We start from the raw sequence: 56,259 nt of genomic DNA on the forward strand, positions 1-56,259 counted from the left end.
CGGCCTCGACGACGTCGAGCGCCAGTGGGCCAAGATCCAGGAACAGACCAAGTAATATGGCTGAGCTTGAGGTTGAGATTGTCGCAGCGGACCACTTCGTGTGGTCCGGAGCGGCCAAGATGGTCAAGGCCCGCACCAGCGATGGTGAAATCGGAATCCTGCCCGGCCACTCGCCCCTGCTGGCGATCCTGGCCGAGGGTGAACTGGCCATCCAGCCGGTGTCCGGGGACCGTATTGCGGTAGACGTCGACGGCGGGTTCTTCTCGGTCGACAACAACCGCGTGGTTATCGTTGCTGACAACGCCCAGCTGGGCGGCTCGGCTACCGCTGGGATCCGCTAGCACGACCTTGATGGACGCACCGGGTATTCCGTTCATCGCACTGGCAATCGCCTTCGGATTGCTGATCATTGCACTGTGCCTTTCGGGGGTGCGCCGCTTCAACCTGCGGCGTGCCCTCGGCACGGTGGACGCCTCCATTTGCGTTGCTGGAAACAGCTGGCAAATGGGGGTTTGTCGTTATCAGGACAACGACCTTGAATGGTTCAGGCTCATCTCCTTGAGCGTGCGTCCCAAATACACGTTCAAGCGCAGTTCGCTGGAGCTGCTGGGCCGCCGGAAACCCACGGAGGCGGAAGCCGTCAAGGTCCAACCGGACGTGGTGATCGTTGAGCTCCGGTATGAGGGGCAGGACCTGCACCTTGCCATGAAGTTCGACGCATATACGGGTCTTTCATCCTGGCTTGAGGCAGGCCCGGTGATAGGCGTGGGGACCTGGCGCTAGCCGACGTGGATTGGCTTTCAGACATCCGGCTCACGGACGGTCCACTGTATGGGACCGTCCTGGTATTGGGAATGGGCGGCGCCGCCTATCTCCTGGTGCCACCCTGGCGCGCCTCCATGACGCCGGGGCACCGCGCCCGGGCGTGGGCGGTCCGCATACTCACCGCCGCGGCAGCCGCCTTTGCGCTGGTGGGTACGGTGCACTGGGCGCTCATCAATATCTTCTCCACCTTCCCCGAGGACCTGCCGGACCCCGTCCTGCTGTGGATTGTGCCCGGTGTTGCGGCTCTTCTCCTGGGCCTTCTCCGGCTGCCCCGGAGCAGCTGGGGCGGACGCGGGGGAGGGATCCTCGCCGCACTGCTGGTGGTGCTGCTCTCGGCGATCCAAGTCAACGCTTACTTTGGCCTCAACAGGACCGTGAGCGATCTGCTGGGTACGGCCCTGGCCCGGATACCGGCCCTTGAACAGGACCTTATGCGCCGTCCGGGCGCGTCCGACGGCGTACCCCTCCAGGGGTGGAAGCCGGAAGGGGAGCTGCCGGACGGGGGCGTCCTGCGGAAGTCCGCGATCCCTGGAACGCAGTCCGGGATGAACACGCGTGAGGCCTACATCTACCTTCCGCCGGCCTACTTTGCGGCGAACCGGCCCGCATTACCGGTACTGGTTCTGGTGGCCGGACAGCCGGGCGGGCCGGCGGACTGGCTCACCGGCGGCGCAATCCGCGGCCACATGGATTCCTTTGCCGCGGCACACGGCGGAGTGTCCCCGGTGGTGGTCATTCCGGATCCCAACGGGTCGCAGTCCGCCAACACCATGTGCATGGACAGCCGCATTGCCAACGCGGACACCTATCTCTCACAGGATGTACCTCAGTGGATCAGTTCCACCCTGGCGGTGGATACCAACCACAGCCACTGGGCTGTGGGTGGCTTCTCCTTCGGCGGCACGTGCGCCGTGCAGATGGGAACCCGGCATCCCGACGTCTACGCCGACGTGCTCGCCTTCTCCAGCGAGGCCGAACCTGCCATTGCCAAGGAGCGGCAGAAGACCATAGACGCAGCATTTCCCGGAAACCCAGATGAATTCACCAAGCAGACTCCACTGGAGATCATGAAACACCAACGGTTTGAGTCCAGCGGCATGTACCTTACTGCAGGCCAGAACGATCCCGAGTTCGTGGGGAACCTCCACACGCTGGCGGCTGCGGCAGAGGCCGCCGGCTTCACCGTGCAGGCACACGAGGTGGAGCACACGGGCCACTCCTGGGATACGTCCTCCAAGCGGTTCGCGGATGCGCTGCATTTCCTTGGCACCCAGTGGGGGCTGCAGTGGTGAGCACCAGGAAACCGGAACGCACGGCCGCCCTGATGTGGGCCGCCGTCGGACGTCCGGCAGTCCAGCAGGCGCTGCTCACGCTGAAATCCATGCCCTTCACCCTGGGCGTGCTGGTTGCCTTCCTTGCGGCCGCTGCCCTGACCGGAAGCTTCCTTGACGGGCCGCCGGAGCAGCTCCTGGGCCTGGCCTCGGTCAGCGGCCCCGGCCTGCGCAGCGGGCAGTGGTGGACGCTGTTCACCAGCGCCTTCTTCGCCACCAACCCGCTCGCCTACCTTGCCGCGTCGCTGATGATCGTGCTGCTGCTGGGCCTGGCGGAGCGCAAGCTTGGCCGGCGGGCCGCCGTCGGACTGTTCTTTGGCGGGCAATTCGCGGCCGTCACGGTGTTCCTCCTGGTAACCCAGCTGGCCGTGTATGTGGGCGACGGCTGGCTGGACCGGATGGTGGATGACAGGCTCATCGGTCCGTATGCCCCGGTGCTTATTGCCGGTCTTGCGGCCAGTGCCCGGATCACGCTGCTGTGGCAGCGCCGGCTCCGCACCGTGGTGCTGTCCATTTCCCTGCTGCTGGTCCTGTACGTGGGGCACGCCGAAACCGTCATTGGCCTCATCGGCGCCCTCCTTGGCCTCCTTGCAGGCTGGTGGATCCAGGGGGACCAGGGGCGGCTTCACCGTCACCGGTCAACGGGCCGGGAAACCAGGAACCTCCTGGCCCTGACCGTTGCCGTGTTCGCGGTGGGTCCCATCCTGACCGGAATCACGCGTGCGCCAACCGGCCCGCTGGCTTTGCTCCGGGACGTCGTCCTGAGCCCGATGCCCACGCTGAACCAACTGATCTTCAACTGCGGCGCCACCGTTGACGCCACTTGCCTGGAAACGGGCAGGGCAGGGTTTGCCGGCCCGTTCGGCCTGGCGCTGGCCGTGGTGCCGGTCCTCCTGCTGCTGATCTGCGCGGACGGCATGCGCCGGGGCCGCCGGCTGGCCCTGAACATCGCGCTGGCCATCCAGTTGGCTGTTACCGCCCTCGCCGCGGTCTACCTGGCACTGTTCGCCCTTGTTCCCTCACGCCTGCAGGGCACGCATGCAACGCCGCTGTCCTCGGCCTTCGCACATGTGCTGCCGCTCGTGGTGGTTCCGCTGCTGCTGGCAGTGGTCCTGTGGCTGAACCGGCGGCAGTTCCGCGTGCAGACGCGTCCGGGCGCCCGGCGGACGCTCGCTGCGGTGGTCTGCGGAACCTGGCTGGTGCTGGCCAGCTCATATACCGTGGCCTGGTTCTGGTCCGGCGGACTGTCCCGTGACGGCGGCTTGCTGGGCCTTTTCGCCGAGTTGGCCCGGCAGTACGTCCCGGTGCCCATTCCGCAGAATTTCCGCCGGGTCTTCCCGGAACGCGACAGTGCCGAAGCACTGCTGTTCGCCTACTCGGGACCGGTGTTCTGGCTCGTGGCCCTGGCGGCGGTGTTGTGGGTGCTGGTGGGCCGGCACCACGGCCTCCACTTCGGACGGCAGGACCGCAGCCGCGCCCGGGAGCTGCTCCACCAGGGCGGCGGACCCTTGTCCTGGATGGCTCTGTGGGAGCCCAACACGTACTGGTTCAGCCCGGACGGCGCAGGCGGCATGGCCTTCCAGCAGCATGGGACCGTGGCCCTGACCCTGGGCGGTGCCTTCGGTGACCGCAAGGCCGAGCAGCGGGTAACCGAAGGCTTCCTGGACTACTGCCGCAGCCAGGCCCTGATTCCGGCGCTGTATTCCTGCGACGACACCATGTGGCCGGTACTGAGGGAACGCGGCTTCTCCCGCGTGGCCGTGGCCCAGGAGACCCGGCTGGCGCTGAACGAGCTTGAGTTCAAAGGCAAGGAATGGCAGAACGTCAGGACCGCCCTGAACCGGGCCGCGAAGCTGGGCGTCCACGCCGTCTGGGGCTCCTACCATTCGCTGCCCGCAACGCTCCGGCTAAGGCTGAACGAAGTGTCCGAGGAATGGGCGGCCGGCAAGTCCGTTCCGGAAATGGGCTTCACGCTGGGGGGAGTGGACGAGCTCGACGACGAGGAGGTCCTGTGCTGCCTGGCCGTGGACGGCCACGGCGTGGTCCACGGCGTGACCAGCTGGTTGCCCGTGTACGACGGCGGGCGGCTGGTAAGCAGGACCCTGGATGTCATGCGCCGCGGCAGTGAAGGATTTCCGGGGGTGATGGAATTCCTGATTGCCTCCGCCGTACTGGAGTTGCGGGATTCCGTGGACGTGATCTCCCTGTCGGGTTCGCCGCTGGCCAGCCGTCCCGATGCCCAGCCGGAGCGGGGAACAGGAACAGGCGCGGAGGGAACGGGCGCTGAGGGAACAGGCGCCGGGGGGCCCGGCGGGGGCGAGGACGCAGGGCAACAGGAGGGCGCCCCCGATGAGGGCGCGCAGAACCTGGTCAGGATCCTGGACCTGGTGGGCCACGCGCTTGAGCCGGTCTACGGCTTCCGCTCCCTGGCGGCCTTCAAGTCCCGGTTCAAGCCGGAGTACCGGGCGCTTTACCTGTACTACCAGGATCCGTTGCACCTGCCCGCCATCGGCAGGGCGCTGACCCGCGCCTACCTCCCCGGTCTTTCCCTGACGCAGGGCGCCCGGCTGGTGCGCAAACTGGTGACCTGAGGCGGCAGCAACGCCGGCATAAAAAATGGTCCCCGGCAATCCTGCCGGGGACCATTTGGTTCGCTGACAGCCGCGGGAAGCGGCCGGGCGGTACTAGACCAGCGTTACGCCGGTAGCCTGGGGACCCTTGGCGCCCTGGCCGATTTCGAACTGAACGCGCTGGTTCTCGTCGAGGGTCTTGAAGCCGCCGGTCTGGATTTCGGAGTAGTGAACGAAGACATCGCCATCGGAGTCATCCGGGGTGATGAAGCCGAAGCCCTTTTCAGCGTTGAACCACTTGACGGTTCCCTGTGCCATTTATTTCTCCTCATTGTGGAACTTTTTAAGACCGGCACACCTCGTGCCGACCTTGGTCACTCCGCGAGAAGAATCCTGATTGCCTTTCCCCGATGGGAGATCCGGCGCTGCAGGAGCTTCGCGCTCGCAACATGTCTTGCGAGCATGAAAAACACCTACACAAAGACTGAGATAAGAATTTCATGCCCGTTCCCGCAGGTCAACGGGCCGGAGGACAAAAAGGACAAAATTTAGGTAAAAAACAGATGTCGCTGACGCCTGCACCGAATGCCGGGCAATTAAGTGCCTAAAGCAACAAAGGCAAAAACTAGAAGAGGCGGGATTCGCTGTCGTCCACTCCGCGCATGGCGTCGTAGTCCAGCGTTATGCAGTCGATCCCGCGGTCGTTTGCCAGCACCTTGGCCTGCGGCTTGATCTGCTGGGCAGCAAAGATTCCCCGGACCGGTGCCAGCAAAGGGTCGCGGTTGAGCAGCTCCAGGTACCGGGTCAGTTGCTCCACGCCGTCAATGTCGCCCCGGCGCTTGAGCTCAATGGCCACGGTGGCGCCGTCCGCGTCGCGCGCCAGGATGTCCACGGGCCCAATGGCGGTGAAGTACTCGCGCCTGATGAGGGAGTAGCCCTGTCCAAGCGTCTCGATCTGCTCGGCGAGCAGCCGCTGCAGGTCCGCCTCCACCCCGTCCTTGATCAGTCCGGGATCCACGCCCAGGTCGTGGGAGGACTCGCTGATCTTTTCGTGGATATTGATGATGAGCCGGTCATCGGTCTTGGCCGACTGCACCGTCCACTGCTCCACCACGCCAAGTTCGAGGTCCACTTCGTCGGGGGAAGAAACCCGCAGCGTGGCAGGCGGGCTCATCCAGTTCAGCGGCTTGTAGGAACCGCCGTCGGAATGGACCAGCACGGAGCCGTCCGCCTTGACCAGCAGGAGCCGGGTGGCGAGGGGGAGATGGGCTTTGAGCCGGCCAACGTAATCAACGGAGCAATGGGCTATGACAAGTCGCACGCCGTACAGACTATCGCGTGGGCTCCGCAGGCCATGTCCGACGGCGGGGCGCCGGGTGCATCGGAAGCGGCGGCAAGGAGCGGGACAGGGGAGTGGGCGGCCTGGGGCAGAATGGATACATGCCGCGTTCCAACCGTCCCCGCCGTCCTGTTTCCGGCAAGGGTTCCGCTTCCGGCAGGGGCGCAGGAGGAAAGAGGAGCGGGGACATTCCCGAACTGGACCTGGAACGGGCACGGGCCGGTATCGCCCGCCGCGAGAGCGCCCCGGACGGCGAGTGGATGGTACGGACCATGACCGCCAGGAATGCGGAGAAGACCTACATCTGCCCGGAATGCTCCACCGCCGTGCTGCCCGGCGTCGCACACCTGGTGGTCTGGAAGGACGACCACCTCTTTGGTGCCGCCGCCGGGCTGGCCGAGCGGCGGCACTGGCACACCAACTGCTGGATGACGCGCAGCTACCGGTACCGCTGACGCCGCCCGCTGTCGCTAAGCTGGCAGTCATGACTTTTGATCCGGCGTCGTACCACTTCACCCAGGCCGGGGGCCCTGTCCCCATCCGTGCCTCCACCGTCCTGCCCGCCCGTCGCGAGAACATCGAGCTGCAGACGGAGGACGGCCACACGCTGGTGGGCGAGCTGGCACTGCCGGAATCCGGCCCCGTCAAGGCAACGCTGATCACGCTCCACCCGCTGCCGACGCACGGTGGCTTCATGGATTCCCATGTGTACCGCAAGGCCTCCTACCGGCTGCCGGCGCTGGCGGGCATCGCGGTGCTGCGCTTCAATACCCGGGGTACGGCCTCCCCCCGGGGTGCCAGCAGCGGCGCGTTCGAGGAAGGGATAGGGGAGCGGCACGACGTCGAGGCAGCCGTGCGCTTCGCCGTTGAGCGGGGCCTGCCCAACCGCTGGCTGGTGGGCTGGTCGTTCGGGACCGAACTGGCGCTGATGTACGGCGCCGTGGAGCCGGTGGCCCCACAGATCGAGGGGGCGGTGCTGCTGTCGCCTCCGCTGCACCGCGCCACGGACAAGCACCTGCAGCTGTGGGCCGAATCCGGCAAGCCCCTCACCGTCCTGGTGCCGGAGCACGACGACTTCCTCCAGCCTGCCGAGGCAACCGCAAGGTTCAGCCTGGTGCCGCAGGCCCGCGTGGTGGGCGTGGCCGGGGCCAAGCATCTGTGGGTGGGGGAGAAGTACGCCGCACGGGTCCTGAACGACATCGTGGCGCTTGTCAGTCCAGATGCCGCCGCAGCACCGCTGCCGCAGGAATGGGAAGGGCCGGCGGCGACGGCCGGCGCCTAAGCGGCCCCGCAGGGAACGACGTGCGGGGGACAGCGGGTCAGTGCTGGTCCTGCCGGACGATATAGATTTCCCGGAGCAGCAGCAGGACCGCTGCGGCAGTGGGGATGGCGATCAGCGCACCGAGCACGCCCAGCAGGCTTCCGCCGGCAATCACGGAGATCACCGCCACGGCACCGGGCACGGCAACTGCCTTCTGCATGATGCGCGGCGAGATGAAGTAGGCCTCGAACTGCAGGTACGCGAAATAGCAAATGGCGTAGATGGCGGCCGCCTGCCAGCCCTGGGTGAGGGATACAAGGATCACCACAATGCCTGCGATCATGCCGCCCACCAGCGGAATGAAAGCGAGCAGGACCACCACGAACGCCAGCAGCAGGGCAAAGGGGATGCCCACGATGGACATCACCACGAAGGCGAACGTGGCGTTGAGGAGGGCCACGCATGCCTGGCCGATGACGTAGTTACCCACTGACCGGGTGATCTCCTCGGAGAGGGCAGCCACCCGTTTGCGGCGGGAGCGCGGGGCCAGCCTGTAGCCCCACTTCTTCATCGCCGGCAGCGCTGCCAGGAAGTACAGGCTCAGCACCAGGACAATGAGGGTGCCGAAGAGCCCGTTGGCCACGGTGGATCCGAATCCCACCACGCCGCCGAAAATGCCGCCCATGGCCGCCGGGTCATTGACGAACTTGTCCAGTTCCTCGGTGATGCGGTCCCGCACGCCGAACTGGTCATCGAGGCTGCGGAAGAAGTCCGAGTCCATGAAGTTGCGCACCCAGTCCGGCGCCTGCCGCACGATCTCCGACACCTGTTCAACAATGGTGGGGATAAGAGTGGCGAAAAACCCGACGACGGCGCCCATGAGGACAGCCACGGAGACAAGGATGCCGGCGGGCCGGGGGATCTTCCTGTTTTCGAGCCAGCCCACCACGGGTTCAAGTCCCAGGGCGATGAACAGCGCCGCCACGATCCACAGCAGCAGCTGCGTGGTGTGGGAACCGATCCAGTAGACCAGCAGCGCCAGTCCCACGCCCACTGTCCCCATGAAGCCCATGTACAGGGGATGCTGGGGGGACATGCGCGGCCCGGGGTGGCCGAACTGGGGTTCCTCGTCACCGCCGTGGTCCGTCTGGGGAACGTGCCCGGTGTATTCCGGGGGCATTTCGAACCGAAGCCTGGGCTGTGCTCCGGGCAAGGGCTGGCGGAGCCTGCGGACCACCTGGCCGAGTGCAGCCGCGGCCGTGCCCCTGCGGTGGGCTGCCGCTGCCATTCCCAGGGGAGGCACCGTCGCAGGGACAGGGCCCCTGGAATCCCCGGGATTTCCGGGTGCCGCCGAGGATGGGTCCGTCTTGTCAGTCACTGGTTTTGGGGGCCTGTTCCGTGCGTGGCTCCGCGTGCGCGGGCCAATGTGATGATCATCGCAAACACTATCAGCAGGCTTGTCACCGGGAGCCGAAGCCACCGCCCGGAGGTCTTCGGAAGAGGGGCCGGAACGGGCAAAAAGGGGCTCCTGGTAACAAAAAGGTTACTATTGAAGGCAAACCCCCGCTGATGATAGGTGTTTCCCTTGCGTTTAAAGACTGCAGCCGCACTTGTGCTGCTCGGCCTCCTGACACTTTTGGCCGGCATCGGCCAGAGAACCATCTGGGCTCCATCCGAGACGTTCACCGCGTCCGTGCCGGCGGATGCCGCCGGCGCGCCGTTGACGGTCATCGACCAGAAGCTGCGCACCCTGCATGACGGAACCGTCAAGATCACCGTCCAGGGCGACGGCAACTTCATGCTGGCCACGGGACGGCCCGATGACGTGAGCGCCTGGGTGGGCCAGACGGCCCACAACACCATCACCGGCGTCACCGAAGACGAAAAGTCACTCGTGGTTGAGCACGCCGACGGCGAAGGGACCGCCCCCAACCCGGCCGGTTCCGACCTCTGGGTTTCCAATGAGAATGCCAGCGGCGAGCTTGAATACACCTGGACCCCGCCCGCCGACGGTGACTGGAGCCTGCTCCTCGCTTCCGACGGCACCAAGGCCGCCCCGGCTTCTGTCTCCATGACCTTCCCCAACGACACGTCCACCCCCTGGGCGGTCCCGCTGATGGTCCTGGGCAGCCTGCTGATCGTGGGCGGAATTGTCCTGGGACTGCTTTCAGCCCGCCGGAAGGACGGCGAGGGCGGTGACAGCGGCTACGCCCGCCGCGCCCGTGCACGGAACGCCGAAACGCAGGGCCAGGCCCCGTCGTCGTCCTCCTCTTCCAAGGCCACCATGGTGGCGGCCGGCGTGGTTGCCGCCCTGCTGGCCGGATCCGCCACTGCTGCCCAGGCCGCCAGTCCAAGCCCGCTGCCGTCCGGCAGCGCCTCATCCACGGCGAAGCAAGCCGCGGGATCGCCGGTCCTGCTGGACGCCCAGTTCCGCCGGATCCTGGAGCAGGTCTCCAGCGCCACCGACGCCGGCGACGCCGCCAAGGATGCGGCCAAGTTGGCGGACCGCGTGGGTGGACCGGAACTGGAAGTCCGTACCCAGAACTACAAGATCCGCTCCCAGGTGGGCACTTACGAGCCGCGCATGCCCGTACGTTCCACCAAGCTGCTGACCACCGTCGTTACCAGCGATCGTGACTGGCCCCGCTCGGTGCTGGCCGTGACCCAGGGCGAAGGCAACGTCGTTCCGCAGATCCTGACCCTGGTCCAGCAGTCGCCGCGGGAAAACTACAAGCTCATGGAAACCACGCCGCTGCAGCCGGGCACCACCTTCCCGAACATCAGCCGCGGCGGTACCGAGACGCTTTCCGCAGCGGACAAGAGCGGGCTGCTCTACAGCGGCGAGGAAGCAATGTCCGGCCTGGCCGACAGGCTCACGTCGGCGGACTCGCCGTTCAAGGACAAGCTGGTCGAGGGCCAGTCCTCGCCGTATATCGCCGATACCCTGTCCTACCAGGCTGAGGTGGCGAAGGCAGGCGAAAACGGCAACTTCTCCTTCACTCACAAGGTGGTCCCCGAAAGCACCGTGGTGTTCCGCACCTCGGACGGCGGGGCCCTGGTCCTGGGCCGGATCAACTTTGGCTTCGAGGGCACCCCCAAGGCGGCCGGTGACAAGCTGAGCATCGGCGACGATGCGGCAGCCCTGGCCGGCGGCAAGGAAACCACCACCGGCATGGTGCTGAGCTTCGCGGAATCCATGGCGGTCTATGTGCCGCCGGCAGGATCCACGGACCCGATGAAGCTCGTCGCCGCAACCCGCGGCCTGGTCGGAGCCACCTTCAAGTAGGGCCTGGCTGTATTACCACCGGCAGCGGCCGGAGTGGCTAGAGTGGGAAACATGAGTTCGCCAGCTTCCCGCCCAGTCCCTCCTGCCGCTGCCAACCCGGTTAACCTGCGCGGCGCCGTCGACCTTTCCTCGCTGAAGCGCCCGGCCGCCCCGTCCGGGCCTGCCGCCCCGTCCGGCCCTGCAACAGCGCCCCGGGGCGACCAGCCGGACGCACCCGCCGGCGGCCCCGAACTCAAGGTCAACGTCACCGAGGCAAACTTCCAGCAGCTGGTGGAACTGTCCGCCCAGGTCCCCGTGGTGTTCGCCCTGTGGGCCCCGTACTCGCCCGAATCCGGCAGGATGCTCGAGACCGTTGAGCGCGTGGTTGCCTCGTACGGTGGACGCCTGGTCCTTGGCGCAGCAGACATCGAGGCCTTCCCGCAGCTGGCCCAGGCCTTCCAGGTGCAGGCCGTTCCCACCGCCGTCGCCGTCTTGAAGGGGCAGCCGGTGCCGCTCTTCCAGGGCAGCGCGGAAGAAGAGCAGGTGCGCAGCCTCTTCGACGAACTCCTCAAGGTGGCTGCAGCGAACGGGGTCACCGGAAGCCTTGGCGGGGAAGCGGGCGGGGAACAGGAGCCCGCGCCGCTGCCGCCGCTGCCGCCGCTGCACCAGGCCGCCTTTGACGCCATTGAGGCCGGCGACTACGCCGCCGCAGCTGCGGCCTACCGCCAGGCGCTCAAGGAGATGCCGGCCGACCATGAGGCCAAGGCCGGCCTGGCGCAGGTGGAACTGATGGACCGGCTGCAGTCGTTGTCGGCCCAGGACGGCGAGGCGCTGCGTGCGCAGGCCGCGGATGAGCCGGACAACCTGGCGGCACAGCTCGGCGTGGCGGACCTCGACGTGGCCGGCGGCCACGTCGAGGATGCACTGAACCGGCTGGTGGCGTTCATCGGCAGGAACTTCGGCCCTGAGCGGGAGACCGCACGGATACGGCTGCTGGAGCTGTTCGACATCGTGGGCGCAGGTGATGAGCGGGTAGCAAAGTCGCGGCAGGCGCTTGCCCGGGTGCTGTTCTAGTGCCGGCCCTGTTCCAGCCGCTGACGCTGCGGTCCATGGAGCTGCAGCACCGTGGCTGGGTATCGCCCATGTGCCAGTACAGCTGCGATCCCGACGACGCCCCGGGCGTTCCGAACGACTGGCACCTGGTGCACCTTGGCGGGTTTGCCACGGGCGGCGCCGCGATGATCCTCACGGAGGCCGCGGCAGTAAACGCCGCCGGCCGGATCAGTCCCCGCGACGCAGGCCTCTACAACGACGACCAGGCGGCGGCCTGGCAGCGGATTATCTCCTTTGTCCACCGGCACGGTACCGCCGGCACCAGGATCGGTGTGCAGCTGGCCCACGCCGGCCGCAAGGCGTCAACGTACTGGCCGTTTTCGGGCAAGCACGGGAGCGTTCCGGCGTCCGACGGCGGCTGGGACACCGTGGGCCCGTCCACCACCGCATTCGAGGGCTATGCGGCGCCTGCCGCCATGACCGTGGAACAGATCCACGGCGTCATTGCCGATTTTGCCGCTGCCGCCGTGCGTGCGGTGGACGCCGGCTTTGACACGATGGAGATCCACGGGGCGCACGGCTACCTCCTGCACCAGTTCCAGAGCCCGCTGATCAACCAGCGTGACGACGACTGGGGCGGGGACGAAACCGGACGGAACCGGCTCATGCTGGCCGTGGTGGACGCCGTCCGCGCTGTCATTCCCGATTCCATGCCCCTGCTGCTCCGGATCTCTGCCACAGACTGGGCGCCGGGCGGCGTGGACCAGGCGGCGTCGGTGCGGCTGGCCCGCGAGGCGGCCGCCCGCGGCGTGGACCTGGTGGATGTCTCCAGCGGCGGGGCTGTGGCGCACCAGCAGATCAAGCCGGGCCTGGGCTATCAAACCGGATTCTCCGCAGCCATCCGCGAGGAGGCAGGAGTCGCCACCGGCACGGTGGGGCTGGTGACCACGCCCGGGCAGGCGGAGCACGCCGTTGCCACCGGCCAGGCCGACGGCGTCTTCATTGCGCGCGCGGCGCTGCGCGACCCCCACTGGTGGCTGCGGGCCGCCTTCGAACTGGGTTACGACATTGCCTGGCCGCCCCAGTACGAGCGGGCCATCCCGCGGCGTGCCTTCTGACCGCGGCGTCCGGCATGGCGCATCCTGGCGAAACGGGGCCGCAAACCAAGGTTGACCGGCAGCTGGAAGCGAAGATCCTGGAACTGTTGGCATCCCGTGCGGACACGGCCACCATCTGCCCCTCTGATGCTGCCAGGGCCGTGGGCGGAGATGACTGGCGCCGGCTCATGGAACCCGCCCGGGCCGCCGCACGCCGCCTGGTGGACGCAGGGCAGGTCCACATCACCCAAGGCGGTTCCGTCGTTGATCCGGGTACGGCCAGGGGGCCGATCAGGATCCGGAAAGTGCCCCCGAACTAAGTACCCGGCCTGCTTCAGCCGAGCAGGTCATCCACGTAGCACCAGCGCCAGTCCTCACCGGGTTCAATGCTGCGCATGACCGGGTGGCCGGCTTCCTTGAAATGGCGGCTGGCGTGCCGTCCCGCCGAGGAATCGCAGCAGCCAATGTTTCCGCAGGCCAGGCACATTCGCAGGTGTACCGGTGTGGTCCCTTCCCGTTCGCACCCGGCACAGGTGGGGTTCGCCGGAACCGGCGACGGCATGGCGGCGGTCAGGTGGTCGCACACGCCGCCCGGCTGGGCAAGTCCTTCGCCGCCGCCCTCTGTGGCGGCGTCGGGTTCGTTGAGGGAGGCATCAAGCATGGACTCCTCCACATCCAGCCGTTCCAGGACCTCACTGAGGACTTCATGCGCGAAGTCCCCGCCACGCCGAAGCTCCAGCACCTTGTCCCGCTCAGCTTCCAGCATGGCCATCCGCAATTGGGCGTAACGCTGGCTGGGGGTGGCCGACTCCGCGGCCGGCCTGCCCAGGCGCTCCCAGGCCGCGAGTCCCCGCTCCTGGGTCCGGCGCCGGAGCATATCCATGACCTCGGGCGGGTCGTTCTCGCGCCGCAGCTGCTCCAGCCGCTCCATTCCCGCCGCGGTGGCCAGCTGCATCAGCGCGGCCTGGTTCAGCGCGTCCTCGCGCCTGTCCGGTCCCGGCAGCCCCAAGACCCGGACCAGGGCCGGCAGCGTGAATCCCTGCAGCACCAGGGTGCCTGCCACCACCACCATGGCCGCCAGGACCAGTACGTTGCGGTGCTCCAGGTCGTCCGGCAGCGTCAGGACGGCGGCAAGGGTAACCACGCCGCGCATGCCTGCCCAGGACACAATGGCCGGGAACTGCCAGGGCGGCGCGGGGTCTTTCCGCTGCACGGAAGGGATCAGCCGGGGCAGGTACGTGGCCGGAAAAACCCAGACGGGCCGCAGCACCAGCACCGCCAGCAGGATCACGGCACAGCCAAGCCACACCCGGCCGGCACCCAGCGAATCGTCCTGGACGCTGTCGATGATGCTCCGCACCTGCAGGCCGATCAGGAGGAACACGGCGTTCTCCAGCAGGAACTGGACGGTGTCCCAGTTGCTCCGGGCGCTTTGCCGCGCGGCGCCGTTGGGCATGGACGGCGCCTTGGTGCCCATCACCAGGCCGGTTACGACGACGGCGAGCACCCCGGACGCGTGGATCGCCTCGGCGGGGAGGAACGCAACGAAGGGTGCCATCAGCGATGTTGAGGTGTTGATGGCAACGTTGCTGATCCGCTTCCTGACTTCGGTGAGGAGGTACGCTGCGGCCAGTCCCACCGCCAGGCCGCCGCCGGCCGCCACCACAAATCCACCCGCCACATCCAGGGCGGAGACGGAGCCCGCGATGGCCGCCACCGCAGCACGCAGGCACACCAGTGCCGTGGCGTCGTTGACCAGTGACTCGCCTTCCAGGATGTTCACGATCCGGCGGGGCATCCCCACCTTCCGTGCAATGGCCGTAGCCGCCACCGCGTCAGGCGGCGCCACCACCGCGCCAAGCGCAATGGCTGCGGCCAGCGGGATTTCCGGGAACAGCCACCACACCACCAACCCGACTCCCACGGTGCCGAAGATGACGTAGCCAACGGACAGCAATCCGATGGAGCGGCGGTTGCTCTTGAAGTCGAACAGCGACGTGCGGAACGCGGCCGCGTACAGCAGCGGCGGCAGCAGGCCGACCAGCACCAGTTCGGGGTTCAGCTCGACGGGCGGAATGAATGGCAGGAACGATCCCGCCACCCCGGCCAGGACCAGCAGCAGCGGAACCGGGATATTGAACCTGCGGCCCACGGCGCTGCCGGCGCACACCACAGCAACGATCACCAGCAGGCCCAACGCAATACCCATGGGGCTAGTTTCGCACCCCCGAAGCCCCGGTCCGCGGACTAGGCTGGCAGCATGACTGCTCCGATACCGTCCCCGGCGCCGAATACGGGGCCCGTGGCGGCCCTGTCCATCCGCGGGCTGGCCAAAAGGTTCGGCGGGAAGATCGCGGTGGACGGCATCAGCCTGGAGGTCCCGGCGGGTTCGTTTTTCGGGATCGTGGGGCCCAACGGTGCGGGCAAGACCACCACGCTGTCCATGGCCACCGGCCTCCTGCGTCCCGATTTCGGCACGGCGGTGGTGCACGGGGTGGATGTGTGGCGGCACCCGCTGGAAGCCAAGCGGCTGATGGGGATCCTGCCCGACGGCGTCCGGCTCTTCGACCGGCTCACCGGGGAGCAGCTGATCACGTACGCCGGGCTGCTGCGCGGCATGGACAAAGCCGTGGTGGCCGCCCGGGTAGGGGAACTGCTGGCGGCAATGGACCTGGCCCAGGACGCCGGGACGCTGGTGGTGGACTATTCCGCCGGCATGACAAAGAAGATCGCCCTGGCCTCGGCCTTGATCCACGCCCCGAGGCTGCTGGTCCTGGACGAGCCCTTCGAAGCCGTTGACCCGGTGTCGGCGGCGAACATCCGGTCCATCCTGGACCGGTACGTCGCCTCCGGTGGAACGGTCATCGTCTCCAGCCATGTGATGGACCTGGTCCAGCGCATGTGCGACCACGTCGCGGTGGTGGCCCGGGGCAGGCTGCTGGCCGCAGGAACCGTGGACGAGGTGCGGGCCGGCGCCTCGCTGGAGGACCGTTTCGTGCAGTTGGTCGGAGGCCACAGCCACACGGAAGGGCTGGAATGGTTGCGCACCTTCTGAGGCTCAAGCTCACGCTGCTGCGCAACGGACTGCGCCGCAGCCCCTGGCAGCTGGTGGGCATGGCCATTGCGGGGCTCTACGCGCTGGGGGTCGTGGCAACACTGATCATCGCCCTTGTCCTCCTGCGCAACGCCGGCCCCGCCGCCGCGCACACCACAATCGTCCTTGGCGGCTCCGCCGCCGTGCTTGGCTGGGGCATCATTCCGGTGGTGGCATCCGCCACGGACATGACGCTCGATCCGGCGCGCTTCACCACCTTTGCCATCCCCATGAAGCAGATGCTCACCGGCCTCGCCCTTGGCGGACTGATCGGCATCCCGGGGTTGGCCACCACGCTCGTGGCCCTGTCCACGGTGGTGACCTGGTCCCGCGGCGTGCTCCCCGCGCTCGCCGCCCTCCTTGGCGCATGCCTGGGTGTCATGACCTGCGTGGTGCTGGCCAAGGTGGTCACCACCGCCACGGCAAGCCTGGCTGCCTCGCGGCGCTTCAAGGACATCAGCGCCATCGCCTTCATGGTGCCCCTGGTCCTGCTGGGCCCCATCGTGGCAGGGGTTGGCCGTGGCATCTCCGCTTCCACCGGGTTCCTGCCCGGGTTCGCCGGGACGTTGTCCTGGACGCCGCTCGGGGCGCCCTGGGCGCTCGGGGGAGACATCGCATCAGGCCGGCCCGGGCAGGCGGCGGTGAAACTGCTGGTTTCGGTGGCGGTCCTCGGCGTCCTGGCCTGGTGCTGGAAGCTGCTGCTCGAGCGGGCGCTGGTCACCCCGCCGTACGCCGGTGCCGGGAAGCGCAAGGGCGGCCGGCTGGGCCTGTTCGGCGTGCTGCCGGCCACCCCGGCGGGCGCGGTGATGGCCAGGTCGCTCACTTACTGGATCCGGGACCCGCGGTATTCGGGATCGTTGGTGGTGATCCCGCTGCTCCCGGTGGTGCTGGGTGTCCAGGGGGCCCAGACCGGCAGCTATGGCAGCCTTGCCTTCCTTGCCCCGGTGTCGGCCTTCATCCTGGCCTGGTCCATCTCCGCGGACGTCTCGTACGACAACACGGCGTTTGCGCTGCACCTGGCCACCGGGGTCCGCGGGGTGGCTGACCGGCTGGGCCGGGCCCTGGCCTGCATGACCTTCGCCCTGCCCGTGGTGCTGGTGTTCTCGGTGGGCTACGCGGCATTCACCCGCAACTGGGCCGCGCTGCCCGGCCAGCTGGGGTTCAGCCTGGGGATCCTCTTCACCGGCCTGGGGCTGTCCTCGGTGGTGTCGGCCCGCTACACGGTGACCGTGCCGCTTCCGGGCGACAGTCCGTTCAAGAAGCCACCGGGCAACGTGGGCCAAACCCTTGCCGTTCAGTTCGTTGGGATGCTGGTCCTGATGGTCCTGGTCCTGCCCGAGGCAGCGCTGCTGGTGGCACAGGCTGTCACCGGCAACGTCCTGTTCGGTTGGCTCACCCTCGCCGTGGGGACCGTTTTGGGCATGGTTTTTTTCCTGGCCGGTATGCGGCTGGGCGGCAAGTGGCTCGAGGCGCGGGGGCCGGAGCTCCTGGCGCAGGTTACCGTCAACCGCTGACAGTTCCCGGAAAGGAACAACATGGAAATCGTGATCCTTGGCGGCAGCCGGCAGATCGCCAAACTCGCGGCGGACGCCATAGAGAAACTGATCAGGCGCAAGCCCGGCGCAGTCCTTGGCCTGGCCACGGGGTCCTCTCCCTTGCCTGTCTATGACGAACTGGCGGCCCGGCATGGACAGGGCCTGGACTTCAGCCGCGCCTCCGGCTTTGCCCTGGATGAATACGTGGGCCTGCCCGCCGGCCACCCCGAGTCCTACCGCGAGGTGGTCCGGCGGGAATTCACCAGCCGCGTGAACATTGCGCCCGGGAACGTCCACGGCCCCGATGGAACTGCATCCGACATCCCCGCCGCCTGCGACGCTTACGAGCAAGCCATCACCGCGGCGGGCGGCGTGGACCTGCAGCTGCTGGGCGTGGGCACCGACGGACATATCGGTTTTAACGAACCGGGCTCCTCCTTTGCCTCCCGGACCAGGATCAAGAGCCTGATCGAACAGACCCGTCGCGACAACGCCAGGTTCTTCAACAACCTTGCGGAGGTACCGCACCATGTCATCACCCAGGGACTGGGCACCATCATGGAGGCCAAACATGTAATCCTGGTGGCCACGGGGGCGCAAAAGGCCCGGGCCGTCCGCGACTTCGTGGAGGGACCCGTGGCTGCCATTTGCCCCGCATCCGTGCTGCAGTTCCATCCACACGCCACCGTCCTGCTGGACGAGGCCGCCGCTTCCGGCCTCAAACTGGCAGATTTCTACCGCCACACCTATGAAAACAAGCCTTCGTGGCAGGGACTCTAGCCGCCTTATGCGCGCTGCCGCCGGCGAAGAAAAAGTACGACGGCGGCCGGTGCGGGGCCCCCGCGCGGGCGTGCCGCCGTCGAACGCCGGGCCGGGGGAGCGGCTAAGATGGGTGCCATGACTAGCATGACGGACCCTCTCGACAACGACCCGATGCGCGAGCTTTCCGGGGCTGGATCGTCCACGGCCACCATTGAGCGCGAGGAACTGCGCCAGGAAGTGGAACCCGGGGACCGGGAGCGCTTTTCGCACTATGTGCGGAAGGAAAAGATCATGGAGTCCGCGCTGACCGGGGAGCCCGTCATCGCCCTGTGCGGCAAGGTCTGGACGCCGGGACGGGATCCGCAGAAGTTCCCGGTCTGCCCCATGTGCAAGGAGGTCTACGAGGGCCTCCGGCCGGGCAATGACGGCGGCAAGGGTCCCGGAGGGGACTTGGGCAGCAACAAGTAGTGACGGAGACGCTCTTTGGCGGTCCCACCCTGCCTCCGGCGTATCCGGAACGCGCAGCCTGGGGAACCGCCCCGAAACTCCGTGCCTGGCAGCAGGAAGCCCTTGACCTTTACCTGAAGAACAGTCCCCGCGACTTCCTTGCGGTGGCAACCCCGGGCGCCGGTAAAACCACCTTCGCGCTGCGCATCGCCTCCACGCTCATCGATTCCGGCGCCGTTAACCGGGTGACCATCGTTGCGCCCACGGACCACCTGAAGCGCCAGTGGGCGGATGCTGCCGCCAAGGTGGGGATCGCCATCGACCCCAACTTCAAGAACTCCGACGGCCAGCACGGCCGCGGCTTCATCGGCGTCGCCGTCACCTATGCCCAGGTGGCCAGCAAGCCGCTGCTGCACCGGGCCAAGACTGAAGCTGCGCGGACCCTGGTGATCCTGGACGAGATCCACCACGGCGGCGAAGCCCTGTCCTGGGGCGACGGCCTGCGCGAGGCATTCGATCCCGCCGTGCGCCGCCTGTCGCTGACCGGTACGCCGTTCCGCTCCGACACCTCGCCCATCCCGTTCGTGGAGTACGCCGAGGACCGGGACGGGATCCGGCGCTCCAAGGCCGACTACACCTACGGCTACGGCAACGCGCTCCGGGACCACGTGGTCCGGCCCGTGATGTTCATGGCCTACTCCGGCCAGATGCGCTGGCGCACCAGCGCGGGCGAGGAAATGGCGGCGTCCCTCGGCGAGGCAGCGGTGACCAAGGACATCACCAGCCACGCCTGGCGGACCGCGCTCAATCCCGCGGGGGAGTGGATCCCAGCGGTCCTGGCCGGCGCGGACAAAAGGCTCAGCGAAGTCCGGCGCACCGTCCCGGACGCCGGCGGCCTGGTCATCGCCACCGACCACGAGGACGCCCGGGCCTACGCCGGCCAGCTGAAGAAGATCACCGGCGAGTCGCCCACCGTCATCCTGTCCGACGACGCCAAGGCCTCCAGCAAGATCGAGGAATTCTCCGCCGGCGAAAAGCGCTGGATGGTGGCCGTGCGCATGGTCTCCGAAGGCGTTGACGTGCCCCGGCTGTCGGTCGGCGTATACGCCACCTCGACGTCCACGCCGCTGTTCTTCGCCCAGGCCGTGGGGCGCTTCGTGCGTGCCCGCAAGAGGGGCGAAACGGCGTCGGTCTTCCTGCCGTCCGTTCCCCAGCTGATGGCACTGGCCAACTCCATGGAGATGGAGCGCGACCACGCCCTGGACCGCCCCGAAAAAGAGGACGGCGACGGGCTTTTCAACCCCGAAGACTCACTGATGGAGGAGGCCAACCGGGAAGAAAAGGCCTCCGACAGCCTCACCAAGGGCAAGTTCGAGGCACTGGACTCGCAGGCCTCCTTTGACCGGGTCCTGTTCGACGGCGGCGAGTTCGGCACGGGCGGCGAAGTGGGGTCCGACGACGAACTGGACTTCCTGGGGATCCCCGGCCTGCTGGACGCCGAGCAGGTGGGAACGCTGCTGCGCCAGCGCCAGCACGAGCAGCTGAACCGTAAGAACCGGAAGGCACCGGCCGCCGCCGAAAGCCAGGCCCCGGCCGTTCCCGACCACCGGATGCTGATGGACCTGCGCAACGAACTGGCCAAGAACGTGGCCGCCTGGGCTGCCCGGACCGGGACTCCCCACGGCGTGGTGCACACTAAACTCCGCACGGTTTGCGGCGGCCCTCCCGTGGCGCAGGCCAACGAGGAGCAGCTGAAGTCGCGGCTGCGCAAGCTCCAGGACTGGTTCGTGGGCCGCAAGTAGCGGCACTCCCAGGAATCAGGCGATGTCCGCCCCGCCGAGTTCCATTTCCGCAACGGCGTCTTCCAGGTCCTCGGCGATGCCGGCGGTCAGCGACCGCAGCACCGTAACACCGTAGCCGGCCTGGACGGCGTCAAGCGCGGTGGCCTTCACACAGTAGTCGGTGGCAATGCCAACCACCACCACGTCCTCCACGTCGTGGCTCTGCAGCCAGTCATCGAGGCCGATGGCGTCCTCATCGGGCTCCAGGGCCTCCCTGGCGGCGGGCAGGCCGCCGGCGTTCCGTTCCCCGGTGGGAACGGCATCCTCCGGGGCCAGCAGTCCTTCGAAACCTGAGTAGGCGGCGGCGAACTGCCCCTTCCGGAAGTAGGCATCGATGTACTCGGTGTCCAGGTCCGGATGAAGGTCCGCTCCGCGGGTGCCCGCGACGCAGTGCGGCGGCCAGCTCTCCTTGAAGTCGGGTGTGTCCGAGAAGTGGCTGCCGGGGTCCACGTGCCAGTCCTGGGTGGCAACCACATAGTCGTATTCGCTGTTGTGGGCGTCCAGGTACTCGCTGATGGCGCCTGCCACGGCCGCGCCGCCGGGAACGGGGAGCGATCCGCCCTCGCAGAAATCGTTCTGCACGTCCACGATGATCAAAGCGCGGGACATTGGTGCTCCTTAGTTTTCCTCGTAGAGAGTGGGGATGGCGGCCTCGCCGCGCTGCAGGCGGTTGACCACGGACGGCAGCTCGGCCATGGAGTCGGCGTGGCGCTGCCGGGCCCGCAGCACGCCCTCGTGTCCGGTCCAGCCCGGGATTACCTCGCCGTTCTTCATGAACTGCTGCAGCAGCGGACGGTCGTTGCCGTCGTCCTCCGGCCGGTGGCCCACGCCCACCACCTCTGCGGTGGCGGTGCCACGTTCGTCCAGCTTGCGCAGCGCGTACTTGCGCCCGCCCACGCTTGCCTTGTTCTTGGCCGCCTTGGCCACGGACACGAAGTTGCCGTCGTCGTCGGTGCGGCTGACCAGTTTGTAGACCATGCTGGCGGTGGGCGCGCCGGAGCCGGTCACCAGCGACGTTCCCACGCCGTAGGAGTCCACGGGCGCCGACTGCAGGGCAGCGATGGCGTACTCGTCCAGGTCGGACGTCACCACGATCTTGGTGTGGTCGTTGCCGAGGTCGTCCAGCAGCCGCCGGACCCACTGCGCCTGGGCCACCAGGTCGCCGGAGTCCAGGCGGACGGCGCCCAGGCGGGGCCCTGCCAGGTCAACGGCCGTGCGGACGGCCTTTTCGACGTCGTACGTATCCACCAGCAGGGACGTCCCCTCGCCCAGCGAGGCAATCTGGGCCTCGAAGGCCTCCCGTTCGGTGTCGTGCAGCAGCGTGAACGAGTGCGCGGCGGTGCCCACGGTCTTCACGCCGTAGCGGATGCCGGCCTCAAGGTTGGAGGTACTGTCAAAGCCGGCAATGATGGCCGCCCGGGCTGACGCCGTGGCGGCCTCCTCATGGGTGCGCCGCGAACCCATCTCGATGCAGGGCCTGCCACCGGCGGCGCTGACCATCCGGGAAGCCGCTGAAGCGATGGCGGTGTCGTGGTTCAGGACGGACAGCAGGTAGGTCTCCAGCATGCAGGCTTCGGCGAAGGAGGCCTCGACGATCAGGATGGGGGAGTTGGGGAAGTACGCGTCGCCCTCGGCGTAGCCCCAGATGTCGCCCGAAAATTTATAGTTGGCCAGGTACTCCAGCGTCTCCCGGTTCACCACGCGGGTACGCTCCAGGAACTCCAGTTCAGCGTCGCCGAAACGGAACTGCGCAATGCCCTCCAGCAGGCGTCCGGTCCCGGCGACAATGCCGTAGCGCCGGCCGTCGGGCAGCCGCCGCGCGAACGCCTCGAACACCGACCTGCGGTGCGCAGCCCCTGAATGCAGCGACGCCTGCAGCATGGTCAGCTCATAATGGTCGGTGTAAAAGGACGTGCGGGGATGGTCCCAGCCGGCTGAGGTGCTCACGAAAGTCACTCTAGTCCCCACCGGCTCCCGCGTCTCGCTTCGCTTCGCCGCGGGGCCCTCGCCGGCGTGGGCCCACCCACCGGCTCCCGCGTCTCGCTTCGCTTCGCGGCGAGGGCCCACCCTCCCCATAGAATGGACAGATGACCATAAGCGTTGCGCCCGGCCCTGATACACAGGAGGGCATCCGGACCGGCACAGCAGAGTCCACCGACTCCCTGACCGCGCCGGACATTCCCTGGAACCTGGTGATCTGGAACGATCCCGTAAATCTCATGAGCTACGTCAGCTACGTGTTCCAAAGCTACTTTGGCTACTCGGAAACCAAAGCCAACAAGCTCATGATGGAAGTCCACCGGAAGGGCCGGTCCATCGTCGCCTCTGGCAGCAAGGAACAGGTGGAGCGCCACGCCGTGGCCATGCACGGCTTCGGACTCTGGGCCACGGTGGAAAAGGCCAGCGGCGGTCCGGGCGGCAAATCGGGCAAGTCCGGCGGTCCGGGCCAGGGTAAGGGAAAACGTGGCTAAGGCATTCAAATACGGACTCAAGGGCATCACCGGCTACCTGGAACCGGCTGAACGGGACCTGCTGCGCAGCCTGATCGACGACGTCATTTCCATGCTCCAGCCCGAGGACCGCACCGGGCAGGACCCGCTGGCGGCACTGATCGGCCTGGACATGGAGGTGGCAGAACCCACGGACCGGGCCGTCAAGCGGCTGTTGCCCAACGTTGTCAAGGACGACGGCGACGCGTCCCTTGAGTTCCGCCAGCTCACCGAGCGTTCACTGCGGGAGACAAAGATCGGGGCCCTGCGCGCCGCGGCTTTGGACCTGGACAAGGACGAGATCGTGCTGACCCCCGAGGGGGCGCAGCACTGGTCCATGGCGCTGAACGATGTGCGCCTGGTCCTGGCCGAACGGCTGGACATCCGGGACGAGGCCGACGCCGAGCATGTGCACCGCATGCAGGACTGGTCCCAGGCCGAGGACGTGGAAAGCTACCTGGCCCTGGTCTACAACTTCACCACCTGGCTCCAGGAGTCCCTGGTCCAGGCCCTGCTGCAGTCCATGGAATCCCGCCGGTGAGCCACGGCGGCCAGGGGGAGGCCGTCCGCTGTGACGCAGCAGACATGAGTCGCGGGACACAAGATGATGGCTGACGCTTCCGGGAACACCTATCCTCGAATAATCATGACTACAGCCCCGAGCATGGAACCACCGGCGGAAGCACAGCCCACGGACGCCGACAGCGGGTTCCCCGCCGTCGCCCCGGAAACCCGTCCCATCGGCGTCTTCGATTCCGGTGTCGGCGGCCTCACCGTGGCCCGCTCCATCATTGACCAGCTTCCCAACGAGTCGATCCTCTACGTGGGGGACACCGCGCACGGGCCGTACGGGCCGCTCCCCATCGCGGAGGTGCGGGCCAACGCCCTGGGCGTGATGGACGAACTCGTGGACTCCGGCGTCAAGCTGCTCACCATCGCCTGCAACTCGGCGTCGGCCGCTGTGCTCCGGGACGCCCGGGAGCGGTACACCGCCAAGTACGGCATCCCGGTCATCGAAGTCATCCAGCCCGCGGTGCGGCGCGCCGTTGCCGCCACCCGCAGCGGAAGGGTGGGCGTGATCGGCACGTCGGCCACCGTGGGCTCGCGCGCGTATGAGGACACCTTCGCCGCGGCGCCCGACCTGGACATCACCTCTGTCGCCTGCCCGGAGTTCGTCAGCTACGTGGAGGCCGGGATCACCACCGGCCCGGCCCTGCTCGCCGTCGCGGAAGAGTACCTTGCCCCGTTGAAGGCGGCCGGGGTGGACACCGTGGTCCTGGGCTGCACCCACTACCCGCTGCTGACGGGCGTGATTTCCTACGTCATGGGCGCGGATGTCACCCTGGTCTCCAGCGCCGAGGAAACGGCCAAGGACGTGTACCGCGCCCTTGCCACGCACCACCTGCAGCGCACGTCCCCCACCCCGCCCGAGCACCACTTCGTGGCCACCGGCGACGCCGGGCAGTTCGAGGCGCTGGCCCGGCGGTTCCTGGGCCCCGAGGTGCTGTCCGTCCGCCACGTGGACCATGTGGCCGCCCAGTACCCTACAGGCAGCCTGGCGCGGATCACCCCTGAGATGATCGCCGCCGCGCAGGGCGCGCGCGAACGCCCCAGGATCTCCAACTTCGTGGGCGGCGGACTGGCCGACGCACGCCGCTCCGGAGGACCCGCCCTGTGAAGCTGACCATCGTGGGATGCACGGGCTCGTTCCCCGGGCCCGGCTCGCCGGCGTCGTGCTACCTCCTGACCGCCACCGACGGTGAGCGGTCGTGGAAGGTGGTGATGGACCTTGGCAGCGGCGCGTTGGGGGCCATCCAGCGCTACACGGACCTGGAGGACATCGACGCGATCTTCCTCACCCACCTGCACCCGGACCACTGCATGGACCTGTGCGGGCTGCACGTTGCCATCCGCTGGAAGCCCGGCGGGTGGGGGCGCGGCCGCATTCCCGTGTGGGGCCCCGCCGCCACGGCGGACAGGATGGCCACGGCCTATGGGCTTGACCTGGACCCCGGCATGCATGAGGAGTTCGACTTCACCAACTGGACCGAACGCGAATCCGTGACCGTGGGCCCCTTCACCGTCACGCCCTTCGCGGTCAACCACCCCATTGAGGAGGCCTACGCCCTCCGGGTGGAGGTGGTGGAGCCCGGCAAGGACGGCACGTCGGTGTCCCGGGTCCTGACCTATTCCGGCGACACGGATTCCTGCGCGGGGCTTGAGGAAGCCGCCAAGGACGCGGACCTGTTCCTGTGCGAGGCAGCCTTCGAAGAGGGCCGTGACGCCGGCATCAAGGATGTCCACTTGACCGGCAAGCGGGCGGGGGAGGCTGCAGCGGCGGCGGGCGCCCGGCGGCTCCTGCTGACCCACATCCCGGTATGGACGTCCCAGACCACGGTCATGGCCGAAGCGCGCCCGGTGTTCCCCGGGGACGTGGCCGTTGCCGTAGCGGGCGTGCACTACACCATCTAGCCGCGCCGGCACCCCGACAAGCCATGCACCGGCACTCGATAAGCTAGGGGCATGACATCTGAAGCAACTGCAGTGCCCATTGTGCGCGCCGACGGCCGTGCCCCGGACCAGCTCCGGCCCATCAGCATCACCCGCGGATGGTCCAACCAGGCTGAGGGATCGGCACTGATCGAGTTCGGCAACACCAGGGTCCTGTGCACGGCGTCGCTGACCCCAGGCGTCCCGCGCTGGCTTAAGGGCGAGGGCCGCGGCTGGGTCACGGCGGAATACGCCATGCTCCCGCGCGCCACCAACACCAGGTCCGACCGCGAATCCGTCAAAGGAAAGATCGGCGGCCGCACCCACGAGATCTCGCGCCTGATCGGGCGCTCGCTGCGCTCCATCATCGATACCAAGGCCCTGGGCGAGAACACGATCGTGCTGGACTGCGACGTCCTGCAGGCCGACGGCGGCACCCGCACGGCCGCCATCACCGGTGCCTATGTGGCACTGGCGGACTCCATCCGGTTCGCCCGCGACAACCAGCTCATCGGCAGGAACGCCCAGCCCATCATCGACACCATCGCGGCGGTGTCCGTGGGCATCATCGACGGGGTTCCCATGCTGGACCTGCCCTATGTCGAGGATGTCCGCGCTGAAACCGACATGAACGTGGTGGTGACCGGCTCCGGCAAGTTCGTGGAGGTGCAGGGCACGGCCGAGGGCGCTCCCTTCGACCGTGCGGAACTGGACCAGCTCCTTGACCTGGCCCTGCTGGGAACCGCCCAACTCGCTGCCATCCAGCGCGAGACCCTGGCGGAATCCCTGTGAGCAGCCCGGCTCCCCGGCTGGTGCTCGCCACGCACAACAAGGGCAAGCTCCGCGAACTCCGTGAGCTGCTGCGCGGGCAGGTGCCAGGGCTCGACGTCGACACCCAGGTGGTGGACGCGGCGGCGGCGGGTGCGCCGGACGTTGCCGAGACCGGCGTGACGTTCGCCGAAAACTCGCTGCTGAAGGCCCGCGCCGTCGCCGGCGCCACCGGCCTGGTGGCCATCGCCGACGACTCCGGGCTGGCCGTGGACGTCATGGGCGGGGCCCCGGGCATCTTCTCCGCCCGCTGGGCTGGACGCCACGGCGACGACGCCGCCAACCTGGAACTGCTGCTGAACCAGCTCTCCGACGTCCCGGACGAACACCGTGGCGCCGCATTCGTGTGCGCCGCCGCGCTGGCCGTGCCCGCTGACGGAGGCGGACCCGGGCGCGAAGTGGTGGAGTACGGGCAGCTTGAGGGGATCCTGCTGCGCGAACCCCGGGGGAGCGGCGGGTTCGGCTACGACCCCGTCCTGCAGCCTGCAGGCGAGGACCGCAGCTGTGCCGAACTGTCCGCCGAGGAAAAGAACGCCATCAGCCACCGCGGCAAGGCCTTCCGGGCCCTCCTGCCGTCCATTGTGGCGGCCCTGGAGGCGGCCCGCTAGGGAACCTGCCTGCCCGCAGGCCAGCCAACTTCAAAACGGCCAGCCAACAAAAGAAGGTGCGCATCCCGGCGGGATGCGCACCTTCTTTTGCAGCCTGGCCGGCTTTTGCAGTCTGGCCGGGGGAAGGCTGCTACTCCGGCCGGCCGCGGTGGCTGTTGCGGGGAGTCTTCCGCTCCTCGTCCGGTTCGTGTTCCTCGATGAACTCGTCCACCGCGTCCGTGCCGTAGGCCTGTGCCTGGCGCTTGGCGGACAGGCCGCGCAGGACCTCGATGCCGATGGGAATCACCGAGACCAGCACAATGGCGATGAAGATGATGTCCAGGTTGTCCCGGACCCACGGAACTTTGTCGCCCAGCAGGTAACCGAGCAGCGTCACACCGCCGCCCCACAGTGCCGCTCCGATGACGTTGTAGAGGAAGAATTTCCTCCTGCTCATTTGCGCCACGCCGACGATCACAGGAACAAAGGTCCGGATGATGGGGACGAAGCGGGCCAGGATCAGTGCTTTGCCGCCGTGCTTTTCAAAGAAGGCGTGCGCATTTTCGACATTCTCGCGCTTGAAGAGCTTGGAGTTTGGCTTGTTGAAGATGGCGGGACCGGCCTTTGAACCGATGAGGTAGCCGGTCTGGTTGCCGATGATGGCCGAGACTACGATCAGGAGGGCCAAAAGCCAGATGTTGAACTTGATGGTGTCCGTGGCCACCAGCAGGCCGGCGGTGAACAGCATGGAGTCTCCGGGGAGGAAGAACCCCACCAGCAGCCCGGTTTCGGCGAAGACGATGCCGCACACCAGCAGGACCACCCAGGGGGCGAGCGCGGGATCGGCCAGGAAGACCTGGGGGTTCAGCCAATCGGGCAGGAAGGAAGCCATTCTTGGCTGGACCGGTCCCGCACCCACCAGCATGGACACAGCGAGGTCATTCATCACAGGAAAGTTCACCTCTCAAGGGTACTTGACCGGTCTGGGAGGCCTGCGGCGGTAAGGTAGGGGCCGTGGGTTTGGACTTTACGGCGATCGACTTCGAAACGGCCAACGGCTTCCGCGGCTCCCCGTGCTCTGTGGGACTGACGAAGGTAAGGGGCGGGGAAATCGTCGCAGAGGCCTCCTGGCTGATGCGCCCCCCGGCCGGTTATGACCACTTTGACCATCACAACGTCCGGATCCACGGCATCACGGCTGCGGATGTTGCCGGAAGGCCCCGTTTTGGGGAGTTGTTCCCGGAGATTGGCGCGTTCATCGGCGACGACGTGCTTGCAGCCCACAATGCGGCCTTTGACCTGGGCGTGATCCGCTCGGCGCTGGAGGTATCGGGCCTGCCCGGTCCCGCCTACGACTACGTCTGCACCGTCATGCTGTCCCGGCGCTGCTACTCGCTCGTCTCCAACTCGCTTCCCTTCGCCGCCGAGGAAGCGGGCGTACCGCTGGTCAACCACCACGACGCCGCCGAGGACGCCCGCGCCTGTGCCGGGATCCTCGTCGACATCGCCGCGCGCAACGGTGCCAACAGCATCGCCGAACTCTTCCTCTCCCTGGGGCTGGCCATGCCGCACCAGCAGGCCTTCGATCCCGCCTCGGGCGACCTGTCGAAGCCAAGCGTGGCGGCCATGGCTGCTGCGTCCGGCAACGGTGCCGCACTGGTGCGCCGGTTCCAGTCCGGCTGGCCCGAGGAAGGGCTGAACCCGGAACCCAACCTGGACGCCGAGCCAGGCCATCCGTTGTACGCGCAGACGGTGGTATTCACCGGGCAGCTCTCCATTGCCCGTCCGGAAGCGAAGCTGCGCTCGGCCAGGTGCGGTGCCCGGACGGAAAGCCGGGTCACCGGCCGTACCACCGTGCTGGTGGTGGGGGATGGCTTCGTTGCCTCAGACCTGCGCTCCGGCAGGCTCACCGGCAAGGCGCGCCGCGTCCTGGAGCTCCATGAGCGGGGACAAGCCATCGAAGTGCTGTCCGAGGGTGAGTTCCTCCAGATGGTGGGCAACGGGGACGCCCTGCACGCCGACCCCGGGGAAACCTGGGACGGCGCCCGCGCGACTGCCGTCAGCGCCTGACGCGGCCGGCACTCAAAGTCGCGCCCGCTTCATGCGGCGCAACACAGCTTGGCAGCCCTGCCACAGGCTCCTAGCCTTGCCATATGGCGTCCCTGTTCGCTTTTCCCAATCCCGTCAACGAGTACGCCGCCCGTGTCACGGCAGCGCTCGTGGTGCTGCTCGCCGTCGTCACCGCCTTGGCGGGCTCCGGGTGGGGGCTGCTGGCCATCTCCATCGGGTTCTGGCTGCGTCTGCTCTTCGGCCCGCGGATTTCACCCCTGGCGCTGCTCTCAGTCAAGGTCATCACTCCGCGGCTGGGAAAGGTAAGACTTGTGCCGGGGCCGCCCAAGCGCTTTGCCCAGGGGATAGGTGCCGCCGTATCCACCTCGGCGCTGCTCCTGTTCGCCGCAGGTGCAGCAGCCGCAGCCTGGACCCTCCTGGGGATCCTGGTGGTGGCAGCCTCCCTGGAGGCCTTCGCCGGGTTCTGCCTGGGGTGCGCCATCTTCGGGTTTCTGCAGCGCCGCGGGCTGGTCCCCGAGGACGTCTGCGAGGCCTGCAACAACATCAGCCTTCGCCGGTTGTGACCTTCACCAACTGATTGGCCATGCCGCGGACCACCCCGGGCGCTTCCAGGGCCCCGAGCCACTGCGCCGGCAGGCAGTCTTCCCCATAGAAGGCGCCCAGGATGTTCCCTGCCAGCGAGCCCGTGGTACTGCTGGGGCCGTCATGGTTCACGGCCAGAACAACAGCGTCCCGGAAATGCCGGCCGGGCCCGGCGTCCGCGTCGTCAGCGGGCAACGTGGCCAGGACTGCATACAGTGCGACGGCGAGTGCCTCCTCCGCCATCCGGCCCCCGCCAAGCACGTGGACCAGTTCCTCCGGGTCAACGATTGCCTTGTCGGCGAGACGAAGGGCGGCCTCAAGCCTCTCCGGGAGCTCCGGCGCCACGTCCGGGAGGGTGGCCGCGTGCGCGGCCACCGCGGCAGCGGCGTCCCGCAGCGCCTCGCCGGACACGAGCTTATGGATCAGGAGACTGAAGATTCCGGCGCTCTGGCGGGCGGAAGGGTGCCCGTGCGTGAGGGAGGCGGCGTCGGAACTGAGCTTGTAGACGGCGTCGGGCGCAATATGTGGAATCAGCCCGAACGGCGCCGAACGCATCACCGTGCCGGCGCCTTTGGCCTCGGGGTTGACGGGGCGGACCGACGTGCCCATCTCGCCGGAGGCCAGCCCGGTGATGCAGTCCTGCTCCGGATGCCGGCGCTGCCGCAGCACCTCGTTGCCGTCGATCCAGCGGGGCTGGGGTGCGGGCGCTGAAGCCCCGGCGTCTTCGCCCTGGTTGGCCAGCCAGCGCAGGTACGCCAGCCAGAGGCAGGCGTTCACATCCGCACCCACCCCGTCGTTGGCCCACTCCAATGCCTCCACCAGCCCGTCCACGGTATACAGGGTCAGCTGCGTGTCGTCGGAAAAAGGCCAGGAACCGGACAGAGCGTCAAACCCGGTCAGGCCCCGGGCTCCGAAGCGCCGGCGGATGGCGCCGATGGAATCAGCCTCCACCGCATAGCCCAGTGCATCCCCCAGCGCCCCGCCCAGCAGCGCACCATGGATCCGGGACTTGAGGGTGGGCACAGGGGTTCCGCGGTCGATGCTCATGAAGTAAATTTACCGTCCGAAAACCGGTCCCGCCGCCTGGTCCCATCCGTCCCGCCGGCCATTGCGCACGGCTGGTGTCCAGCAAACGCACAGCCTGGGCTGGAATACTGCACGGGTTGCCCGGCGCCGCCCTGCAAGCTGGTGGAAGCCCCGGAACCGGCAGCAGTTGCCGCTTGCAACGCAAAGCCCAGGCCCCAAGAAGCGAAGGTCACATCATGAGCACCCCTGTCCCCGCCCGCGACGCACTGCAGCCCGGCGCGGCCACCGCGCCCAGCGCTCTGATGCCCCGCCTGGTGGCCGAGGCCTTCGGCAGCCTCTTCCTGGCCGTGGCCGGGCTGGGCGTGCCGCTGTTCAGCATTCCGCAGTCCAGCCCGGTGCCGGCGGCCCTTGCCGCCGGCCTGGCCATCACGGCGGCAATGTTCGCCTTCGGACACATCTCCGGCGGCCATTTCAATCCCGCCGTTACCCTGGGTCACCTCCTGGCGGGACGGATCCATGCCGGCGCCGCCGCCGCATGCGCCGCCGCCCAGGTGGTGGGAGCCCTGGTGGGCGCCCTTGCCCTGTTCGGCATCCTCCGCACCCTTCCCAGCATCCCTGACAGCCGTACTGCCTTCGACACCGTGACCGCGGGCTTCGGCGAGCATTCCATCATTCAGGCCCCGCTCGCCGCCGTCGTGCTCCTGGAACTGCTGGGGGCCGCGATCATCGTGGCTGTCTTCCTTGCCGCCGGCCGCTCCGGCGGCAGCCGCAGCGCGGCGCCGGTTGCCGTCGGCCTGTCCTTCGCGGCCCTGCTGCAGGTGGGCCAGTCGGTGGGGAACCTGCCGTACAACCCCGCCCGCGCCGTCGCCTCCGCCGTCTTCAGTTCCGGCTGGGCCTTGGAGCAGCTGTGGGTCTTCCTGGTCGCGCCGCTGGCCGGCGCTGCCATCGCGGGGCTGGCGTTCCGCATTACCGGAGTGGCTGAGTCCGCTGCATCCGTTGAGGACGGCGCGGACCTCCATGACGACGAGGGCGCCGCCGAGGCCGACGACGACGCCGGGGAGGCCGACGACGACGCCATGGACAGTGCCGGCACGGACAGGGCTGTGCCCGCAGCGGCCGCCCGGCAGGACGCAGGCGGCGTCAACGAGGCGCAGGAGTTTTTCGAAGGAAAACGGTCCTGACCGCCGCTGGCCGCGGCGTTTTCCTTGAGTGTCAGTGGTTGCCGATAGCTTAGGGATATGCGGTTACTTCACACCTCGGACTGGCATCTGGGCCGTTCCTTCCACGGCGTCGGCATGCTGGACGCCCAGCGCGCCTTCGTTGACCAGCTGGTGGCAGCGGTCCAGCGGGACAGCGTGGACGTTGTCCTGATCGCCGGCGACGTCTATGACCGGGCGCTGCCGGGCGTGGACGTGGTCCACCTGCTTGATGACGCACTGGTCCGCCTGACTGCCACGGGTGCAAAAGTGGTGCTTACCAGCGGGAACCACGACTCCGCCATCCGCCTGGGTTTTGCCTCCCGCCTGCTGGAACGCGGGGGAGTGCACCTGCGCACCAGGGTGGAGGACCTCGCCCACCCGCTCCTGCTGCCGCTGGGCGCGGATGCTGCCGGAAAGGACGCCGTCCTCGCGCTGTACGGCATCCCATGGCTTGAGCCCAGGCTTGTCGCCGAACAGCTGGGGGCGGAAACGCCAAGCCATTTCGAGGTAACCCGGGCGGCCACCGCCCTGATCCGGGAGGACATCGCCCGGCGGGCGGCTACCGCCACCGTCCACTCCGTAATCCTGGCCCACACCTTCGCCAGCGGCGGCATCAGTTCGGACAGCGAACGGGACCTCAGCATCGGCGGAGTGGGCGCGGTGCCGCTGGACCTCTTCGACGGCTTCAGCTACACCGCCCTGGGCCACCTGCACGGGCGTCAACAGCTGTCCGGCTCCGTCAGGTATTCCGGGTCGCCGCTGGCCTATTCCTTCTCCGAGGCCGCCCACCGGAAGGGTGCCTGGCTGGTGGACATCGGTCCGGCGGGAGTCACATCCGTGGCGGAGGTCCTGTGGGAGGCCCCGCGGTCCCTCGCCGTACTGCGCGGAACCCTGGAAGATCTCCTGGCGGACCCGGGCCACGCCTGGGCTGAGACCGCCTACTGCCAGATCACCCTGACGGATGCCCAGCGTCCCGCCCGTGCCATGGAACGGCTCCGCGCCAGGTTCCCGGACACCCTGGTCCTGTCCTTCGATCCGCAGGGCGGGGCTGCCGCCCCCCAAGCCAGCTACAGCAGCAGGCTCGCGGGCGCACCGGATGACCTCGCCCTGTGCTGCGGTTTCCTGGAGCATGTGCGGGGACGGACTGCAGACCCGGCGGAGAAGAACGCGCTCGCCGCCGCGCTGGAAAACGTCAGGCTGCTGGAGGCGTCACGGTGAGGATCCACCATCTGCGCATCTCCGGGTTCGGCCCTTTCGCCGGAACCGAGGACATCGACTTTGACCGCCTCAGCGCCCATGGCCTGTTCCTGCTGAACGGGCCCACCGGTGCCGGCAAGACCAGCGTGCTGGATGCCATCTGCTTTGCCCTGTACGGATCTGTCCCCGGTGCCCGGCAGGACGGCAAGCGGCTGCGCAGCGACCACGCGGAACCCGGTCAGGAACCTTCCGTGACCTGCGAGTTCTCCTCGCAGGGCCGCCGCTTCGAAGTGACCCGCTCGCCGGCGTGGGACAAGCCCAGCGCGCGGGGCAAGAATGGCTTCACGGTCCAGCAGGCAAAAACGCTGCTCCGCGAACGGATCGACGGGGCGTGGGTGGAAAAGTCCGCGCGCAACGACGAAGCAGGCGCGGAGATCATGGCGCTGCTGGGCATGGACCGTGAGCAGTTCACCCGGGTGGTCATGCTGCCGCAGGGTGATTTCGCTGCCTTCCTCCGCTCCAAGGCCGCCGACCGCCTGGACCTGCTGCAAAAGCTCTTCGGCACCCAGCGCTTCGAGGCCCTGGAACAGGAACTCTCGCGTCAGGCTGCCGCCGCCCGGGAGGACGTCGCCGCCCTGTCCGGCCAACTCGGCCTCCTTGCCTCGCGTGCCGAAACCGAGGCCGCTCCGCTCCAGCTTCCTGATGCCGGAGCTCCGCCGGCGGACGACGTCCCCGGCCGCCTTGACTGGCTGCAGGCTTCCGTTGCCGGCCGGCTGGCGGAACTCACGGAGCACGCCGCAGCCGCGGCGGCGCTCAGCCAGGACCGCCGAAGTGAGGTGGACAGCGAAGCCGCGCGGCATGAGCGGCACCGGAAACTCCAGGCGGCCACCGCCCGGCGGAAGTCCGTGGAGGACGGGGCTGCGCATCGCGATGAGCTCTCCTCCCGTCTGGCCCGGCACCGCCAGGCCGAGGTCCTCCAGGGGCAGCTGCAGGCCGTGGACGCTGCGGCAGCCAAGGTCCACAACGCGGAAGCCGCTGCAGAATCTGCCCTGACGTTGCTGCGGATGGCTGCCACGGACGACGGCGAACTGGCCCGGCTGGGCCTGGAAACCCTGGGCTCCAAAACACTGGGCTCCAAATCACCGGGCTCCAAATCACCAGGCTCCGAAACACAGGGTTTGGAACCATTCGCCGCCGGAGGCAGCGTCCCCGGGGCAGCGGACGAACTGGGCCGGCTGCGTTCGCTGCTGGCCGTCGTCGAGGCCCGGCTGCCGGACGAGGACAGGCTCCAGGACCTGCGGAAGCGGCACCGGAGCCGGGCCGGCCGGCAGGAAGAGCTCCGGCTCACCGTGGAGACGCTGGGGAATCGCGCAGCCCATTTGCAGGACGATCGGGCGGTACTGGCCGACGGTATGGACCAGCTGGAAGCGCGCTCCATCGAGGCGGCACTCCGCCGTAAGGAAGCCGCTGCGGCCGCGGAGCTGCTGGACATCGTCCGGCGGCACGGGCGGGCTGCCCAGCGGAGGGACCTGGCCAGGATCCGCCATGACGATTCGCGGGAGGACCTCCTGGAGGCAAAACGCCATTGGCTGGACCTGCGGGAGGTCAGGCTCGCCAACGCCGCATCCGAGCTGGCAGCCAAGCTGGTTGCCGGCGAGCCCTGTCCCGTCTGCGGAAGCGGGCAGCATCCACGCCCCGCGGATGGCGGCACTACCGGCCCGGGCCTGGCCCAGGATGAAGAGGAAGCCCACCGCTTATACGAGGCCGCAGAGGCAGCCCATGCCCTGGTTGCCGCTGACCTTGCAGAAGCGGAGCAGGCCGTGGCAGTCCTCGCGGGCCAGGGCGGGACCACCCCTGTTGAAGAGGCACGCGCCGGTGCCGAGGCCGCCCTCGCTGCCGCCGCGGACGCCGAGCAGGCCGCAGAGGAGCTGCAGGACAGGCGGCAACGGCTGGAAGCGCTGGATGCCGGCCTGGGGCAGGCGCGTGCCGCGCTGTCCGAAACAGAGGCAGAGCTGTCCCGGACTGCCGTGTCCCTTGCCGAGGCGGCCGAACAGGCTGCAGCACTGGACAAGGCGCTCGCCGCCCTGCGCGGCCCCCACCCCAGCTTGACCCGCCGGCTGCGGGCACTCGAGGACGCCGCAGCTGTCCTGGACAAGGCCGTCGAGGCGCAGACGCGGCTGGACGCGGCGCGGCTGCAGTCCGCCGAGGCGCAGGAGCAGTTGGAACTGGCCCTGCCGGGTGCGGGTTTCGCCACGGCAGACGACGTCCGCAGCCAGCTCCTTGGCGCCGCCGAAGCGGCAGCCCTGGAAGCCGCCGGCCGTGCAGCCCAGGACGAAGCCGCGCGCGTTGCCGGATTGTTCGAATCCGAGGAAATTGTGCTGGCCCTGGCAGAAGCCGCGGACGGCTTCCGGGCAGACGAGGAGCGGCTGGCAGCGCTTCGCCTGGAGGCGGCCACTGCCCAGAATGACGCGCGGGAAGCCGATCTTGCCGCCGGTCTCGCCTCGCGTTGCCTGGAATCCCTGAAAACGATCGCCGCCGACTACCAGGAGCTGGTCCGCGCATCCCGGGAACCGGCGGAGCGGGCACAGATGCTTGCCGGGCTGGCTGACGCCGCAGCCGGCCGGGGTGAGAACACGTACCGGATGAGCCTGAACAGCTACGTCCTGGCGGCGAGGCTGGAGCAGGTGGCCCTCGCCGCGTCCGAACGCCTGGTGGCCATGAGTGATGGCCGCTACCTGCTCCAGCACACCGACGCCAAGGCAGCGCGTGGCGCAAAATCAGGGCTGGGACTTGAAGTGGTGGACCAGTGGACGGGCTTCCGGCGGGACACCTCCACCCTGTCCGGAGGCGAGTCCTTCATGGCGTCGCTCTCGCTGGCACTCGGGCTGGCGGACGTCGTCCAGCAGGAGGCCGGAGGGGTGGAAATCGAGACCCTGTTCGTGGATGAGGGCTTCGGAAGCCTGGACGAACAGTCCTTGGAACAGGTCATGAATGCCATTGAGGGGCTCCGCGACGGCGGCAGGGTGGTGGGACTGGTCAGCCATGTTGCCGAGATGAAACAGCGCATCGGGACCCAGTTGCAAGTGATCAAGAGCCGGAACGGCTCCACGCTGCGGATCTCCGAGACTGTGGACGCCCTCGCCTGACCCGGCCGATATACTGGAGCGCGTTACCGGGTTGCGCGCATCGGGAGGAGGGACGATGCGCACCTATTGAACGAGCCCGGAATTGACACCACAAACTACTCCTTCAACCACCCCCGACACTCCTGCCCGCACCGCCGCAGAGCAGGAAACCTCCAGCCCGGACTCCATGGAACGGGCAGCGAGGGGGCGTTTTTCCCGGCTGCCGCAGCTCGCCGGCAGAAGCTTCATTCCCTTGGGACTTTTTGCGCGGCTTCCCCTGGCCATGCTGGCCATGGGCACGCTGACCCTGGTCACCTCGGTCACGGGTTCCTTCGCCGCCGGCGGGGCCGCGGCCGGCGCGGTGGGGATCGGCTCCGCGCTCGGAGCTCCGGTGCTTGGAGCCCTGGCGGACAGGCGGGGACAACGGCCCGTCCTGCTCCTGTCCGCTCTGCTCAACACCCTGGCGGTGCTGGCCTTGGTCTTCATCGCCAACACCACATCCGAGGCGGGGGATTTCCCGCCCGCCGTCCTGGTGGCCGCCTTCGCCGCCGGCGCCACCTGCCCCCAGGTGGGACCCCTGGCCCGGGTCAGGTGGATGGCGCTGACAGCCAGTGCCGCAGGTCCGTCGGCGCCGTCCGGTGGCGCTGCCCGTGAGCTGGACACCGCGCTCTCCTACGAGAGCACGGCCGATGAACTGACGTTTGTCCTGGGGCCGGCCCTGGTGGGAATCCTGGCCAGCCTCGTGGCGCCCTGGCTTCCCCTGGCGCTGGCAGCGGCCATGACCATCACCCTTGTCCCTGCCTTCGCGGTGCACCCTACCCATGGCGCCGTACCTGCCACCGGTCGTCCCGTCCGCAGGAAGGGCACGGGCAGGGCACAACCCGTGAAGCTGCCATGGGTCGTTGCCTTGCCGGTTCTGGCCATGGTCTGCATGGGGACCTTTTTCGGTTCCACCCAGGCCGCCCTCAGCGCCTTCTCTGCGGGGCTCGCTGGCACGGAAATTGCGGGCCTGCTGTACGCCGTGATGGGCCTAAGCTCTGCAGTGGCGGCATTCTCGGTTGCCTACTGGCCGCGGCGCGCCGGCCTGGCACTGCGCTGGGTGCTGTGCGCAGCCCTGATGGCGGGGCTGGCGGTCCTGCTGCTGGTGCCGGCATCGCTGCCCATGATGGCGGCGGTCCTGCTGGTCCTTGGACTCCCGGTGGGTCCGGTCATGGTCACGGTCTTCGCCGTGGGCGGACAGGTGGCTCCCGCCGGCCGGCTTGGCACGGTCATGACCGCCCTGGCCAGCGGTATTGTCGCCGGAACGGCCATCGGGTCCTCGATTGGGGGACAGCTGGCCCAACTCCACGGCCCGGCGGCGGCGTTCCTTGTCCCGGTCTGCGCGGCCGCAGCGCTGGCGCTGCTTGGGGCCGGGGCCGCCGTCGTGCTCCGCCGGAGGACCTGACAGGGCCTCCATGCCAGCCTGCCGCCCTCCCGCCGCTACGCCAGTTGGCCCTCGATCCTGGCGGCGCTTGCGGCGATGGCCGCCCCCACCGTTTCCGGATCATGGGCGGAACGGATGTAGACGACGGCGAGGGCGGCCGGGCGCCCGCCGGGCACCCGGACAGGGGCTGCCAGCGAGGAAACCCCGGCAATGACCTCGTCATGGCTGGCTGAGTAACCCCTCCTCCGCGCTTCCGACGCCTCCGGACGGTAGGGGATACCCGTATCCAAGCGGTCCCACTCGGCTTCGGAAAGGGCCGACTGGATGGCGATACCCGGCGCGCCTGCGTTGATGGGGTGGCGCGTACCAGGGTGCTGGGCCACGGTGGCGCCCGAATGCCGCGGCTCAACCGTGACGAGCGTGATGCAGTCATGGTGGTCCCACACCGCAACGAACGCCGTCATATCCAGCGAGTTCGCCAACTGGGTGAGCTCGGGAAGGGCGGCGCTCTGCAGGTTGCGCGATACTCCCCGGGCCAGGACTGCCAGGCCGGGGCCGGGCTGGACCCGTCCGGCATCGTCACGCACCAGGAGGGAATGGTCTTCCAGGGTACGCAGGATCCGGTAGGCCACCGAACGGTGGACACCCATGGCGTCGGCCAGTTCGGCGATGGTCAGCGGGCCCGGGGCAGCTGCCAGGATCTCAAGGGCGCGGATGCCGCGCGAAAGGGTCTGGGACGGCGAAGCCTGCGGCTCCGCCGCCCGGGCTGCGGCTGCTGGAGGTGTCATGAAATCCATCCTAGGGGCGAACGCGCGGCCTGCCGTGACCCTTGTCTCATCCGGGCGCACCGGGTATTGTCCTCTATACGAACTCGCAGTTCGAATATAGAACTCAATGTCGGGCACATCCCCTTGAAAAAAATCCGCACCCCGTGTCCCGCATCACAATTCCGTAGTACCCTACTAACTAACTGACCGTTCTGTCGGTAATTCTGAAGGCGTCCGGGTGGCACTGCTGCCCAATAAACAATGGAGTTTCAATGACCACACCTTCCAAGGTGGATACCCCCGCCGGTCCCAGCAGCCGGCGGGAGGAACGCAAGGTCCTCGCCGGCACCCTCGTCGGCACCACCATCGAGTGGTACGACTTCTTCATCTTTGCCCAGCTGACCGCAACGCTGCTGTCGCCGCTGTTCCTGGCACCGCTGAACGAGTCCAACCCGGGCCTGGCGCAGATCCTCTCGTTTGCCCTCATCGGCATCAGCTTCCTGTTCCGCCCGCTCGGCGCTGTTGTCGCCGGACACCTGGGCGACCGACTGGGGCGTAAGGCGATGCTGGTCTTCACCCTGGTCATGATGGGCGCCGCGACGGCCCTGATCGGCATGCTCCCCACGTATGCGCAGATCGGTGCCTGGGCTCCCATCCTGCTGATCCTGCTGCGCGTCATCCAGGGCTTCTCGGCCGGCGGGGAATGGGGCGGCGCCGCCCTGATGGCTGTTGAGCATGCACCCATCAGCCGCCGCGGCCTGTTCGGAGCCTACCCGCAGATCGGCGTACCCGTAGGCATGATCCTGGCCACCGGCCTGCTCTACTTCCTCAACACCGGCATGTCCAAGGAAGACTTCGCGGCATGGGGCTGGCGCGTGCCGTTCCTGCTCTCCATCGTCCTGATCGTGGTGGGCTACCTGATCCGCCGCGCAGTCGCCGAGAGCCCCGTCTTCCAGGAGATGGCCCTGCGGAAGAAGGAAAGCAAAGCGCCGCTGGGCGAGCTGATCCGGAACCACAAACTGCCCGTCCTGTACTCCACCCTGATCTTCATCGGCAACAACGCCGCCGGGTACCTGCTGATCGCGTTCTTCATCTCCTACGCGACCAAGACCCTGAAGATGCCCACCCCGCAGATCCTCCTGGCCACCACCCTGGCGTCCTTTGGCTGGCTGATCTTCACCCTGGTGGGCGGCTGGCTGTCGGACCGGATCGGCCGCGTGAAGACCTTCCTCACCGGCTACGCCATCGTCTTTGCCTGGATGATCCCCATGTTCGCCCTCATCGACACCAAGAACATCCTGCTCTACGGCGTCGCCCTGTTCGTCCTGACCATCGGCCTGGGCCTGTCCTACGGTCCCATGTCGGCCATGTATGCAGAGATGTTCCCCGCCAACGTCAGGTACTCCGGCATCTCCATCGGCTACGCCTTCGGCGCCATCCTGGGCGGCGCCTTCGCGGCCACCATTGCCGAGTCACTGCTGCAGGCCACCAAGTGGACCGGTTCGATCGGCATCTACATCATGGTCCTCTGCGTCATTTCGGCCGTCGGCGTGGTGCTGGCCAAGGAAACCAAGGGCCGCCCGCTGGGCGTCAGCAACCACCACTGATCCCCATCGCCCCCGGACGACGTGGGCAGGACTGCAGGCCCGGACCGCAAGGTCCGGGCCTCTGTGCTTCCGGGCGGCCTAGTGCGCCAGCAGCCTGACCGCGTCGTCGTCGCTCAACTGCCCAAAGTGCCGGTAATAGCTTCCAACAGCCCGGAATCTTCCCGGCAGGTGCAGGCACACCACGGCTTCGCACACCCGCTCAAGCGAGGCTTCGGCGTCGATCGATCCCACGGGAGCTGCCGCCACCACGGCAGCCGCGCCGCCCTCCCGCATGGCTTCGACGGCGGCACGCATCGTGGCGCCCGTGGCCAGGCCGTCATCAACCAGGAGGACGGTCCTGTCCGCCACGTCGATGCCGGTTTCCGGATACAGCTCCACCCGGCGGAGCAGTTCGTCCCGTTCGCGCCTCTCAACGTCATCCAGCCATTCCTGCTGCACGCCGTGGTCAAGGACGCGTTCCAGCAACGGCTTGTTGATCAACCGGACCGTGCGCCCTTGCGCCCAGGCCAGCGCCCCAAAGGCGGTTTCCTCGTGACCCGGAATACCCAGCTTGCGCACCAGGACGGCGCCCAGGGGCAGGTCGAGGGCAGCCGCTGCAGCCGCGGCGACAGGAATACCGCCGCGCGCCAGGCCCAGGACCACGGTGCCCGGCTGTTCCCGGAACTGTCCAAGCGCAGCGGCCAGGCGGTGGCCGGCGTCAGTGCGGTCTTCGAAACGCGTACCCATCTGTCCCTCCCGGCAACTGCGGCCTGCCTGCCCCCAGCGTACTGCTGGATGCCCTGGCGGTTTCAGCCCGGGGCCAGGCTTTCCAGCAAGACCCGGGCCCTGCCTAGACGGACAGGAACGAGATGGCGGCCTGCTTGAAGGCCCTGCTGGTGATGGCGTTGGTGTGGTTCCGGCCCGGGAGGACCAGCTGTTCGACCATGGAACCGGCGCCGCGGGCCAGCTCGGCGAGCCTGGGCAGGATCGCAGCGCGTTCGTCCTTGTCGCCCGCCACCAGCAGCATGGGAACATGGGGGACTGCCTCGGCGGGGTCGTAGGGCTCGGCCTTGATGGCCTCCACCAGGGACAGCAGCGCGAAGATGTTGTTGTTCGGCAGCAGCAATGCCATCTTCAGGAGCTGGGCGGTTGATTCGTCCTGGATCGGTGTCCCGTCCGCAAGGTAGTCCTGGGCGGCGATGAGGTCGAATGCAGCAAGGGGGTCGGAGTCGTTGGGGCCGCCGAGCACCAGCCGGTGCACCAGCTCGGGCTGGGTTGCGGCGAACTCCCAGGCGAGCCTGGATCCCAGGGAGTAGCCCACGACGTCCAGCCCGCTGGAAGGGTCGCCGTCCTGCAGGGGGTGGACGCCGGCGTCGAACGCCGCCTGGAGCAGGTCCGCCCTGATCCTGCTGGGGGAGTAGGAGTCACGGTCCTCCGGCGCGCCGCTGCGGCCGTGGCCGGGAAGGTCCACGGTGATGACCCGGCGGCCGGCCTCGAGCAGCGCCGACACCCAGCCGGTGTCCTCCCAATTGAGCTTGGAGGAGGAGGAGAAGCCGTGCAGCAGCAGGACCGGCCGCAGGCCGGCATCGTTTGCGGGCTCATGGACCGCCACATACAGCTGGGGGTCGGTGCCTTCAACGGTGTGCGCGTGCTGCTGTCCGGTGTGCCTGCCGCTCATGGTGTCAGTTCCCCAATCAGGTACGGCGCCTGGGCGGGCCCGGCGCGTCGGTGCGTCTTCCTTGGAAAGGTACGCACCACTCTACCTGTTGGCAGGCTGGTCCCTGCCGGTGAGGCGGGCCCCGGCAGCACACGCCAGCGCGATGCCGGCAACCAGGGCGAAGGTGCTGAAAAGCTGCACCCGGCTGCTCTCCGCGCTGAGGCCGACGGCGAAAATCACCCCAAGGAGGACCAGGCCCAGGATGGTCAGGCCGGGAAAGCCCTTCATCCGCAGCGGAAGCGGGATTCCGTCCCGGTCTGCCCGGCGGCGCAGGATCAACTGGGAGACCAGGGCGCTGCCCCAGACCACCAGGCATGTCGATCCCACCAGCTGGAACAGGGCGGGCAGGATCCGGTCCGGGAACAACAGCTCCAGGACGGTGGCGATGAAGCCGAAGGCCACCGATACCGCCACTGCGGCCAGGGGCACGGCGGCGCCGTTGAGGCGGGTCAGGACGCGCGGCGCTTCACCGCGCTGCGCCAGGGAGTACACCATGCGGGACGCGCCATAGAGGTTGGCGTTCAGTGCCGAGAGAAGTGCGACGACGGCCACCAGGGTGATGGCGGTGGACGCACCGGGGATCCGGGCCGCATCCAGCACCCCGGCGAAGGGCGAGGCCAGGCTGCTGGACGTGGCGGGGAGGACGGCGGCGATGACGAAGACGGAGCCGATGTAGAACACCAGGATGCGCCACACCACGGTCCGGATGGCCTTGCCCACGCTGCGTTCCGGGTCCTCGGTTTCGGCCGCGGCCACCGAGACGATTTCCGTCCCGCCGAATGCGAAGATCACCACGAACAGGGCCGCCGCAACGCCGCCCAGACCCTGGGGAGCAAAGTTGCCGGTAAGGTTTCCGGCTCCCGGGGAGTCGACGCCGGGCAGCAGCCCCAGGAGCAAAGCGGCCCCCACTGCAAGGAACAGCACGATGACGGCCACCTTGAGGATGGCGAACCAGAACTCGAACTCACCGAAGTTCCGGACACCGGCCAGGTTGATGCCGGTAAACACCACCATGAACAGCAGCGCCAGCGCCCAGGCCGGGATCATGGGCCAGACGGAGAACAGCAGCCCGGCGGCGCCCAGTGCCTCGGCCGCGATCACCACCACCAGCTGCAGCCACCACAGCCATCCGATGGTGGCCCCGGCCGTACGCCCCATGGCCCGCCCGGCGTAAACGGAAAAGGCGCCGCTGTTCGGGTTGGCGGCCGCCATTTCGCCCAAGGCCCACATCACCAGGATGATCAGCGTGCCGGCCACCAGGTAGGAGATGAGGACTGCCGGTCCGGCGGCCTGGACCCCGGCACCCGATCCCAGGAACAAGCCTGCGCCGATGGCACTGCCCAGCCCCATCATGGTGAGCTGGCGCGGCTTCATGCTGTGGCTTGCCGGCGTCTTGGGCGGGGCTGCGGCGGACATGGTCCGGCCAGACTTCATCGTCATTGGGATGGTGCACCTTCTGGGGCTGGTTCGACAGTCCGGTCCGGATGGTCCGGGGGTCCTTGTGGGACCTTTTGAATTTACCGGCTTCGAGGAGCCGCCCAAAAACGGCAGGAAGAACCGCCAGGGGAGAAGGGCGGGCGCGCCCTGGACCCTGGACCGTTCCGGCGTCCCCAGGCGGCAGCAGAAACATTTCCCATTCCTGCGCCGCTGGTCGTAGAATTAGTTTTGGTCAAGTTGACCATAACTGTGAAGAACCGCCGCATCCGGCGATGGGCACGACGAGAGGCGGTGGAACGTGTACTACAGCTCGGCAAACGTGTCTGAGCGGCAGGCCGCGCCGCCGTCGCTGGCCATTTCCACGGTGATCTTCGCCCTGCGGCCCAGTGAAACGTCGGGCCGTCCCACGCTGTGGCTGCCCCTGGTGCGGCGCATCCGTGAGCCCTTCAAGGGGCTGTGGGCACTGCCGGGCGGCCCCCTCAGCCATGAGGAGTCGCTCCAGGACGCCGCGGCCAGGAACCTGCGGGAGACCACAGGCCTGGCGCCCCGCTACCTTGAGCAGCTGTACGCCTTCGGCGGCCTGCACCGCTCACCCACGCAGCGCGTGGTCTCCATCGTGTACTGGGCCCTGGTCCAGCCCACGGAGGCTGCGCTCGCCGACGAATCCGAGAACGTGCGGTGGTTCCGCGCGGACCGCCTGGGCGGGCTGGCCTTCGACCACAACGCGATCGTTGACTACGCCCTCGGGCGACTGCGCAACAAGCTGGCCTACGGCTCAGTGGCGTACCACCTGCTGGGCGAGTACTTCACCCTAGCCCAGGTCCGCGAAGTCTACGAAGCTGTCCTGGACCGCGAACTGGATCCCGCCAACTTCCGCCGGCAACTCAAATCCACCCCGGAAATCGAAGAAACCGGGGAATACCTCCAAGGCGGGAAACACCGTCCGCCACGCCTCTACCGCTACACCGGCCGGCCAGGCCTTGACCCAGACAACAGGAGCACACCATGAGCAGCGTCAACACGGCAATCCAGCTGATCACGCGCGAACAGGCCGAAAAAGGCGCAGCCGAACGCAGCACCTGCAGCCCGGCACTGGCGAGCGGACCCTGGGACTACGACCTGGCCGAGGCGCTGGCGGGTGTCCCCGCCTACGGCCCGGGTGCATCCAGCGCCGACCCCGCCCCCGCCACCACCCCGCGCCAGGGCCAGCTCCCCGAGGAATACAAGCGGGCCAGCGACGCCGAACTCGGCGAACGGATCAAAGCCGCCAAAGCCGAACTGGGGGAACGCGCCGTCATCCTGGGCCACTTCTACCAGCGCGACGAGGTGATCCAGTACGCCGACTTCGTGGGTGACTCCTTCCAGCTCGCCAACGCGGCACTCACCAGGCCGGAGGCCGAGGCGATCGTCTTCTGCGGGGTCCATTTCATGGCCGAAACCGCGGACATTCTCTCCACCCCGGAGCAGGCGGTCATCCTGCCCAACCTCGCCGCCGGCTGCTCCATGGCCGACATGGCGGACGCGGACTCCGTGGAGGAATGCTGGGAGCAGCTGGCGGAGATCTTCGGCACCGAGCCCGACGCCGACGGCCGGGTTCCGGTCATCCCCGTCACCTACATGAATTCCTCCGCAGCCCTGAAGGCTTTCTGCGGCGAGCACGGCGGCATCGTCTGCACCTCCTCCAACGCCAGGACCGTCCTGGAGTGGGCGTTCCAGCGCGGCCAGCGGGTGCTGTTCTTCCCCGACCAGCACCTCGGCCGCAACACCGCCAAGGCCCTGGGCGTACCGCTTGGGCAGATGCCCATGTGGAACCCGCGCAAGGACCTCGGCGGCAACGACGAACAGGCGCTGCTCGACTCCCGGGTGATCCTCTGGCACGGGTTCTGCTCCGTGCACAAGCGCTTCAACGTAGCCCAGATCGAGAAGGCCCGCGCCGATTTCCCCGGCGTGCAGGTGATCGTGCACCCCGAATGCCCCATGGAAGTGGTGGACGCCGCCGATTCCGCCGGCTCCACCGACTTCATCAAGAAAGCCATCGCCGCAGCCACCGAGCCCACCACGTTCGCCATCGGCACCGAAATCAACATGGTGAACCGGCTCGCCGCCGAATACCCGCAGCACACCATCTTCTGCCTGGACCCGGTGATCTGCCCCTGCTCCACGATGTACCGCATCCACCCCGGTTACCTTGCCTGGGTGCTGGAGGAACTGGTGGCCGGCCGCATCGTCAACCGCATCACGGTGGCTGACGATGTGCAGGCCAACGCCAGGACGGCGCTCGAGCGCATGCTCGCTGCGAGGCCCTGATGCGCCGCGGGCCCGACGCACCCGCCCGCCGGCTCGCCGTCGTCGGAAGCGGCATCGCGGGACTTTACGCCGCCCTGCTTGCCGCAGATGCCGGCGCCGACGTGGTGCTGGTGACCAAAGGCGCACTGGAGCACAGCAACACCTGGTACGCGCAGGGCGGCATCTCCGCCGTGCTCGCCGAACCTGCGCCGGGGGACACCGTTGCCGCGCACATCGCGGACACGCTCCGGGCAGGGGCGGGGCACTGCAACGAGGACGCCGTCCGGCTGATGTGCACGCAGGCACGGCAGGACATCGCCGGCCTCCAGCGCTACGGGGTGGCGTTTGACGCGGGGCCAGCTGGAGCGGGCCACGGTGACGCAAGGCACGACGGCGGCCCGGCCCTTGGGCTCGAGGCAGCACACAGTGCCCCGCGCATCCTGCACGCAGGAGGGGACGCCACGGGCGCGCGCGTCGCCGGTGCACTGATCCAGGCGGTCCTGTCCCTGCGGGACGCGGGTAAGTTGACGCTCCTCACGGAAGCCCACGTCACAGCCCTCACCACCCGCGACGGGAATGTGAGCGGGGTCGAATACCACCAGGACGGCCGCAACCTCAGCCTGGACGTGGACGCCGTCCTGCTCGCCACCGGAGGAGCCGGCCAGTTGTTCGCCCAAACCACCAACCCCGCCGTGGCCACCGCCGACGGCCTGGCGCTCGCCGTCCGCGCCGGCGCAGCCACGGCAGACCTCGAATTCTTCCAGTTCCACCCCACCTGCCTGGTCAGCTCCGCCACCGCCCACCCCGGACGCCTGGACGGACCCCTGCTGATCTCCGAAGCCGTCCGCGGCGAAGGCGCCGTCCTGCTCGACTCCAACGGCCGGCGCTTCATGAAGGCCTACCACCCAGACGCCGAACTGGCACCCCGCGATGTCGTCTCACGCAGCATCGCCCTCCACCTCGCTAAACTCGGTGACCCCAACGGCCACGTCTACCTCGACGCCCGCGCCATCGAACAGGCCAGGGGCAACGGGTTCCTCCAACAGCGGTTCCCCACCCTCACCCGCAAGACCCTGGACGCCGGTATCGACTGGACCCGCGAACTGGTCCCCGTCGCACCTGCCGCCCACTACTGGATGGGCGGCGTAACCACCGACCTCCACGCCCGCACCACCGTCCCCGGGCTCTACGCAGCCGGTGAAGTTGCGTGCACCGGCGTCCAAGGGGCAAACCGGCTGGCCAGCAACTCCCTCCTCGAAGGACTCGTCTTCGGCCGCCGCGCTGTCGAAGACTTCCTCTGCGGTGACGCGCTTCCTTGGGTGTCGCCTGACGGCGCTCCTCCGCTCGCTGTCTCGGCCGCTGCCGGCCTCCCCTTGACGCTCGCTTCCGGAGCACCCTCAGTCGACGTTTGTCGGGTCCCCTTGGGTGCTGCCGCAGAAGGCGCGGCGGACCGGCCAGGTGGTCCGCTCGGGAGCCTGCCGTCCAACTTCGGCGGGGGCGGGGAGGCCGGGAAGGCGTTTTCGCGGGGCGCCCTTCGGCGGTTGATGACCTCGCATGCCGGGGTTTTGCGGTCCGGGGAATTGTTGGCTGAGGCTGCTTCCACTCTTGACCGGTGGGCCGCCGTCGTCCGTCCCCATGCTGACTCGCCCTCTGCCGGCCCTGCCGTGCTTGAGGACCGGAACCTGCTGCTGGCCGCCCAGCTGCTCGTCGACGGCGCCCTTGGCCGCCGCGAATCCCTCGGGGCGCACTACCGCAGTGATGATCCCGCAGACCCTGAAACCACTTACCCTCCGCGCCCGAAAGCGAGCCTGCTCCATGACTGAACCCGCCGTGATCGACCAGGCAGCCACCCTGCGCCCCGCACTGGACCTCACCCTTCCCGCGGCACCGGTCAGGGAGATCCTGGAACGGGCCTTCGCCGAGGATGCACCCTCCGGCGACATCACCTCGCAACTGCTCATTCCCGCCTCGGCCCGCGCCACGGCCGTCCTCAATGCCCGGGTGGCCGGGGTCCTCAGCGGCGCAACAGTGTTCCGCGACGCGATGCAGCTGGTGGATCCCGCCACCCAGGTGGAGCTGCTCGTGGCGGACGGGGAAGCGTTCCACGCCGGCACGCACCTTGCGAGGGTCACCGGCAGCGCCCGTTCGGTGCTGATGGCAGAACGCGTGGCGCTCAACCTGGTCCAGCGGATGTCCGCCATCGCCACCAAGACCGCCGCGTTCGTCCGGCTCGCCGAGGGGACCCGGGCGCGCATCACCGACACGCGCAAGACCACGCCGGGCCTGCGCGTGCTGGAACGGTTCGCCGTACGGTGCGGCGGCGGCGCAAACCACCGGTACAGCCTGTCCGACGCGGTGCTGGCCAAGGACAACCACCTGGCCGTGATGACCGGGGGAGACCCGGCAAAGCTCACCGGGCTCCTGCTGGCCGCCAAAGCCCAGCTGGGGCACACCACCCACTTTGAAGTGGAAGTGGACAGCATGGAGCAGATCGAGCCCGTGCTGGCCGCCGGCGTGGACACCATCATGCTGGACAACTTCACGGTTGAGGAGCTGAAGGCCGGCGTGGCCCTCGTGGCCGGTCGCGCCCGCGTGGAAGCAAGCGGCAACGTCAACCCCGGCACCGTCGCGGCGATTGCCGCCACAGGGGTGGACGTAATCTCCGTGGGGGCACTGACGCACACCGTGGCCGCACTGGACCTGGGCCTCGACGTCGAACTGACCGCCCGGTGAGCACGCCATGATCTTCCTCGACGCCGCCGCCACCACCCCCGTCCGCCGCGAAGTACTGGACGCCATGTGGCCTTACCTCACCGGCTCCTTCGGGAACCCCTCCAGCCACCACACCCTTGGTGAGGCGGCAGCTGCGGCGCTCGCGGGGGCGCGGGCAGCGGTGGCCGGCGTCCTTGGCTGCCGGCAGGGCGAGGTCGTGTTCACTTCCGGGGGAACGGAAGCGGACAACCTGGCCGTCAAGGGCATTGCCCTGGCCCGGCAGGCGGCAAACCCGCATTGGAACCGGGTGGTGATCAGCGCCGTCGAACATCCGGCCGTGGAGGAATCCGCGCGCTACCTGGAGCGTTTCCACGGCTTCGTGGTGGACGTGGTGCCGGTCGACGCAACCGGCCAGGTCACCCCTGATGCGCTGGCCGGGGTGCTGTGCCCGGAGACCGCGCTGGTCAGCATCATGTACGCCAACAATGAGGTGGGCACCGTCCAGCCCATCGCCGCGCTCGCAGAACTCGCCCACCACCACGGAATCCCCTTCCATACGGATGCCGTCCAGGCCGCCGGATGGCTGCCGCTGGACACCAAGGCCCTGGGCGTGGACGCCATGAGCATCTCCGGGCACAAGCTGGGGGCGCCCAAAGGCTGCGGCCTGCTCTTCGTCCGGAGCCGTACGCGGCTGGAACCGGTCATTCACGGTGGCGGCCAGGAAAGGGGCCGCCGCTCGGGGACGGAAAACGTGGCCGGGGCGGTGGGGCTGGCCACGGCCCTCACGCTGGCCCACGGCCGGCAGGCCGGCCAGCAGCCAAGGGTGGCCGCCCTGCGGGACCGTTTCATCGCTGCCGTGCTGGCCGCGGTGCCGGACGCTGTCCTGACCGGCCACCCCTCCGAACGGCTGCCCTCCGTAGCATCATTCTGCTTCCCCGGAACCAGCGGCGAGTCTGTGCTGCTGGAGCTGGAACGGAGCGGCGTGGTCTGCTCCAGCGGTTCAGCCTGCGCTGCCGGCTCGGATGCGCCGTCGCCCGTGCTTACCGCGCTGGGAATTTCCGCCGAAGTGGCGCAGACAGCGGTCCGGTTCAGTTTCGACGCATCGGTAACCCGGGAGGAACTGGACGTGGCTGCGGACGCGGTGCGGGCCGCCGTCGCCAGTGTCAAGAACCTGGGCGCGGGCAAAGGCCGCTGACCGTCGCTGCCTGGTCAGCGGTGCCGCGCGCGGCGGAAAATCCAGTGCCGCAGCATGCTGAAGCGCACCGCCGTGGCCAGGAAGCCGGACAACGTGGTGGCCAGCAGTTCGTCCGCCACGGTGGCCTCCGGATTGAACCAGTGCAGCACACCCAGGCTGCTGCCGGTGATCACCAGGGCCACGGCGATCACCACCACGCCGTTGAGGTGGTCACGGGTGCGGCGCTGCTGGCCTGCGATCTTGAACGTCAGCCGGCGGTTCAAGGCAGTGTTCAAGAGCGACGTGAGGACCAGCGCCACCGCGTTGGCCAGCTGGGCGCCAAGCCATGGCCGCAGCAGCGCGTAGAGGCACAGTGATGCAGCGGTGCAGATGACGCCGACACCGGAGAAGCGGAGCAACTGCCGGATGACCGGATAGCGCAGGACTCCCCGGTAATGCCTGGTGGCAGGCAGGCGCCGGGTGCTGGTCTCCGGTACTGCTGGTGCGGACAGTCCCTCCCTCATCCGGCGGCACCGGCAGGACGGTCAGCGCCGCGGGCAGGGGGGAAGCAGGAGATGCGCACAGGGCGCCCAGGACGAACCGCCATCCGTCAGTACAGCTCGCCCACGGGAATTTCCACTGCCAGCCGGTTGGAGGGCCCGGGCAGCGGGCAGGCCCAGGCCTCGTTGTAGGCGCAGGAGGGGTTGTAGGCGAAATTGAAATCCAGGACGAACATGGCGCCCGGGCCGGTGCCGGCTACGCCGTGGAAGGCGCCCTTGATGGTGTCGATCAGGTAGCGACCCGCCCCGTAGGTGCCGCCGGGCTGGCCTGCCGTGGCATCGCGGAATGGAACGAAGATCCCGCCGCCGTACCCGTGGAGCTTCCACACCGCAAGCTGGCCCATTTCGGGCAAATCGAAGGTGCCCAGCCGGACAAAGTGCACCACGCCGTCGGTCCCGGTGTCGACGCTCATCTCGCGGCCGGCACCCTCTTTGGTCAAGGGCACGTGGAACCGGTAGATGGGATCGTAGTCGGCGGTCTTCAGCCCGGAGAAGCGCGCCTTGCCCGCGGCGGTCAGCGCAGAAGCCGGGTGGGTGGCGAACATCATGTCACGCTGGTGGCGCCAGTACGAGTGTGCCTCGGACGGGCTTTCAACCGAGAGCCGGCGGACGGTGTCGTAGAGCGCAAAGGTCCTCAGCCGCCAGTCGGCGATATCCAGGGCGGAGATGTCCGCCGGGTTGTCTTCGGCTGCGCCGTGCTGCTCTTCCGCCATAACCCCCAGCCTAGTCCCCGGGCAGCGTGGCAGCCGTCCGACGGCGACACGCCGGGTATGTGCCCGGGGGAACGGGTGGCCGGCGCCCGGCAGAGGGGGCCACGGAACACCGTTCGCAAGCGCAGGAAACACCGCCGTGCCGGCCCGGAGAGGAGCCGTGCCGCTATTAGGCTGGCTTCCATGACAGGCAAGGAAGTATTGAGCGCTCTTCCCCGGATGTCACTGGTGGCCGCCGTGGTCCTGCTGACGGGTTGCTCCGGATCACCGGCCGGCCCGGGCTGGACGGCACAGCCGGCAACCTCCGGGGCAGCAATCTCCGGATCTGCAGCGCCCGGGCCAACATCCGGAACGGCGTCGGCGTCAACGGACGCCGGCGGCACCGTCCCGGCCCCTGCCTCCGCAACTGCCGGCGAGCCGCAGGGGGCGGCCACCGCCGCTTCCTGGAAGACATACTCGGATCCTGCCAGGACGGTGAGCTTCGACCTGCCGGCGGACTGGATCGCGCAGTCGGTGGCGCCCGAGGAAGGCGTGCTTCCCGGTGGGCTGAAGATTGAGGTGAAGAAGCCCGACGGAACCTTCGTCGCCGCGCTCCGGACCGGACTGCCGCCGTCGAACGTCGACTGTCCCGACAACGCACGGCACCCGTACACCGTGATCAGCAGCGTGCCTTTTGAGCTCTCCGTCCCGGGCGGGGAGGGAACCATCCCGCCGCGGATGGTCTACAGGGTGATCCAGGGGTACCGCTACTTCGGTTCCTACGGCATCACCAACCTGGTGGGCGGAACAGACGGGCAGGCGTGCGGGCTGCGCAACGTGGTTCGTGGTCCGGCCGGCAAGGGGGACTACTCGTTCGGCGACCTGGTGACCCTCAAAGCCTTTGCGCCGGATGAGAAAGTGGCACCGGCGAAGGCCTTCGACACCCTTGGCCAGGCCGCCCAGTACGTCAACGAAAGCGCTGACTTCGCCAACGTGCAGCGGATGCTAATGTCGCTGAAGGTCAAAAACTAGTCCCGCCGCCGGCACTCACAAGTGCGGGGTGTGCGACTTACCTTCCCCCCAACACCCCCGGAGAGACATGGAACGCTCTGTTTCCGCACGCCTGGCCTTCAGGACCATCGCCAACACCAAGGTGGCCATGGCCATCGCCGTAGCACGGAACAGCGGCTACTCATCCTTCACGGAGTCCCTCTCCGTCACTGCCGGCGGGGCCGAGGTTCCTGTCACGGAAGTTTCCGACCACCACGGCGGCCGGTTCCACTACATGGAGTTTGCCCAACCCACCGACGTCAGCGTGGACTATTCCGCCATGGTGGCGGGCCGCGCCGTTCCGGAAGACGCCACCCTGGCCGAGCGGATCCGCTACGTCCGCCCCAGCCGGTATGCCGAGTCGGACCGGCTGCTGCCCACGGCCTATGCCGAGTTCGAAGGGGTCCAGGGAGCGGACCTGGTGCGCGCCGTCCGCGACTGGGTCAACGGTGAACTGCGGTACATCAGCGGCTCCTCCCGCGGCACGGACGGTGCCGTGGAGACCCTCCTCAGCAGGCGCGGCGTGTGCCGGGACTTTGCGCACCTGGCCATCGCGCTGCTCCGCTCCAAGGACATCCCGGCCCGGCTGGCGGCCGTCTACGCACCGGGCCTGAGCCCGATGGATTTCCACGCCGTGGCGGAAGCCTACGTGGAGGGGGCCTGGCACGTCATCGACCCCACGGGGCTCGCGCCGCGGGAGTCGATGCTGCGCATTACCGCCGGCCGCGACTCATCAGACACGGCGTTCCTTTCCACGGTGGGTGGAAGCCTGGTGTTGAACCAGCTGCGCGTCACGGCCGTGGTTGACGGGGACCTGCCCGGCGAGGATCCCTCCCGGCTGGTGGCGCTCGGCTGACTGTCCGTCCTGGCTGTCCACCCGGCACGGGCCGTCCTGTTCGGCCGGCCCGTGCGGCCGCCGGGAAGCCGCCTGCTACCGCGGAAGGGGACCCAGCGAACTTCGCAGCTTGTCCGTGAGCCGCTTCAGTTCCTTCTGCTCCGCGGCCGTCAGGGCGGGACCCACCAGCGCGGAAATGTCCCGGACGTGCTCGCGGCCGATTTCCTTCTGCAGCTCCCGCCCCTCGTCGGTCAGCTTCAGCAGGATGCCGCGGCCGTCCTCGGGGGCCGGCATTCTGGCCACAAGCCCCCGCTTTTCGAGCCGCTCCACCAGCCTGCTCAGGCTGGACTGGCTCAACAGCACGTTGTCGTTGAGCTCGTTGAGCCGCAGCCAGCCGGACGGGCACCGGGAGAGCGTGAACAGGACGTCGTATTCGTTGACCGCCAGCTTCCGGAAAGCCCGCCCGGACTGCAGCTTGCGCATCACCGCTACCTGGGCGCGGAACAGGGACTCCCAGGTTTCGGCTGCCAGCCGCACCGGAGATTCCGTTCCTCCCGCAGCCATCACGCCTCCGCGGTGGCTTTGTCGGCGTCCTGCGATGCCAGCAGGGCGGCGACACGGCCGGCGTGGGTGGGCGGCTCGGGAACGTGCGCTGGCTTGAGGGCCGCGTACTCCTTGCGGAGCACGGGCAGGACTTCCTCGCCGAACAGGTCCAGCTGCTCCAGGACGGTCTTCAGCGGCAGGCCGGCATGGTCGATCAGGAACAGCTGGCGCTGGTAGTCGCCGAACTGCTCGCGGAAGGTCAGGGTCTTCTCGATGACTTCCTGCGGGCTGCCCACGGTCAGCGGGGTCTGGGAGGTGAAGTCCTCCAGGGACGGTCCGTGGCCGTACACGGGGGCGTTGTCGAAGTATGGGCGGAATTCGTTTACCGCCTCCTGGGAGTTCTTCCGCATGAAGAACTGGCCGCCGAGCCCGACGATCGCCTGGTCCGCCTTGCCGTGTCCGTAGTGCTCGTACCGCTCGCGGTAGAGGCCGATCAGCTGCTGGTAGTGCTCCTTGGGCCAGAAGATGTTGTTGGCGAAGAAGCCGTCGCCGAAGTACGCGGCCACCTCCGCGATCTGCGGGGTACGGATGGAGCCGTGCCACACGAAGGGGGCCACGCCGTCGAGCGGCCGGGGCGTGGAGGTGAAGTTCTGCAGCGGGGTGCGGAACTTGCCGGACCAGTTGACGGTGTCCTCGTCCCACAGCTTGCGCAGGAGGCTGTAGTTCTCGATGGCCAGCTCCACGCCGTCCTGGATGTTCTTGCCGAACCACGGGTACACCGGGGCGGTGTTGCCGCGGCCCAGGACCAGGTCCACGCGCCCGTCGGACAGGTGCTGGAGCATGGCGAAGTCCTCGGCGATCTTCACCGGGTCATTGGTGGTGATCAGCGTGGTGGCCGTGGAGAGGATGATCCGTTCGGTCTGGGCTGCAATGTACGCGAGGGTGGTGGTGGGTGAGGAGGAGAAGAAGGGCCGGTTGTGGTGCTCGCCCAGGGCGTAGACATCCATGCCGATTTCCTCGACCTTTTTGGCGATGGCCACCGAGGCCTTGATGCGTTCGTGCTCGGTGGGGGTGCGGCCCGTGGTGGGGTCCGTGGTGATGTCGCTGACGCTGAAAACACCGATCTGCATGGCGTGCCTTTCCGTTCCTGGACTTGCTGGGCTTGGCTCCAGTGTAAACCAATTTAGATGCATTTGCATCTATCGCCGGATACAACGCAGCCACGCCGGAAATATTCCGCCGTTTAGTCTGCGCCGGGAGCGGCGCGCCGGCCGCTGACCTTGGGGACCTGGCCGGTGGTCCAGTCCATGAATTCGGCGTCGAGGTCGGCACCCGGTCCCATTTCGGGGCGGGCCTGCAGGTCGCGCAGGAGTGCCTTTTTCTCGCGCCGTCCCTCCACCAGCCGGTACAGCACCGGGACCAGGATCAGGGTCAGTGCGGTGGAGGACACCAGCCCGCCGATCACCACCACGGCCAGCGGCTGCGAGATGAACCCGCCACCGCCCGTGATGCCCAGGGCCATCGGCGTCAGGGCGAAGACCGTGGCAAGGGCCGTCATCAGGATGGGGCGGAGGCGCTGGCGTGCGCCGTTGATGATGGCGTCCGCCACGTTCATGCCGGGCCTGCCGTCGCGCGGCTGCCGGTACTGGTTGATCAGGTCGATCAGCACGATGGCGTTGGTAACCACGATGCCCACCAGCATCAGCATGCCGATGAGCGACGGCAGGCCCAGGGGCACTCCGGTGAGCAGCAGCAGGGCCACCGCGCCGGTCGCAGCGAACGGAACCGAGACCAGCAGGATCAGCGGCTGGACGAGCGACTTGAAGGTGGCCACCATGATCACGTAGACAATGGCGATGGCTGCCAGCAGGGCCAGGCCCAGCTGCCGGAACGATTCTGCCTGCTGGGTGGTGGCGCCGCCGATCGCCGCGGTGACGCCGGCGGGCAGCTGGACGTCCGCCAGGCGCTTCTGGACTTCCGTGTTCACCGCGCCCAGGTTGGAGCCCGACGGCGTGATGGACACCTTGGCGGTCCGCTCGCCATTGCTGGCGGTGATGGAGACGGGGACGTCCACCTGCTCCACGGACGCGATGCTTCCCAGCGTTACAGGCCGGCCGCCTGCGGGCAGCGGGATGTTCCGGACGGCGTCGATGCTGGTGAACTTGGTGCCCTGGCCGATGCGGACGGGAAAATCGTTGGTATCGATCCGGACCGTGCCCGCAGGGATGGGGCTGATGGTCGATGCCAGGACCCCGGCCACCTGTTGCTCGTTCAGGCCGGCGGCGACGGCTTTGGCCCTGTCCACCTTGACCTGCACCACAGGGTTGCTGGCGGCCAGGTTGCTGGCAACTTCGCTGGTGCCGGGCACGCCCGTCATGGCCGCGACCATGGTGTCGCTGGCGGCCTGCAGGTCGGCGCTGCTGGCAGCCTTCAGCGTGATGTCCACGGTGGATGACGTGCCGAAGCCGCCCTGCTGGGTGCCCACCGATACCTTGCCCGAGTCGGGCACCTTCGCAAGCTCTGAGCGAACTGTCTCCTGGAGGCGCTCCTGGTTGGCCTTTTCGTCTGTCACCACTGTGAAGGTGGAGTTGGAGGATCCGGTGGAGGTGAGCGCGGCGAAGCCGGCCTGGGCGTTGCCGGAGGTCACCTGGACGTCCTTGATGCCGTCAATGCCCCGCAGCACCTCTTCGAGGCGGATGGCGGCGGCGCTGGTGTCGGCCAGGCTGGTCCCGGCCGGCAGCACCTGCCGTACGGTCAGGCTGTTCTGTCCCGAGTTTCCCAGGAGGTTCGTGGCAAGCAGTGGTGTCATGGCACCGGTGGCACCGAGCACCAGGACCGCGGCAACCAGGGTGATGACGGGGTGCTTCTGCGTGGACCGGAGGATGGGCAGGTAGCCGCGCTGCAGGCGGCTTCGCTGTTCGGCTTCGTGGGCCTTCGCTTTCGCCTCCTCGGCGATCCGCCGGGCCTCGGGGGAGCCGGCGGGCGCCCTGCCCGCCGCGCCCTTGGGGTTTTTTAGGAACCAGTAGGCGAGCACGGGGACGATGGTCAGCGACACCAGCAGCGACGCCAGCAGTGCCATGGTCACGGTCAAAGCGAATGGCCGGAAGAGTTCGCCGGCCAGTTCGCCGACGAAGGCGATGGGCAGGAACACCGCCACCGTGGTCAGGGTGGAGGCGGTGATGGCGCCGGCCACCTCCCTGATGGCGGTGAGGATCGCCGTCGACTTTTCCTCACCGTAGCTGAGGTGCCGCTTGATGTTTTCGATGACAACGATGGAGTCGTCCACCACGCGCCCGATCGCGATGGTGAGCGCGCCGAGCGTCAGGATGTTCAGCGAGTAGCCGGTGGCCGACAGGCCGATGAACGTGATCAGCAGGGACAGCGGAATGGACACCGCTGTGACCAGCGTGGAGCGGGCGGACATCAGGAAGAGCAGGATGATGGCGACGGCGAAGCCCAGTCCCAGC

General features: G+C 68.1%; 53 protein-coding genes (2 of these 53 cut by a window edge). 36 read left to right on the forward strand and 17 right to left on the reverse strand.

Annotated elements, in window-relative coordinates; genetic code table 11:
• The 5 genes in view from atpD to AC6JAM_RS16530 are tightly spaced (at most 32 nt apart) and all read left to right on the forward strand, a layout consistent with a single transcriptional unit that may run on beyond the window.
• Window positions 1-55: the end of a F0F1 ATP synthase subunit beta gene (gene atpD, locus AC6JAM_RS16510; RefSeq protein ID WP_018768401.1), read on the forward strand. Its footprint begins 1,400 nt before the window's first position; 55 of the gene's 1,455 nt are visible here — the last part of the coding sequence; its start codon lies beyond the left edge, outside the window; the stop codon is at window positions 53-55.
• 1 nt (window position 56) lies between these two features.
• Window positions 57-341 carry a F0F1 ATP synthase subunit epsilon gene (locus AC6JAM_RS16515; RefSeq protein ID WP_018760117.1) on the forward strand — a complete coding sequence of 95 codons (285 nt, stop codon included), beginning with the start codon at window positions 57-59 and terminating at the stop codon, window positions 339-341.
• Window positions 342-351: 10 nt separating this feature from the next.
• Window positions 352-783: a DUF2550 domain-containing protein gene (locus AC6JAM_RS16520; RefSeq protein ID WP_018768399.1), complete on the forward strand. Its 432-nt coding sequence runs from the start codon at window positions 352-354 to the stop codon at window positions 781-783.
• Window positions 784-788: 5 nt separating this feature from the next.
• Complete coding sequence (locus AC6JAM_RS16525; protein WP_497935272.1) at window positions 789-2,117, forward strand: alpha/beta hydrolase; 1,329 nt, start codon at window positions 789-791, stop codon at window positions 2,115-2,117.
• A gap of 32 nt (window positions 2,118-2,149) precedes the next feature.
• On the forward strand, window positions 2,150-4,747 hold the full coding sequence (locus tag AC6JAM_RS16530) for a phosphatidylglycerol lysyltransferase domain-containing protein (RefSeq protein WP_497935973.1): 2,598 nt from the start codon (window positions 2,150-2,152) through the stop codon (window positions 4,745-4,747).
• Window positions 4,748-4,840: 93 nt separating this feature from the next.
• Here the strand turns inward: AC6JAM_RS16530 and AC6JAM_RS16535 are convergent, their stop codons facing one another.
• Together AC6JAM_RS16535 and nucS are read right to left on the reverse strand one after the other, a co-directional pair.
• On the reverse strand, window positions 4,841-5,044 hold the full coding sequence (locus AC6JAM_RS16535) for a cold-shock protein (RefSeq protein ID WP_011692441.1): 204 nt from the start codon (window positions 5,042-5,044) through the stop codon (window positions 4,841-4,843).
• 307 nt (window positions 5,045-5,351) lie between these two features.
• Window positions 5,352-6,047, reverse strand: coding sequence for an endonuclease NucS (nucS, locus tag AC6JAM_RS16540; protein WP_018768396.1), 696 nt, complete (start codon window positions 6,045-6,047; stop codon window positions 5,352-5,354).
• 119 nt (window positions 6,048-6,166) lie between these two features.
• On the opposite strand from nucS, the gene AC6JAM_RS16545 reads away from it, so the two are divergent.
• Window positions 6,167-6,520, forward strand: coding sequence for an Rv1322 family protein (locus AC6JAM_RS16545; RefSeq protein ID WP_026265638.1), 354 nt, complete (start codon window positions 6,167-6,169; stop codon window positions 6,518-6,520).
• A 29-nt stretch (window positions 6,521-6,549) separates the two neighbouring features.
• Window positions 6,550-7,347 carry an alpha/beta hydrolase gene (locus tag AC6JAM_RS16550; RefSeq protein WP_018768394.1) on the forward strand — a complete coding sequence of 266 codons (798 nt, stop codon included), beginning with the start codon at window positions 6,550-6,552 and terminating at the stop codon, window positions 7,345-7,347.
• 37 nt (window positions 7,348-7,384) lie between these two features.
• Here the strand turns inward: AC6JAM_RS16550 and AC6JAM_RS16555 are convergent, their stop codons facing one another.
• Window positions 7,385-8,704, reverse strand: coding sequence for an AI-2E family transporter (locus AC6JAM_RS16555; protein ID WP_497935273.1), 1,320 nt, complete (start codon window positions 8,702-8,704; stop codon window positions 7,385-7,387).
• A gap of 234 nt (window positions 8,705-8,938) precedes the next feature.
• On the opposite strand from AC6JAM_RS16555, the gene AC6JAM_RS16560 reads away from it, so the two are divergent.
• From AC6JAM_RS16560 to AC6JAM_RS16575, 4 genes are read left to right on the forward strand one after another with little or no spacing between them, the layout of a single operon-like run.
• A complete protein-coding gene (locus AC6JAM_RS16560; protein ID WP_056387979.1) occupies window positions 8,939-10,612 on the forward strand; it encodes a DUF8094 domain-containing protein in 1,674 nt (557 codons plus the stop codon).
• 51 nt (window positions 10,613-10,663) lie between these two features.
• On the forward strand, window positions 10,664-11,665 hold the full coding sequence (locus tag AC6JAM_RS16565; protein ID WP_497935274.1) for a co-chaperone YbbN: 1,002 nt from the start codon (window positions 10,664-10,666) through the stop codon (window positions 11,663-11,665).
• Entirely contained in the window at window positions 11,665-12,762 is a 1,098-nt protein-coding gene (locus AC6JAM_RS16570; protein ID WP_134163852.1) for an NADH:flavin oxidoreductase/NADH oxidase, read from the forward strand. Before AC6JAM_RS16565 ends, AC6JAM_RS16570 begins: the two co-directional genes overlap by 1 nt.
• Before the next feature lie 14 nt (window positions 12,763-12,776).
• Entirely contained in the window at window positions 12,777-13,061 is a 285-nt protein-coding gene (locus tag AC6JAM_RS16575; RefSeq protein ID WP_497935275.1) for a DUF3253 domain-containing protein, read from the forward strand.
• 14 nt (window positions 13,062-13,075) lie between these two features.
• Here AC6JAM_RS16575 and AC6JAM_RS16580 read toward each other — a convergent pair whose 3' ends face one another.
• Complete coding sequence (locus AC6JAM_RS16580; RefSeq protein WP_026265635.1) at window positions 13,076-14,950, reverse strand: Na+/H+ antiporter; 1,875 nt, start codon at window positions 14,948-14,950, stop codon at window positions 13,076-13,078.
• 51 nt (window positions 14,951-15,001) lie between these two features.
• On the opposite strand from AC6JAM_RS16580, the gene AC6JAM_RS16585 reads away from it, so the two are divergent.
• The 5 genes from AC6JAM_RS16585 to AC6JAM_RS16605 all read left to right on the forward strand — a co-directional run bounded on the left by AC6JAM_RS16585 (window position 15,002) and on the right by AC6JAM_RS16605 (window position 20,381).
• On the forward strand, window positions 15,002-15,796 hold the full coding sequence (locus AC6JAM_RS16585) for an ABC transporter ATP-binding protein (RefSeq protein ID WP_026265634.1): 795 nt from the start codon (window positions 15,002-15,004) through the stop codon (window positions 15,794-15,796).
• Window positions 15,778-17,349 (forward strand): transporter, encoded by a 1,572-nt coding sequence (locus tag AC6JAM_RS16590; protein WP_497935276.1) that lies wholly within the window; start codon window positions 15,778-15,780, stop codon window positions 17,347-17,349. Before AC6JAM_RS16585 ends, AC6JAM_RS16590 begins: the two co-directional genes overlap by 19 nt.
• Window positions 17,350-17,370: 21 nt before the next feature.
• Window positions 17,371-18,150, forward strand: a complete 780-nt coding sequence (gene nagB / locus AC6JAM_RS16595) for a glucosamine-6-phosphate deaminase (RefSeq protein ID WP_056387972.1) — start codon at window positions 17,371-17,373, stop codon at window positions 18,148-18,150.
• A 108-nt stretch (window positions 18,151-18,258) separates the two neighbouring features.
• Window positions 18,259-18,600: a DUF3039 domain-containing protein gene (locus AC6JAM_RS16600; RefSeq protein WP_497935277.1), complete on the forward strand. Its 342-nt coding sequence runs from the start codon at window positions 18,259-18,261 to the stop codon at window positions 18,598-18,600.
• Window positions 18,600-20,381, forward strand: a complete 1,782-nt coding sequence (locus tag AC6JAM_RS16605; protein ID WP_018768383.1) for a DEAD/DEAH box helicase — start codon at window positions 18,600-18,602, stop codon at window positions 20,379-20,381. The genes AC6JAM_RS16600 and AC6JAM_RS16605 overlap by 1 nt, the downstream gene beginning before the upstream one ends.
• A gap of 15 nt (window positions 20,382-20,396) precedes the next feature.
• Here AC6JAM_RS16605 and AC6JAM_RS16610 read toward each other — a convergent pair whose 3' ends face one another.
• Window positions 20,397-21,029, reverse strand: coding sequence for an isochorismatase family protein (locus AC6JAM_RS16610; RefSeq protein ID WP_018768382.1), 633 nt, complete (start codon window positions 21,027-21,029; stop codon window positions 20,397-20,399).
• Window positions 21,030-21,038: 9 nt separating this feature from the next.
• Complete coding sequence (locus AC6JAM_RS16615) at window positions 21,039-22,367, reverse strand: nicotinate phosphoribosyltransferase (RefSeq protein ID WP_018768381.1); 1,329 nt, start codon at window positions 22,365-22,367, stop codon at window positions 21,039-21,041.
• 140 nt (window positions 22,368-22,507) lie between these two features.
• Between AC6JAM_RS16615 and clpS the strand changes: the two genes are divergently transcribed.
• The 6 genes from clpS (at window position 22,508) to rdgB (ending at window position 26,835) form a co-directional block, all read left to right on the forward strand.
• Window positions 22,508-22,891, forward strand: coding sequence for an ATP-dependent Clp protease adapter ClpS (clpS, locus tag AC6JAM_RS16620; RefSeq protein WP_018768380.1), 384 nt, complete (start codon window positions 22,508-22,510; stop codon window positions 22,889-22,891).
• Complete coding sequence (locus AC6JAM_RS16625; protein ID WP_056387968.1) at window positions 22,884-23,450, forward strand: DUF2017 domain-containing protein; 567 nt, start codon at window positions 22,884-22,886, stop codon at window positions 23,448-23,450. Before clpS ends, AC6JAM_RS16625 begins: the two co-directional genes overlap by 8 nt.
• 123 nt (window positions 23,451-23,573) lie before the next feature.
• On the forward strand, window positions 23,574-24,587 hold the full coding sequence (gene murI, locus AC6JAM_RS16630; RefSeq protein ID WP_497935975.1) for a glutamate racemase: 1,014 nt from the start codon (window positions 23,574-23,576) through the stop codon (window positions 24,585-24,587).
• Complete coding sequence (locus tag AC6JAM_RS16635) at window positions 24,584-25,381, forward strand: MBL fold metallo-hydrolase (protein ID WP_018768377.1); 798 nt, start codon at window positions 24,584-24,586, stop codon at window positions 25,379-25,381. The genes murI and AC6JAM_RS16635 overlap by 4 nt, the downstream gene beginning before the upstream one ends.
• A gap of 51 nt (window positions 25,382-25,432) precedes the next feature.
• On the forward strand, window positions 25,433-26,191 hold the full coding sequence (gene rph / locus AC6JAM_RS16640) for a ribonuclease PH (protein ID WP_026265632.1): 759 nt from the start codon (window positions 25,433-25,435) through the stop codon (window positions 26,189-26,191).
• Window positions 26,188-26,835 carry an RdgB/HAM1 family non-canonical purine NTP pyrophosphatase gene (gene rdgB, locus AC6JAM_RS16645; protein WP_018768375.1) on the forward strand — a complete coding sequence of 216 codons (648 nt, stop codon included), beginning with the start codon at window positions 26,188-26,190 and terminating at the stop codon, window positions 26,833-26,835. Before rph ends, rdgB begins: the two co-directional genes overlap by 4 nt.
• A 130-nt stretch (window positions 26,836-26,965) precedes the next feature.
• Here rdgB and AC6JAM_RS16650 read toward each other — a convergent pair whose 3' ends face one another.
• The gene (locus AC6JAM_RS16650; protein WP_043424767.1) at window positions 26,966-27,760 is read right to left on the reverse strand and encodes a DedA family protein; all 795 of its coding nucleotides are present in this window, start codon (window positions 27,758-27,760) and stop codon (window positions 26,966-26,968) included.
• Between the two features lie 68 nt (window positions 27,761-27,828).
• Here AC6JAM_RS16650 and AC6JAM_RS16655 point away from each other — a divergent pair, with 68 nt between their 5' ends.
• On the forward strand, window positions 27,829-28,884 hold the full coding sequence (locus AC6JAM_RS16655; protein ID WP_056387966.1) for a 3'-5' exonuclease: 1,056 nt from the start codon (window positions 27,829-27,831) through the stop codon (window positions 28,882-28,884).
• A gap of 83 nt (window positions 28,885-28,967) precedes the next feature.
• A complete protein-coding gene (locus AC6JAM_RS16660) occupies window positions 28,968-29,447 on the forward strand; it encodes a DUF4395 domain-containing protein (RefSeq protein WP_223991988.1) in 480 nt (159 codons plus the stop codon).
• On the opposite strand, the gene AC6JAM_RS16665 is transcribed toward AC6JAM_RS16660, so the two are convergent.
• Window positions 29,428-30,513: an ADP-ribosylglycohydrolase family protein gene (locus AC6JAM_RS16665; RefSeq protein ID WP_488315923.1), complete on the reverse strand. Its 1,086-nt coding sequence runs from the start codon at window positions 30,511-30,513 to the stop codon at window positions 29,428-29,430. The two genes, AC6JAM_RS16660 and AC6JAM_RS16665, sit on opposite strands and share 20 nt — an antisense overlap.
• Before the next feature lie 215 nt (window positions 30,514-30,728).
• Here AC6JAM_RS16665 and AC6JAM_RS16670 point away from each other — a divergent pair, with 215 nt between their 5' ends.
• The 4 genes from AC6JAM_RS16670 (at window position 30,729) to AC6JAM_RS16685 (ending at window position 37,457) form a co-directional block, all read left to right on the forward strand.
• On the forward strand, window positions 30,729-31,673 hold the full coding sequence (locus tag AC6JAM_RS16670; protein WP_497935278.1) for an aquaporin: 945 nt from the start codon (window positions 30,729-30,731) through the stop codon (window positions 31,671-31,673).
• 57 nt (window positions 31,674-31,730) lie between these two features.
• Window positions 31,731-32,909, forward strand: a complete 1,179-nt coding sequence (locus AC6JAM_RS16675; protein ID WP_488315925.1) for an exonuclease SbcCD subunit D — start codon at window positions 31,731-31,733, stop codon at window positions 32,907-32,909.
• Window positions 32,906-36,034 carry an AAA family ATPase gene (locus AC6JAM_RS16680; protein ID WP_497935279.1) on the forward strand — a complete coding sequence of 1,043 codons (3,129 nt, stop codon included), beginning with the start codon at window positions 32,906-32,908 and terminating at the stop codon, window positions 36,032-36,034. The genes AC6JAM_RS16675 and AC6JAM_RS16680 overlap by 4 nt, the downstream gene beginning before the upstream one ends.
• Before the next feature lie 166 nt (window positions 36,035-36,200).
• Window positions 36,201-37,457 (forward strand): MFS transporter, encoded by a 1,257-nt coding sequence (locus AC6JAM_RS16685; protein WP_488315965.1) that lies wholly within the window; start codon window positions 36,201-36,203, stop codon window positions 37,455-37,457.
• 35 nt (window positions 37,458-37,492) lie between these two features.
• Here the strand turns inward: AC6JAM_RS16685 and AC6JAM_RS16690 are convergent, their stop codons facing one another.
• Window positions 37,493-38,224, reverse strand: a complete 732-nt coding sequence (locus AC6JAM_RS16690; RefSeq protein ID WP_497935280.1) for an IclR family transcriptional regulator — start codon at window positions 38,222-38,224, stop codon at window positions 37,493-37,495.
• 251 nt (window positions 38,225-38,475) lie between these two features.
• Here AC6JAM_RS16690 and AC6JAM_RS16695 point away from each other — a divergent pair, with 251 nt between their 5' ends.
• Window positions 38,476-39,810: an MFS transporter gene (locus AC6JAM_RS16695; protein ID WP_018768365.1), complete on the forward strand. Its 1,335-nt coding sequence runs from the start codon at window positions 38,476-38,478 to the stop codon at window positions 39,808-39,810.
• A gap of 78 nt (window positions 39,811-39,888) precedes the next feature.
• On the opposite strand, the gene AC6JAM_RS16700 is transcribed toward AC6JAM_RS16695, so the two are convergent.
• The 3 genes from AC6JAM_RS16700 to AC6JAM_RS16710 form a co-directional block, all read right to left on the reverse strand.
• Window positions 39,889-40,536 carry a phosphoribosyltransferase gene (locus tag AC6JAM_RS16700; RefSeq protein ID WP_497935281.1) on the reverse strand — a complete coding sequence of 216 codons (648 nt, stop codon included), beginning with the start codon at window positions 40,534-40,536 and terminating at the stop codon, window positions 39,889-39,891.
• Window positions 40,537-40,639: 103 nt separating this feature from the next.
• Window positions 40,640-41,467 carry an alpha/beta fold hydrolase gene (locus AC6JAM_RS16705; protein ID WP_018768363.1) on the reverse strand — a complete coding sequence of 276 codons (828 nt, stop codon included), beginning with the start codon at window positions 41,465-41,467 and terminating at the stop codon, window positions 40,640-40,642.
• A gap of 81 nt (window positions 41,468-41,548) precedes the next feature.
• Window positions 41,549-42,940 carry an amino acid permease gene (locus tag AC6JAM_RS16710; protein WP_497935976.1) on the reverse strand — a complete coding sequence of 464 codons (1,392 nt, stop codon included), beginning with the start codon at window positions 42,938-42,940 and terminating at the stop codon, window positions 41,549-41,551.
• A 301-nt stretch (window positions 42,941-43,241) separates the two neighbouring features.
• Between AC6JAM_RS16710 and AC6JAM_RS16715 the strand changes: the two genes are divergently transcribed.
• Genes AC6JAM_RS16715 through AC6JAM_RS16735 form a run of 5 tightly spaced genes read left to right on the forward strand, consistent with a single transcriptional unit; the run spans window position 43,242 to window position 49,136 of the window.
• A complete protein-coding gene (locus tag AC6JAM_RS16715) occupies window positions 43,242-43,952 on the forward strand; it encodes an NUDIX hydrolase (RefSeq protein WP_018768360.1) in 711 nt (236 codons plus the stop codon).
• Window positions 43,949-45,250 (forward strand): quinolinate synthase NadA, encoded by a 1,302-nt coding sequence (gene nadA, locus AC6JAM_RS16720; RefSeq protein WP_056387944.1) that lies wholly within the window; start codon window positions 43,949-43,951, stop codon window positions 45,248-45,250. The genes AC6JAM_RS16715 and nadA overlap by 4 nt, the downstream gene beginning before the upstream one ends.
• Window positions 45,250-47,052, forward strand: a complete 1,803-nt coding sequence (locus tag AC6JAM_RS16725; protein WP_497935282.1) for an L-aspartate oxidase — start codon at window positions 45,250-45,252, stop codon at window positions 47,050-47,052. Before nadA ends, AC6JAM_RS16725 begins: the two co-directional genes overlap by 1 nt.
• Window positions 47,045-47,962 (forward strand): carboxylating nicotinate-nucleotide diphosphorylase, encoded by a 918-nt coding sequence (nadC, locus tag AC6JAM_RS16730; RefSeq protein WP_497935283.1) that lies wholly within the window; start codon window positions 47,045-47,047, stop codon window positions 47,960-47,962. Before AC6JAM_RS16725 ends, nadC begins: the two co-directional genes overlap by 8 nt.
• A 7-nt stretch (window positions 47,963-47,969) precedes the next feature.
• Window positions 47,970-49,136, forward strand: coding sequence for a cysteine desulfurase family protein (locus AC6JAM_RS16735; protein ID WP_018768356.1), 1,167 nt, complete (start codon window positions 47,970-47,972; stop codon window positions 49,134-49,136).
• A 14-nt stretch (window positions 49,137-49,150) separates the two neighbouring features.
• Here AC6JAM_RS16735 and AC6JAM_RS16740 read toward each other — a convergent pair whose 3' ends face one another.
• Window positions 49,151-49,639, reverse strand: a complete 489-nt coding sequence (locus AC6JAM_RS16740; RefSeq protein WP_497935284.1) for a GtrA family protein — start codon at window positions 49,637-49,639, stop codon at window positions 49,151-49,153.
• Window positions 49,640-49,725: 86 nt separating this feature from the next.
• Window positions 49,726-50,388 carry a DUF1684 domain-containing protein gene (locus AC6JAM_RS16745; protein WP_018768354.1) on the reverse strand — a complete coding sequence of 221 codons (663 nt, stop codon included), beginning with the start codon at window positions 50,386-50,388 and terminating at the stop codon, window positions 49,726-49,728.
• A gap of 180 nt (window positions 50,389-50,568) precedes the next feature.
• On the opposite strand from AC6JAM_RS16745, the gene AC6JAM_RS16750 reads away from it, so the two are divergent.
• Both AC6JAM_RS16750 and AC6JAM_RS16755 read left to right on the forward strand, forming a co-directional pair.
• Window positions 50,569-51,396: a hypothetical protein gene (locus tag AC6JAM_RS16750; RefSeq protein ID WP_497935285.1), complete on the forward strand. Its 828-nt coding sequence runs from the start codon at window positions 50,569-50,571 to the stop codon at window positions 51,394-51,396.
• Between the two features lie 67 nt (window positions 51,397-51,463).
• Window positions 51,464-52,270, forward strand: a complete 807-nt coding sequence (locus AC6JAM_RS16755; RefSeq protein WP_497935286.1) for a transglutaminase-like domain-containing protein — start codon at window positions 51,464-51,466, stop codon at window positions 52,268-52,270.
• 75 nt (window positions 52,271-52,345) lie between these two features.
• Here the strand turns inward: AC6JAM_RS16755 and AC6JAM_RS16760 are convergent, their stop codons facing one another.
• From AC6JAM_RS16760 to AC6JAM_RS16770, 3 genes are all read right to left on the reverse strand, one after another.
• Window positions 52,346-52,813, reverse strand: a complete 468-nt coding sequence (locus AC6JAM_RS16760; RefSeq protein ID WP_018768351.1) for a MarR family winged helix-turn-helix transcriptional regulator — start codon at window positions 52,811-52,813, stop codon at window positions 52,346-52,348.
• Window positions 52,813-53,922 carry an LLM class flavin-dependent oxidoreductase gene (locus AC6JAM_RS16765; RefSeq protein WP_497935287.1) on the reverse strand — a complete coding sequence of 370 codons (1,110 nt, stop codon included), beginning with the start codon at window positions 53,920-53,922 and terminating at the stop codon, window positions 52,813-52,815. The genes AC6JAM_RS16760 and AC6JAM_RS16765 overlap by 1 nt, the downstream gene beginning before the upstream one ends.
• A gap of 113 nt (window positions 53,923-54,035) precedes the next feature.
• Window positions 54,036-56,259 carry the 3' portion of an efflux RND transporter permease subunit gene (locus AC6JAM_RS16770; protein ID WP_056387929.1) on the reverse strand. 1,007 nt of this gene lie beyond the right edge of the window, so 2,224 of the gene's 3,231 nt are visible here — the last part of the coding sequence; the start codon falls outside the window, past its right edge — the gene reads right to left on this strand; it ends in the stop codon at window positions 54,036-54,038.

This window comes from Arthrobacter sp. GmRoot5-12, from assembly GCF_059739365.1.

Bases quoted from the DNA above. Each gene is read 5' to 3' on its own strand.
- AC6JAM_RS16515 (WP_018760117.1), top strand. From the start codon at position 57: ATGGCTGAGCTTGAGGTTGAGATTGTCGCAGCGGACCACTTCGTGTGG.
- AC6JAM_RS16520 (WP_018768399.1), top strand. From the start codon at position 352: ATGGACGCACCGGGTATTCCGTTCATCGCACTGGCAATCGCCTTCGGA.
- AC6JAM_RS16530 (WP_497935973.1), top strand. From the start codon at position 2,150: ATGTGGGCCGCCGTCGGACGTCCGGCAGTCCAGCAGGCGCTGCTCACG.
- AC6JAM_RS16535 (WP_011692441.1), bottom strand. From the start codon at position 5,044: ATGGCACAGGGAACCGTCAAGTGGTTCAACGCTGAAAAGGGCTTCGGC.
- AC6JAM_RS16545 (WP_026265638.1), top strand. From the start codon at position 6,167: ATGCCGCGTTCCAACCGTCCCCGCCGTCCTGTTTCCGGCAAGGGTTCC.
- AC6JAM_RS16550 (WP_018768394.1), top strand. From the start codon at position 6,550: ATGACTTTTGATCCGGCGTCGTACCACTTCACCCAGGCCGGGGGCCCT.
- AC6JAM_RS16565 (WP_497935274.1), top strand. From the start codon at position 10,664: ATGAGTTCGCCAGCTTCCCGCCCAGTCCCTCCTGCCGCTGCCAACCCG.
- AC6JAM_RS16575 (WP_497935275.1), top strand. From the start codon at position 12,777: ATGGCGCATCCTGGCGAAACGGGGCCGCAAACCAAGGTTGACCGGCAG.
- AC6JAM_RS16580 (WP_026265635.1), bottom strand. From the start codon at position 14,950: ATGGGTATTGCGTTGGGCCTGCTGGTGATCGTTGCTGTGGTGTGCGCC.
- AC6JAM_RS16585 (WP_026265634.1), top strand. From the start codon at position 15,002: ATGACTGCTCCGATACCGTCCCCGGCGCCGAATACGGGGCCCGTGGCG.
- AC6JAM_RS16590 (WP_497935276.1), top strand. From the start codon at position 15,778: ATGGTTGCGCACCTTCTGAGGCTCAAGCTCACGCTGCTGCGCAACGGA.
- nagB (WP_056387972.1), top strand. From the start codon at position 17,371: ATGGAAATCGTGATCCTTGGCGGCAGCCGGCAGATCGCCAAACTCGCG.
- AC6JAM_RS16600 (WP_497935277.1), top strand. From the start codon at position 18,259: ATGGGTGCCATGACTAGCATGACGGACCCTCTCGACAACGACCCGATG.
- AC6JAM_RS16610 (WP_018768382.1), bottom strand. From the start codon at position 21,029: ATGTCCCGCGCTTTGATCATCGTGGACGTGCAGAACGATTTCTGCGAG.
- clpS (WP_018768380.1), top strand. From the start codon at position 22,508: ATGACCATAAGCGTTGCGCCCGGCCCTGATACACAGGAGGGCATCCGG.
- murI (WP_497935975.1), top strand. From the start codon at position 23,574: ATGGAACCACCGGCGGAAGCACAGCCCACGGACGCCGACAGCGGGTTC.
- rph (WP_026265632.1), top strand. From the start codon at position 25,433: ATGACATCTGAAGCAACTGCAGTGCCCATTGTGCGCGCCGACGGCCGT.
- AC6JAM_RS16650 (WP_043424767.1), bottom strand. From the start codon at position 27,760: ATGAATGACCTCGCTGTGTCCATGCTGGTGGGTGCGGGACCGGTCCAG.
- AC6JAM_RS16660 (WP_223991988.1), top strand. From the start codon at position 28,968: ATGGCGTCCCTGTTCGCTTTTCCCAATCCCGTCAACGAGTACGCCGCC.
- AC6JAM_RS16665 (WP_488315923.1), bottom strand. From the start codon at position 30,513: ATGAGCATCGACCGCGGAACCCCTGTGCCCACCCTCAAGTCCCGGATC.
- AC6JAM_RS16670 (WP_497935278.1), top strand. From the start codon at position 30,729: ATGAGCACCCCTGTCCCCGCCCGCGACGCACTGCAGCCCGGCGCGGCC.
- AC6JAM_RS16675 (WP_488315925.1), top strand. From the start codon at position 31,731: ATGCGGTTACTTCACACCTCGGACTGGCATCTGGGCCGTTCCTTCCAC.
- AC6JAM_RS16685 (WP_488315965.1), top strand. From the start codon at position 36,201: ATGGAACGGGCAGCGAGGGGGCGTTTTTCCCGGCTGCCGCAGCTCGCC.
- AC6JAM_RS16690 (WP_497935280.1), bottom strand. From the start codon at position 38,224: ATGACACCTCCAGCAGCCGCAGCCCGGGCGGCGGAGCCGCAGGCTTCG.
- AC6JAM_RS16695 (WP_018768365.1), top strand. From the start codon at position 38,476: ATGACCACACCTTCCAAGGTGGATACCCCCGCCGGTCCCAGCAGCCGG.
- AC6JAM_RS16700 (WP_497935281.1), bottom strand. From the start codon at position 40,536: ATGGGTACGCGTTTCGAAGACCGCACTGACGCCGGCCACCGCCTGGCC.
- AC6JAM_RS16705 (WP_018768363.1), bottom strand. From the start codon at position 41,467: ATGAGCGGCAGGCACACCGGACAGCAGCACGCGCACACCGTTGAAGGC.
- AC6JAM_RS16710 (WP_497935976.1), bottom strand. From the start codon at position 42,940: ATGAAGTCTGGCCGGACCATGTCCGCCGCAGCCCCGCCCAAGACGCCG.
- nadA (WP_056387944.1), top strand. From the start codon at position 43,949: ATGAGCAGCGTCAACACGGCAATCCAGCTGATCACGCGCGAACAGGCC.
- AC6JAM_RS16725 (WP_497935282.1), top strand. From the start codon at position 45,250: ATGCGCCGCGGGCCCGACGCACCCGCCCGCCGGCTCGCCGTCGTCGGA.
- nadC (WP_497935283.1), top strand. From the start codon at position 47,045: ATGACTGAACCCGCCGTGATCGACCAGGCAGCCACCCTGCGCCCCGCA.
- AC6JAM_RS16735 (WP_018768356.1), top strand. From the start codon at position 47,970: ATGATCTTCCTCGACGCCGCCGCCACCACCCCCGTCCGCCGCGAAGTA.
- AC6JAM_RS16740 (WP_497935284.1), bottom strand. From the start codon at position 49,639: ATGAGGGAGGGACTGTCCGCACCAGCAGTACCGGAGACCAGCACCCGG.
- AC6JAM_RS16745 (WP_018768354.1), bottom strand. From the start codon at position 50,388: ATGGCGGAAGAGCAGCACGGCGCAGCCGAAGACAACCCGGCGGACATC.
- AC6JAM_RS16750 (WP_497935285.1), top strand. From the start codon at position 50,569: ATGACAGGCAAGGAAGTATTGAGCGCTCTTCCCCGGATGTCACTGGTG.
- AC6JAM_RS16755 (WP_497935286.1), top strand. From the start codon at position 51,464: ATGGAACGCTCTGTTTCCGCACGCCTGGCCTTCAGGACCATCGCCAAC.
- AC6JAM_RS16760 (WP_018768351.1), bottom strand. From the start codon at position 52,813: ATGGCTGCGGGAGGAACGGAATCTCCGGTGCGGCTGGCAGCCGAAACC.
- AC6JAM_RS16765 (WP_497935287.1), bottom strand. From the start codon at position 53,922: ATGCAGATCGGTGTTTTCAGCGTCAGCGACATCACCACGGACCCCACC.